General features: G+C 57.2%; 48 protein-coding genes, 1 tRNA gene and 2 pseudogenes (1 of these 51 running past the window's edge). 18 read left to right on the top strand and 33 right to left on the bottom strand.

Going from position 1 to position 57671, the window contains the following annotated elements; genetic code table 11:
* Nucleotides 1-143 precede the first annotated feature (143 nt).
* Nucleotides 144-1007: an SDR family NAD(P)-dependent oxidoreductase gene (locus CDO73_RS17940; protein ID WP_088489915.1), complete on the top strand. Its 864-nt coding sequence runs from the start codon at nt 144-146 to the stop codon at nt 1005-1007.
* A gap of 123 nt (nt 1008-1130) precedes the next feature.
* Here the strand turns inward: CDO73_RS17940 and CDO73_RS17945 are convergent, their stop codons facing one another.
* From CDO73_RS17945 to CDO73_RS17955, 3 genes are read right to left on the bottom strand one after another with little or no spacing between them, the layout of a single operon-like run.
* A complete protein-coding gene (locus CDO73_RS17945; protein WP_143536152.1) occupies nt 1131-2276 on the bottom strand; it encodes a hypothetical protein in 1146 nt (381 codons plus the stop codon).
* A complete protein-coding gene (locus CDO73_RS17950) occupies nt 2276-2959 on the bottom strand; it encodes a hypothetical protein (RefSeq protein ID WP_088489917.1) in 684 nt (227 codons plus the stop codon). The genes CDO73_RS17945 and CDO73_RS17950 overlap by 1 nt, the downstream gene beginning before the upstream one ends.
* Nucleotides 2952-3824, bottom strand: a complete 873-nt coding sequence (locus CDO73_RS17955) for an ATP-binding cassette domain-containing protein (RefSeq protein ID WP_179218740.1) — start codon at nt 3822-3824, stop codon at nt 2952-2954. The genes CDO73_RS17950 and CDO73_RS17955 overlap by 8 nt, the downstream gene beginning before the upstream one ends.
* 210 nt (nt 3825-4034) lie before the next feature.
* Here CDO73_RS17955 and CDO73_RS17960 point away from each other — a divergent pair, with 210 nt between their 5' ends.
* On the top strand, nt 4035-4586 hold the full coding sequence (locus tag CDO73_RS17960) for an EVE domain-containing protein (protein ID WP_373446986.1): 552 nt from the start codon (nt 4035-4037) through the stop codon (nt 4584-4586).
* Nucleotides 4587-5010: 424 nt separating this feature from the next.
* Here CDO73_RS17960 and CDO73_RS17965 read toward each other — a convergent pair whose 3' ends face one another.
* Nucleotides 5011-6117 (bottom strand): threonine aldolase family protein, encoded by a 1107-nt coding sequence (locus CDO73_RS17965; RefSeq protein WP_088489919.1) that lies wholly within the window; start codon nt 6115-6117, stop codon nt 5011-5013.
* 157 nt (nt 6118-6274) lie between these two features.
* On the opposite strand from CDO73_RS17965, the gene nudC reads away from it, so the two are divergent.
* From nudC to CDO73_RS17980, 4 genes and pseudogenes are all read left to right on the top strand, one after another.
* Complete coding sequence (gene nudC / locus CDO73_RS17970) at nt 6275-7141, top strand: NAD(+) diphosphatase (RefSeq protein WP_088489920.1); 867 nt, start codon at nt 6275-6277, stop codon at nt 7139-7141.
* Nucleotides 7142-7413: 272 nt separating this feature from the next.
* A complete protein-coding gene (locus CDO73_RS17975; RefSeq protein WP_088490038.1) occupies nt 7414-8346 on the top strand; it encodes a cation diffusion facilitator family transporter in 933 nt (310 codons plus the stop codon).
* A gap of 225 nt (nt 8347-8571) precedes the next feature.
* Nucleotides 8572-8907 (top strand): annotated as a pseudogene (locus CDO73_RS27470) (S-layer homology domain-containing protein); the annotation flags it as partial.
* A gap of 54 nt (nt 8908-8961) precedes the next feature.
* Nucleotides 8962-11037, top strand: coding sequence for an S-layer homology domain-containing protein (locus CDO73_RS17980; RefSeq protein WP_256972751.1), 2076 nt, complete (start codon nt 8962-8964; stop codon nt 11035-11037).
* Nucleotides 11038-11156: 119 nt separating this feature from the next.
* Here CDO73_RS17980 and ribD read toward each other — a convergent pair whose 3' ends face one another.
* The 3 genes from ribD to CDO73_RS17995 form a co-directional block, all read right to left on the bottom strand.
* On the bottom strand, nt 11157-12257 hold the full coding sequence (ribD, locus tag CDO73_RS17985) for a bifunctional diaminohydroxyphosphoribosylaminopyrimidine deaminase/5-amino-6-(5-phosphoribosylamino)uracil reductase RibD (RefSeq protein WP_179218742.1): 1101 nt from the start codon (nt 12255-12257) through the stop codon (nt 11157-11159).
* Nucleotides 12258-12263: 6 nt separating this feature from the next.
* Nucleotides 12264-13052 (bottom strand): GTP cyclohydrolase II, encoded by a 789-nt coding sequence (locus tag CDO73_RS17990; protein ID WP_088489922.1) that lies wholly within the window; start codon nt 13050-13052, stop codon nt 12264-12266.
* Nucleotides 13053-13313: 261 nt separating this feature from the next.
* Entirely contained in the window at nt 13314-14405 is a 1092-nt protein-coding gene (locus CDO73_RS17995; RefSeq protein WP_088489923.1) for an FAD-dependent monooxygenase, read from the bottom strand.
* Between the two features lie 449 nt (nt 14406-14854).
* Between CDO73_RS17995 and CDO73_RS18000 the strand changes: the two genes are divergently transcribed.
* On the top strand, nt 14855-15190 hold the full coding sequence (locus tag CDO73_RS18000) for a winged helix-turn-helix transcriptional regulator (RefSeq protein ID WP_088489924.1): 336 nt from the start codon (nt 14855-14857) through the stop codon (nt 15188-15190).
* A gap of 225 nt (nt 15191-15415) precedes the next feature.
* A complete protein-coding gene (locus tag CDO73_RS18005; protein ID WP_088489925.1) occupies nt 15416-15811 on the top strand; it encodes a winged helix-turn-helix transcriptional regulator in 396 nt (131 codons plus the stop codon).
* Here the strand turns inward: CDO73_RS18005 and CDO73_RS18010 are convergent.
* Entirely contained in the window at nt 15798-16892 is a 1095-nt protein-coding gene (locus tag CDO73_RS18010; protein WP_256972752.1) for an SDR family oxidoreductase, read from the bottom strand. The two genes, CDO73_RS18005 and CDO73_RS18010, sit on opposite strands and share 14 nt — an antisense overlap.
* A 137-nt stretch (nt 16893-17029) precedes the next feature.
* On the bottom strand, nt 17030-17725 hold the full coding sequence (locus CDO73_RS18015) for a thermonuclease family protein (protein ID WP_088489926.1): 696 nt from the start codon (nt 17723-17725) through the stop codon (nt 17030-17032).
* Nucleotides 17726-17868: 143 nt separating this feature from the next.
* Between CDO73_RS18015 and CDO73_RS18020 the strand changes: the two genes are divergently transcribed.
* Nucleotides 17869-18441 carry a 5' nucleotidase, NT5C type gene (locus tag CDO73_RS18020; protein WP_088489927.1) on the top strand — a complete coding sequence of 191 codons (573 nt, stop codon included), beginning with the start codon at nt 17869-17871 and terminating at the stop codon, nt 18439-18441.
* Between the two features lie 242 nt (nt 18442-18683).
* Here the strand turns inward: CDO73_RS18020 and CDO73_RS18025 are convergent, their stop codons facing one another.
* The 3 genes from CDO73_RS18025 to CDO73_RS18035 form a co-directional block, all read right to left on the bottom strand.
* Nucleotides 18684-19505, bottom strand: a complete 822-nt coding sequence (locus CDO73_RS18025) for a methyl-accepting chemotaxis protein (protein ID WP_088489928.1) — start codon at nt 19503-19505, stop codon at nt 18684-18686.
* A 49-nt stretch (nt 19506-19554) separates the two neighbouring features.
* Complete coding sequence (locus CDO73_RS18030) at nt 19555-21495, bottom strand: MHYT domain-containing protein (RefSeq protein WP_088489929.1); 1941 nt, start codon at nt 21493-21495, stop codon at nt 19555-19557.
* A 324-nt stretch (nt 21496-21819) separates the two neighbouring features.
* Nucleotides 21820-23442 (bottom strand): right-handed parallel beta-helix repeat-containing protein, encoded by a 1623-nt coding sequence (locus tag CDO73_RS18035; RefSeq protein WP_088489930.1) that lies wholly within the window; start codon nt 23440-23442, stop codon nt 21820-21822.
* A gap of 437 nt (nt 23443-23879) precedes the next feature.
* On the opposite strand from CDO73_RS18035, the gene CDO73_RS18040 reads away from it, so the two are divergent.
* Nucleotides 23880-24464 (top strand): TetR/AcrR family transcriptional regulator, encoded by a 585-nt coding sequence (locus CDO73_RS18040; RefSeq protein ID WP_088489931.1) that lies wholly within the window; start codon nt 23880-23882, stop codon nt 24462-24464.
* Between the two features lie 421 nt (nt 24465-24885).
* Here the strand turns inward: CDO73_RS18040 and CDO73_RS27475 are convergent, their stop codons facing one another.
* The 4 genes and pseudogenes from CDO73_RS27475 to CDO73_RS18055 all read right to left on the bottom strand — a co-directional run bounded on the left by CDO73_RS27475 (nt 24886) and on the right by CDO73_RS18055 (nt 28543).
* Entirely contained in the window at nt 24886-26229 is a 1344-nt protein-coding gene (locus CDO73_RS27475; RefSeq protein ID WP_373446988.1) for a 5-oxoprolinase subunit C family protein, read from the bottom strand.
* A gap of 159 nt (nt 26230-26388) precedes the next feature.
* Nucleotides 26389-27162: pseudogene (gene pxpB, locus CDO73_RS27480) on the bottom strand (5-oxoprolinase subunit PxpB); the annotation flags it as partial.
* Between the two features lie 131 nt (nt 27163-27293).
* The gene (locus CDO73_RS18050) at nt 27294-28172 is read right to left on the bottom strand and encodes a LamB/YcsF family protein (RefSeq protein ID WP_088489933.1); all 879 of its coding nucleotides are present in this window, start codon (nt 28170-28172) and stop codon (nt 27294-27296) included.
* On the bottom strand, nt 28169-28543 hold the full coding sequence (locus tag CDO73_RS18055) for a winged helix-turn-helix transcriptional regulator (RefSeq protein WP_088489934.1): 375 nt from the start codon (nt 28541-28543) through the stop codon (nt 28169-28171). The genes CDO73_RS18050 and CDO73_RS18055 overlap by 4 nt, the downstream gene beginning before the upstream one ends.
* Before the next feature lie 240 nt (nt 28544-28783).
* On the opposite strand from CDO73_RS18055, the gene CDO73_RS18060 reads away from it, so the two are divergent.
* The 6 genes from CDO73_RS18060 (at nt 28784) to CDO73_RS18085 (ending at nt 36961) form a co-directional block, all read left to right on the top strand.
* Entirely contained in the window at nt 28784-29452 is a 669-nt protein-coding gene (locus tag CDO73_RS18060) for an NAD(P)H-dependent oxidoreductase (RefSeq protein WP_088490041.1), read from the top strand.
* Nucleotides 29453-30222: 770 nt separating this feature from the next.
* Nucleotides 30223-32124: a PrkA family serine protein kinase gene (locus tag CDO73_RS18065; RefSeq protein ID WP_088489935.1), complete on the top strand. Its 1902-nt coding sequence runs from the start codon at nt 30223-30225 to the stop codon at nt 32122-32124.
* A gap of 14 nt (nt 32125-32138) precedes the next feature.
* Nucleotides 32139-33389, top strand: a complete 1251-nt coding sequence (gene yhbH / locus CDO73_RS18070) for a sporulation protein YhbH (RefSeq protein ID WP_088489936.1) — start codon at nt 32139-32141, stop codon at nt 33387-33389.
* Between the two features lie 49 nt (nt 33390-33438).
* The gene (locus CDO73_RS18075; protein WP_088489937.1) at nt 33439-34689 is read left to right on the top strand and encodes a SpoVR family protein; all 1251 of its coding nucleotides are present in this window, start codon (nt 33439-33441) and stop codon (nt 34687-34689) included.
* Between the two features lie 210 nt (nt 34690-34899).
* Nucleotides 34900-36288, top strand: coding sequence for an MFS transporter (locus tag CDO73_RS18080; protein WP_088489938.1), 1389 nt, complete (start codon nt 34900-34902; stop codon nt 36286-36288).
* Between the two features lie 85 nt (nt 36289-36373).
* On the top strand, nt 36374-36961 hold the full coding sequence (locus CDO73_RS18085; RefSeq protein ID WP_088489939.1) for a TetR/AcrR family transcriptional regulator: 588 nt from the start codon (nt 36374-36376) through the stop codon (nt 36959-36961).
* Between the two features lie 97 nt (nt 36962-37058).
* Here CDO73_RS18085 and CDO73_RS18090 read toward each other — a convergent pair whose 3' ends face one another.
* From CDO73_RS18090 to CDO73_RS18105, 4 genes are all read right to left on the bottom strand, one after another.
* Complete coding sequence (locus CDO73_RS18090) at nt 37059-38708, bottom strand: type 2 periplasmic-binding domain-containing protein (RefSeq protein WP_088489940.1); 1650 nt, start codon at nt 38706-38708, stop codon at nt 37059-37061.
* Between the two features lie 73 nt (nt 38709-38781).
* The gene (locus CDO73_RS18095; RefSeq protein ID WP_088489941.1) at nt 38782-39678 is read right to left on the bottom strand and encodes a carbohydrate ABC transporter permease; all 897 of its coding nucleotides are present in this window, start codon (nt 39676-39678) and stop codon (nt 38782-38784) included.
* 15 nt (nt 39679-39693) lie between these two features.
* Nucleotides 39694-40659, bottom strand: coding sequence for an ABC transporter permease (locus CDO73_RS18100; protein ID WP_088489942.1), 966 nt, complete (start codon nt 40657-40659; stop codon nt 39694-39696).
* 279 nt (nt 40660-40938) lie between these two features.
* Nucleotides 40939-43203, bottom strand: a complete 2265-nt coding sequence (locus CDO73_RS18105; protein ID WP_088489943.1) for an AraC family transcriptional regulator — start codon at nt 43201-43203, stop codon at nt 40939-40941.
* A 335-nt stretch (nt 43204-43538) separates the two neighbouring features.
* On the opposite strand from CDO73_RS18105, the gene CDO73_RS26520 reads away from it, so the two are divergent.
* Nucleotides 43539-44447 (top strand): hypothetical protein, encoded by a 909-nt coding sequence (locus tag CDO73_RS26520; protein ID WP_143536153.1) that lies wholly within the window; start codon nt 43539-43541, stop codon nt 44445-44447.
* Between the two features lie 44 nt (nt 44448-44491).
* Here CDO73_RS26520 and CDO73_RS27485 read toward each other — a convergent pair whose 3' ends face one another.
* The 3 genes from CDO73_RS27485 to CDO73_RS18115 form a co-directional block, all read right to left on the bottom strand.
* Nucleotides 44492-44686, bottom strand: a complete 195-nt coding sequence (locus CDO73_RS27485; RefSeq protein WP_373446987.1) for a DUF6199 family natural product biosynthesis protein — start codon at nt 44684-44686, stop codon at nt 44492-44494.
* 44 nt (nt 44687-44730) lie between these two features.
* Nucleotides 44731-45051, bottom strand: coding sequence for an iron-sulfur cluster biosynthesis family protein (locus tag CDO73_RS18110; protein ID WP_088489944.1), 321 nt, complete (start codon nt 45049-45051; stop codon nt 44731-44733).
* Nucleotides 45052-45138: 87 nt separating this feature from the next.
* Entirely contained in the window at nt 45139-45975 is an 837-nt protein-coding gene (locus CDO73_RS18115) for an AraC family transcriptional regulator (protein ID WP_088489945.1), read from the bottom strand.
* A gap of 189 nt (nt 45976-46164) precedes the next feature.
* On the opposite strand from CDO73_RS18115, the gene CDO73_RS18120 reads away from it, so the two are divergent.
* Entirely contained in the window at nt 46165-47352 is a 1188-nt protein-coding gene (locus tag CDO73_RS18120; RefSeq protein ID WP_088489946.1) for a glycoside hydrolase family 88/105 protein, read from the top strand.
* Nucleotides 47353-47428: 76 nt separating this feature from the next.
* Here CDO73_RS18120 and CDO73_RS18125 read toward each other — a convergent pair whose 3' ends face one another.
* The 10 genes from CDO73_RS18125 to CDO73_RS18175 form a co-directional block, all read right to left on the bottom strand.
* Nucleotides 47429-48337, bottom strand: a complete 909-nt coding sequence (locus tag CDO73_RS18125) for a cation diffusion facilitator family transporter (RefSeq protein WP_088489947.1) — start codon at nt 48335-48337, stop codon at nt 47429-47431.
* Between the two features lie 498 nt (nt 48338-48835).
* A complete protein-coding gene (locus CDO73_RS18130) occupies nt 48836-49552 on the bottom strand; it encodes an HAD family hydrolase (protein WP_088489948.1) in 717 nt (238 codons plus the stop codon).
* 51 nt (nt 49553-49603) lie between these two features.
* Entirely contained in the window at nt 49604-50239 is a 636-nt protein-coding gene (locus CDO73_RS18135; protein ID WP_088489949.1) for a pentapeptide repeat-containing protein, read from the bottom strand.
* Nucleotides 50240-50686: 447 nt separating this feature from the next.
* Nucleotides 50687-52078, bottom strand: a complete 1392-nt coding sequence (locus CDO73_RS18140) for an MATE family efflux transporter (RefSeq protein ID WP_088489950.1) — start codon at nt 52076-52078, stop codon at nt 50687-50689.
* 271 nt (nt 52079-52349) lie between these two features.
* Nucleotides 52350-52790 carry a hypothetical protein gene (locus CDO73_RS18145; protein ID WP_088489951.1) on the bottom strand — a complete coding sequence of 147 codons (441 nt, stop codon included), beginning with the start codon at nt 52788-52790 and terminating at the stop codon, nt 52350-52352.
* Between the two features lie 65 nt (nt 52791-52855).
* Entirely contained in the window at nt 52856-54274 is a 1419-nt protein-coding gene (locus tag CDO73_RS18150; protein ID WP_088489952.1) for an MATE family efflux transporter, read from the bottom strand.
* 167 nt (nt 54275-54441) lie between these two features.
* Nucleotides 54442-54921 (bottom strand): MarR family winged helix-turn-helix transcriptional regulator, encoded by a 480-nt coding sequence (locus tag CDO73_RS18155; protein WP_256972753.1) that lies wholly within the window; start codon nt 54919-54921, stop codon nt 54442-54444.
* Between the two features lie 439 nt (nt 54922-55360).
* Complete coding sequence (locus CDO73_RS18165) at nt 55361-56347, bottom strand: sigma-70 family RNA polymerase sigma factor (RefSeq protein ID WP_088489954.1); 987 nt, start codon at nt 56345-56347, stop codon at nt 55361-55363.
* A 488-nt stretch (nt 56348-56835) separates the two neighbouring features.
* Nucleotides 56836-56919 (bottom strand) — tRNA-Leu (locus CDO73_RS18170).
* Nucleotides 56920-57240: 321 nt separating this feature from the next.
* Nucleotides 57241-57671, bottom strand: the end of a protein-coding gene (locus CDO73_RS18175) for a LamG-like jellyroll fold domain-containing protein (RefSeq protein ID WP_088489955.1). Its footprint extends 2089 nt past the window's final position; only the last 431 of its 2520 coding nucleotides appear in the window; the start codon falls outside the window, past its right edge; its stop codon occupies nt 57241-57243.

Consider the following 57671-nt stretch of genomic DNA (forward strand, 5'->3'; position numbering starts at 1 on the left):
CCTGTACTGGTCTTCTGTCACCAGATCGCTTACGTTGTGTTCCTTTTTTTTTTTTTTTACGAATTGACTTGGAGTCGGCTCCAAGTTATACGCTATCCCCAATCGGCGAAGCTCTCGCCATTCATCCGATTGGAGGAATTCCTATGAACGCTCTACCTGTTCAAGACCCGAATACACGCACCGCTCTGATCACCGGCGCCAACAACGGCATCGGTCTCGAATTGACCCGCCGCCTTCTGAACGAAGGCTGGCAGGTCGCCGTTTTGATCCGCTCTTCTTTTCCCGCGGACGATGACGCCATCGCCTCCGCGATCCGAGGCGGCAGGCTGCGGATCTACAGAGCCGAACTGACCGACTTCCGGCAGTTGGCCGAAGCGCTGAAGCAGATTCAAGCAGCGGAGACCGCGATCGACGTGCTGTTCAACAACGCGGGCGGCAGCCTGCCGGAGCTTCGCTTCTCGCCGCAGGGCCGCGAGATGCATTACGAGCTGCAAACGGTCGTCCCTTATCTCATCTATCGCGAGACCAAAGAGCTGCTGCTGCGCGGGTCGCTCAAGACGGTCGTCGGCACCTCGTCGAACGCGTTCAATTTCACGAAGACGTTCGATCCCGGCAAGCTGGCCCGTCCCGAACGCTTCAAAGCGCTGACCGGAGCCTATGCCGACACCAAGCTGGCCTTGTCGCTCTGGACGCAGGCGCTCGCGCCGGCCGAAGCGGCCGACGGCATCCGGCTGCGCAGCGCCGATCCCGGTCCGAACAATACGCTCCGCAAAGGCAAAAAGTCCGGGCTGCCTTTCCCCGTCAATTATCTGATGCGGTTCGTGTTCCCGCCGCCGAGCAGCGGAGCCGGCCGACTATATGACGCCGCGGTCGGACCGTATCAAGACAAGACCGGCGTGCTGATCAACAGCAAAGGCGTGGTCGAATTGAAATTCGCCGATCGGGCGCAGCAGGTATTGGATCAGGTCGACCGGATTTATCGCGAGGAGTTTCGTCAGTTGATGTAAATAAACCGCCGCTGACGTTACGCCGTCAGCGGCGGTTTATTATGGATTCGGTACTTTGACCGAATTCAATGCAAGGTTGGTCAAGGTACTCGTTTCGTTGTTCAAAAAGCAGCCGCGTTAACCTTACCGCTCCGCCCGCAGCCGCGCCGCGCGGAAGAAGCCGTGCCGATCCTCGCGCAGAACGACGGAGACGGTTCGATGCCGCAGTTCGGGATCTTGAACCAACAGCTCTGTCAGATCCCGCACGATGTTATACCCGTAATTGAACTCGTAGAACTTGTTGGAATACGGATCGACATGCAGCACGCCGCTCTCCAACGTCAGGATATGCTCGACCCGATCTCCGTGCGGAACGCTTTTTTGCCGGGTTACGATCACCTGCCGCACCGCCGCGACCGCTTGGCCTTTGTGCGATCCGCCCGACTCTCCCGCTTCGCGCCGCGCCGCCGCTGCCACGTCCGCTGCGGCTTGAGCGTAACGCTCGGCCTGCCGCTGCGATACGCCGCGATAGCCTACCTCGACGCCCTCGATCGTAACCGAGCGGTACGCCGCGTTCTCCGTCTGCTGATCCCGAACATTTTGCCCGACAGGCATCAAGACGTACAGAACTGCGATGCACGCCGTAAATCCGATCATCTGCCGCCGCGCGCGCTTAGGCCGATCAAACCTTTTCCAGAGATACAGCATGAACAGCCCCGCGCCGAGCAGCAGAATCGTCAACATATTTTCATAATCCGGATAATCGGGATACAGGAAGTTCAAGGTCGGAACGAGATACTGAACGTATTCCAGCCGATAGCCGTTAAACGCCACGAGCAGGAAATACAGCAGCAGGCTGATCAGCGTCGCGTATTTGAACGGGAGCAGCGACAGTCCGAACGCCAGACACACCGCAAACGTCGTAAAATGAAGCATCAATAAGATCAACGGCACCCTTGGCGTCCCGGGAAATATCTCCGTCAACCATGCCAACAAGAGAAGTCCCGCTGGCAGCGCGCAGATCCACGAGAAGACCAGTTCCTGCATGCCTCTTCGCAGCGGCTGCCACTCGGTCAAACGGACGATTTTCTCTGTTCGATGCCGCCGATCCTGATAGCGAATGATCAGCACGAGATTCGTCATGAACAGCCCGTACAGCGGAATCAAGTTCAGCAGATCGTTTGTCCCGAACACCCATCGCCCGGCAAAAAGCACGACTGCCCCGATATAATACGCCCAGACGTAATCTTCGCGCCACAACGTTTTCCACCGTACCCGCATGACGCCCATCAGCGAACCGTCCTGCGGCGGAACCATGCGGCGTTGACGATCATCAGCAGCAGAATCCAGATCATCAGCACGCTTCGGGCCGCGATCTGTTCCGGCTGCGTCGTCACCTGCTCGGTCAGATTCGGGCTGAACCATAACGCGAACATGGGATGCTCGATCAACGACAAGCTCGCCAGCAGATAGATGAGCAGAGGCAGCAGACTATAGATCGTTCGCCGCAGCATCAAAGAGAAGAAGCCGCTCAACGCCGTGACGTAGCCTACGGTGAGCAGAATTTGCAGCACGGCTCCCGCCCAGATTGCCGAGTCCGCTTCACGCGCGTAGAGCAGCCAGAATCCCGTGTCGAACACGATCACGCTTCCGGCCAACACGAGCCAGACCGTCAGCATCCGCGCGAGAAAATAACTCTCCGTCCGGCGAAGGTAATACAAGATCGTCTTGGATTCGAAGACTTGAACGCGGCCGCTCCAGACGGCGTTGAACAGGATCGGCGTCAGCAGAATCAACAGAATCATCTGCACATGCAGCAGTCCGAACCAAGTATCCGCAAAGTTATCCAGACGATTGGCCGAAACCAGCAGCGCGATCTGCAAAGTGCTCAGCAGCAAAGCGGCGGCCAGCATCCCGCGCTGCTTCAGCAGATGGCGGAAAGAAAAAGAAAGCTGCGTCGTCCATTCACTCATAGTCGGTCCGCTTCCGATTCGCGTACATATAAGCGTGTTCTAAAGTCGGTTCGACGGGTACGCTGCGCTCGATCGGCGTTTCCGCGATATACCGCACTTCTACCCCTTCGGCTGTGGCCTGCGAGGACAAGATCAGCGAAGGCCTCCGGCGCAGCGATTCGGGCACGGAAGGACCGCGATACATCCAGACTTTGCCTTCCACCGAGCGGATAAACGTCGACAGATCGCCGTAATAGTTGACGCGGCCTTCATGCAGAACCAATAGGCGTTCGCTGGTCATTGCGATGTCTTCGACGATATGCGTAGACAGCAGCACGACCCGATCGGCGGCCAGCTCGCTTAACAATTGCCGGAAAGCCGCCCGTTCATGAGGATCGAGCCCCACGGTCGGTTCGTCGACCAACAGCAGGGCCGGATCGCCGATCATCGCCTGCGCGATGCCGACCCGCTGCTTCATTCCTCCCGACAGAGCGCCGAACTGCTTTTTCCGATGTTCGATCAAGCCGACCTGAACCAGCTTTTCTTCGATCTCGCGTTTGCGTTCCTCCGGCGAAGAAATATGCTTCAGACGGCAGAAATAGTCGAGCGCTTCTTCCACTGATATTTTCGCGAAAAAATCGAACTTCTGCGGCAAATATCCGATACGGCGGCGGATCGCGTACAGGTCTTCATCCCGCTCTTTTCCGTCGTATTCGACCTTGCCGGTATCTGGCCTTGCCAGCGTCGCGATGATCTCCATCAACGTCGTTTTCCCGGCTCCGTTCTCCCCAAGCAAACCTACGATTCCTTGATCGACCTCGAACGAAATCCCGTCGAGAACTTTCGAATCATAACGCTTGGACACTTCGCACACCTTCAATTTCACGTCGAATAACCCCTTCTGTATCCGGATTATGAGGAGAACAGCACTTTTTCCCATATCAAAAGAATGTTACCTTGCTCGCTTCCGTTTCTCTATAACAAAATTCGCCTACGAATCTTGTGATCGGCCGCAAAACCGCTCCTGACACAAGGCTGTCAGCAGCGGCTCCTTATAATGAAAACAAGAACATTCATCTTATAAGGAGGCCTTGCCATGATCCGACCGCTTTCCCCCGCTTCGTCTTCCGAATCTTCGACGCTTGCCGATTCCCTGATGCTGCCCGGAACCCGCTATTGGATGGGCGTCGTATCCGCCGACCATGCCGACCGCGCGATCTCGCAGGGCATCGCGCAGACCTGCCACGGCAAAGCGTATCCGCTCAGCCGGATGAAAGCCGGCGATTGGTTGATCTACTATTCGCCGCGCGCCGAGAGAAACGGCGGTTCGCCGGTTCAAGCTTTTACCGCGATCGGACAAGCGCTGGACGACCGGGTCTATCGCCATGCGATGAGCGAAACGTTCGTGCCGCATCGCCGCGACATGCGTTATCTGCCCGCGAAGCCGGTACGCATCGCCGGTCTGCTGGAACAGTTGTCGTTCACCCGCGGCCGCCGAAGTTGGGGACAAGCGTTCCGCTTCGGACAGTTCGAGATCGAACCGGACGATTTCCGGCTGATCGCAGGCCTGATGCTGGAAGACGTCGGGGAAGACGGCTTTGAGCAGGATGCCGCGCTCTGCGAACGGCAGTTGGAATTCGAGTGGTGAGCTGCGAATAGCGGACCGCAGCAGCTTTTCTGTTGAGCGGGACGTTCGGATCAGAAACAGGAAAATCGTTCAGATCGATTAGAGGACGGATTTCAAGATCAAATAAGTCCATAAATCCTCTTATCTTAGGGTCAAATGAGCAAGAAAGCAAAATAAGTCCATTTATCCCCTTAATGCGACCGAAATTCGGCTTCTGATCATGGAATCGAGATTTTAAAGGGATTATTGGACTTATCTTGCCGAAAAACCGAAATTACGCGGAAATAAGAGGAAAATTGGACTTATCGAGAGAGAATGGTTGGAAACTTCCCGATCTCCATGACGAACACGCCAAAAAGCCGCCGCTTCAGGTGCTCCACCTGATCGCGACGGCTTTTTCCGCTCTTATTGTTCGGCTGCTTGCTTACGTATTCCTCGCTTCCCGTTATCCCCGCGCTTCCGCCAACCGCTGCCCCAGAAGCCCGATCGCTTCGCGCAGTTTGTCCTTCGGCACGCCCTCGTACAGATCGCCGATCGCGATCTCGGTCGAACAGGAGCGTTCCCCGTTCTCTTTGAGGTAAGCGACCAGCGCGATGCCGGTCTCCGCCTGCACGCTCGCGATAATAGGTCCCGCCGTCGCCGCCGATACCCCGTCCAGATGCAGATGGAACATGTTCGACACCGGCACTTCTGGCCGCGTGCGAATCCCCGGTTGAGCTTTGCACAGCGCCGCCAGTTCTTTCGCTTCTTCATAATACTGAGCCATCTTCGGCAGACGCAGATCCAGATAATAATCCGAACTCAGAATGTACGGATACAAGCTGATCAGATCGCCGCCGTGACGCCGTTTCCATACTTTCGACTGCTCCGCCAGATCGGCGTCGCCCAGCAGCATCGCGCCCGCGATTCCGCCTACGCCTTTGTAGAACGACACGTAGACGCTGTCGAACAGCGCGCAGACTTCCTCCGCCGTTTTTCCGTAATAAGGCAGAATCTCGAACAGGCGCGCTCCGTCGAGGTGCAAAGCGATCCCCTGCTCCCGGCAGTACGCCGAGATGTCTTCGAGTTCCACGTAGTCGGGCAGTTCGCCGCCGATCTCGCGCTGAGGCAGCTCAAGCAGCAGGCAGGCGACGTTTTCCGGCATCTTTTTCACGTCGTCCAGCGTAATCAATCGGTCTGCGTCCGCGAGCAGCACCGGCTCCAGATGATGCAGCTCTTTCAAGCCGTCCTGCTCGTGAATCTCCAGATGGCAGAGCGGGTGGTACGCGACGGTTTTGCTGTCTTTGCGGTCGCTCCAGATGCGCAGCGCGATCTGCTGAGCCATCGTGCCGCTGGGGAAAAAGACGGCCGCTTCTTTGCCCAGCATCTCCGCCAGTTTGCGCTCGAACTTTCCGATCGTCTCGCCGCGCCCGTACATATCGCTCGGCGTATCGCCGCCGACGCCGCGCAAAGACTCGAGCAGCACGTTTACGTTTCGCGGACCGTTGCCGGTCGTGCGATGCGGAGCCTTGCCGTAACTCTCGGCCAAGGTCGGAATTCCGGATTCATTCATGCCAATCGCCTCTTTTCCCGGTGTAAAATAAGATGATGCTTGCATGTCTGCGGCCTGACTGGTACACATGCGCTTATTTTACTCCCCTTGCCAGATCGTAGCCAGTCCCTGCATAATACCCAAGTAAGATTCTACATTCGAGAAAGGTTCTGGTTCCATGCTTAACGAAAGACCGAGCATCTATACGCGTTACGTTCCCTCGTTGATCGTCGAAGCTTCCGAACGGCCGTCTTATTGGTTCGTTTACCGGGCCGGAACGGACAAACTGCTGCTGGGCGAAAATCCCGGTCTGGACGCGATTCCCGCAGCCGCGCGGGCCGAAGAACTCGGGTTCGCGCCGAGCCGTTCGCTGTATCTGGGCACGCTCGACGGCGCGCCTTGTTACGCGGCCGAAGCGCCCGAAGACGCCCTCGTTCCGGCAGGCACGGAGTTTCTGTCGCTGCGTTCGCTGTACGAGATCATGGACGAAGACTTGTTCCATCTGGCCGGACGCGCGCTTCAGCTTCTGAGTTGGGATTCGACCCATCGTTTCTGCGGACGCTGCGGAACGACGCTGGAGCGGGCCGCGAACGACCATTCGAAGGTCTGCCCGAACTGCGGACTGAGCCATTATCCGCGCATCGCGCCCGCCGTGATCACGGCGATTCTCAAAGACGGCCAGATCCTTCTGGCCCGCGCTCCCCATTTTCCGAACAATATGCACGGCCTGATCGCCGGCTTCGCCGAACCGGGCGAAACGTTGGAAGACTGCGTGCGGCGCGAGACGATGGAAGAAGTCGGCCTAACGCTCGGCGAGATCCGCTATTTCGGCAGCCAGCAGTGGCCGTTCCCGCATTCCCTCATGATCGGATTCGTGGCGGAATACGCGGGCGGAGAAATTGCGGTCGACGGCGAAGAGATCGAACATGCCGCATGGTTCGGTCCGGATAATCTTCCGAATATCCCGCCGAAACTCAGCATCGCGCGCAAGATCATCGACTGGTACGCGGAAGAATACGGCGGACGGTCGGGCGCGTCTTCTTAAAAGACGATCCTCGTCTGCCCGCAAGCGGCGAAAAGCGTGTTCCGCTTCGCCGTTTGCGGGTACATGTACATAAGCAGCGCGGCTCTGCGCCGTGCCGAAGGAAAGTCATCGGGTACAGAGTACTTGGTCAGTCCCATTTGCAGACACCCCTACCCCACACCCCTAAATCGAAGGAGGAGTCGTTCGTGGCCGAAGCAAATTCGCCTGAGATTCAAGAGAAAGAAACGCTGGGTTCGCTCATCAAAAAAGGAAACACGTCTTCTGCCGTCGCGATGGGCGGCAACGCGATACTGGCCGCCGCCAAAGGCGCGGCGGCGTTCTTCACCGGCAGCGGCGCCATGTTCGCTTCGGCGATGCACTCGCTCGCGGATGCGGTGAACCAAGGCTTCGTGTTCGTAGGCAGCGTGCTGTCCGAACGCAAGCCGAGCCGCCGTTTCCCGGTCGGCTTCGGACGCGTGATCAATATCTTCTGCATGGTCGCGGTCATCGTGGTCACGATCATGGCGTACGAGACCATCCACGAAGGCATCCATCTGCTTCGACATCCGGCCGAAGCTTCGGGCGGCGTATGGCTTAACGTCGGCGTTCTGCTGCTGAATATCCTGATCGACGGCGCGATCTTGATCAAAGCGTCGAAAGAGATTCTTAAAGAAGCCAGAGCGCCCAAAGCTTCCGGTCCGGCTCTGCTGCCCGCGGCGTTCAAGAACGTCGGACGAGCCGCGCCTCCGACCCGGCTCGTCTTCTACGAAGATATCGTAGCCGTACTCGGCGCGTTCTTCGCTCTCGTGGCCGTCGCGGTCGTGGCGCTGACCGACTTTACGCTGATCGACGGCATCGCGACGACTCTGATCGGCTTCCTGATGATCGCCGTCGCTTTCCGCGTCGGCTACGACAACATGATCGGCCTGATCGGCGTATCCGCGCCGCAGGACGTGGAAGACAAAGTGTCCGCCGCCATTCTGGCCGACGCCGACGTCCGCGATATCGAGAGCATGCGCATCATTCAGGAAGGCCGTTATTATCATGTGGATGCCGTCGTCGAACTGCGCACGGGCCTGACGCTCGGCGTCGCCGACGATATCAAGCTTCGCATCCAGCAGCATCTGACGACCAACCCGGATATCGCCGACGCCGCGATCTCGATCGTCGAAGACGACGGGAAGACCAGTTGGCATCGGCGGGAAGCGGAGATCGAGAAGAATTAGAAATTTCGCACCCGAACGATAAGCGATCCAGAGACCAAAACGAAAGCCTTCTCCGCCCAACTTTTTCGAAAAGTAGGCAGAGAGGGCTTTTTTCATGCAACAAATTATTTAAATTTAAATAATTAATCTATCAAATTCTGAATAGGGTCTACCGATAAATTGCTTGCTAGGTAAAAGAAACAGCCGCTTTTTAGAAGGCCATACATCATGAGAAGGAGCTAGAAGATGATCAAAAAGACACTGCTCACCGCCCTGCTTGCAGCGCCGCTGCTCGGCAGCTCGCTTCACTCGGCTTACGCCGCGACGGAATTCAGCGATATCTCCAATTCGTACGCCAAAGACGCGATCAACAAGCTCGTCGACGCCGGGATTCTGAACGGAAACGGCAATGGGCTGTTTAATCCGACCGGCAAGATCTCGCGTCAGGACTTCGCCATCATTCTCGTCAAAGGCTTGGGACTGGACGTCGAATCGCCTGCCGCAACGCCGACTTTCTCCGACGTACCGACTTCGCACTATGCGTACAAATACGTCGAAGCGGCCGTCAAAGCCGGCCTGCTCAAAGGCACGGGCGGCGGACAATTCGGACTCGGACAAAACCTGTCGCGTCAAGACATGGCCGTGATCTTCGCTCGCGCGCTCGGCGCCAACACGCAAGGCTACGGAGAGAAACTGACCTTCTCGGATGCCGGCAAGATTGCCGATTACGCGAAGGATGCGGTCGGCTTCGCGGTCGCGAACGGCCTGCTGACCGGTACCGGCGGCGGAAAATTCGATCCGACAAGCATCGCGGACCGTCAGAGCGTCGCGCTGGTCGCGTCCCGGTTTATCCAGACCGTCAAACCTCAGACTCCGGCTCCGGCTCCGACGGTTCCGCAGCCGAATACGACGCAGCCGACAACGCCAGCTCCGGCCGTACCTGTGCCTGCGCCTGTCGTTAACGTGCCGAGCACGCCGCAGGTTCCGTCCGGCAATACCGGCGGCTCGATAGAGACCCCGGTACGCGACGTTCAAGCTCCCGTGCTGACGTTGGTCTCTATCGCTCCGTTCAAGATCGGCACCGATCTGACCGTTCGCAGCAGCGAAGCCGGCACCGTGTATCTGGTTCCTTCCGCTTCGAACGTCTCGAACAAGTCCGTGTTGGACGGACTCGTGACGGAAGGCAAAGGCGTAAAAGCGACTGCGGCGACCGCGGGCGGCGACGTGCTTCTGACGACTTCGACGCTGACCGAGGGCATCTATAATGCCTATGCGGTCGATGCGAGCGGAAACGTGTCGATTCCGGTGACGGAGATCGTGTTGAAGCCGGTGTTCGAGGGGCCGGAGTTCAAAATGATTACTAACAGTACATTCAGTTTGACGTTCCCGGAAGAGTTGAATAATGTTTCGCGGCCGCAAAGAGAAGATTTCATCATCAAGCGTATCGACGGCGGAATGAACGATGAAATTGAAGTTTTCCAAGCTAGTATAAGCGAAAAAGGCATTGATCTATACTTCATTCATCCTTTAGTCAAAGGCGCAACCTATCAAGTCGCTTATGCGCCGAAAGCCAACAATCAGCCGATCAAAGGTATTTCCGGAACTGTATACGGTTCGTTTACAAGCAGTTTTACTTATACGAACATCCCGCCGAAAGCCGCCCAGTATCTTCAGGATCTGACTTTAGCAGCGAATCGCACCTCCTCTACAGTCGACGTGCTTTCCGCGTTTCGTGATTGGGACTCGGATGATCAGGAACTGCTCTATACCGTAATTTCGGACAATACCGATGTCGTCGAAGCCTCTTTAGAAGGAAGCAAGCTTTATTTGAATACCAAAAGCGCGCTGAGTACGGCGACCATCACGATCACGGCCAAAGACAGCAGCGGCGATAAAGTCAGCCAGACCTTCAAGGTTACCGTAGTCGATGCCGCTACGGCGATCAATGCCGCCGAAGCGGCGATAGCAAGCGACAAAGACTTGACTGGTCAGTCTTCCGATCTTACCGACGCAAAGAAAGCAGTAAGCGATGCTAAAGACGTTCTTGCCGCTCTGTCGGACGATGCGACCAAGACCGCTTTCGCGAATCGTCTGAAAGTTGTGGAAGACACGCTGAACGCAGTGAGCGCTGCGGAAACGCTGGTTAAAGCGCTGGAAGATGCGACGGGGGATAACATGAATCTGCTGATGGGCGAAGAAGACCGTGATGCAGCCGATCTGGCGGATAGTAATATTGTTTATGGAGAGCTTGTAAAAGGAAAAAGTCTTTCCTCGTTAGAAAACCGCGTTGAGAAGGCACGTTTGTTTATCACGAATGCCGATGAACTCGAAGGCAGTCTCCAAACGGCCCAAAATAACGCAGGCTATTTCGATGACATATCCAAAGGTTCGCCGAAACGTGCTACGATCGACAGTATTCTTGCGGGTCTCTCTTTTGAGGGAGTCACGGGAGCGACAAAACTAGCCCTTGAATCTAAACTTGAGTGGATTCAAAGCCTTCTGGCAGATGCCGATAAAGCCGACGCGCAAGTTACGGCTTTCGAGCAGGCGGTTACGGCTGCCGAAGGTAAACCGGCGGATGCACCGGAATGGCAGGCGGCTTATGCAGCGAAAGCTGCCATCAATTATGATGAATTGAATTCGGGTACCGCTAAGGCGCTGAGAGAGCGCGAAACAGCGGCTACCAATAAGTTCCCTACGCCTACACCGTAATAAATCCAAACCAGCCGATGCTAAAAAGCCGATTCCCATGCACTAATGGGAGTCGGCTTATTTGATTTTTTTAATGCTACCTCATCTACTTCTTCGGATTCTGCTGTTTCTATTCCTTATCAGCCTTTCCGGAAATAAGCCTCCAGCTTCAAATCCGGGCCCAACTGCTCCACGCGCAGTCCGTCCAATTCGACGGCTTCGCTCATCTCGGCGACGCCGAGACCTTCGAGGAACGTCGGCGCGCCTTGGCCGCCGACCAATTTGGGCGCGACGTACAAGACGAGCTTATCCGCCAGCCCTTGTTCGACGAACGAAGCGTTCACTTGCCCGCCGCCTTCGACGAGCAGCGACGAGATCTCGCTCGCGCCGAGCGTGTCGAGCACCTGCTCCAAGTTCACGCGCTCGCCGCCCGTCGTCTCGAACACGCGCACGCCGGCCGCTTCGAGCCGGGCGCGTTTGTCCGGGTCCGGATTCGGACCGGTAAAGATCCAAGTCGGCGCTTCGCCGTCGGTCACGACGCGGGCGTTTTCCGGCAAACGAAGATGACTATCCAGAATCACGCGCAGCGGATTGCGGCCGTCCGGAAGCCGGGTGTTGAGCTGCGAATCGTCATGCAGAATGGTCTGCACGCCGACCAGAATCGCGCCGCTCTCGTGGCGAAGCCGATGAACGTCTTCGCGGGCTTCGGCCGACGTGATCCAGCGGCTGCTGCTTGTTCGCGTCGCGATCTTGCCGTCGAGCGTCGTCGCCGATTTGACGATGACAAAAGGCCGTTTGCTGACGATATAGCGGTTGAACACTTCGTTCAATCGCTCGGATTCTTCGCGCAGCACGCCTTCGATCACTTCGATGCCGGCATCGCGCAGAATCTTGATCCCGCGGCCGGCAACCAAAGGGTTCGGGTCCGGAGCGGCCACGACCACGCGGGCCAGACCCGCTTGCACGACCGCTTCGGCGCAAGGGCCGGTGCGCCCGTGATGCGAGCACGGTTCCAGCGTGACATAGATCGTGCCGCCGCGGGCGTGTTCGCCGGCCATGCGCAGCGCATGAATCTCGGCATGAGGTTCGCCCGGTTTCAGATGTGCCCCGATGCCGACGATCCGGCCTTCGTTGACGATGACCGAACCGACGAGCGGATTCGGCGCCGTTTGGCCTTTCGCGGCGCGCGCGTTCTCGAGCGCGAGCCTCATGTATTTTTCATGGATGGACAGATCGCTCATGCTTCGTCAGTCTCCTCCTTCGACGGCCGGAAGCACGTTCAGGCCCTCGATCGGATTCTGCGTGGCGAAATGGCCGGACCGATTGACTTTGGTACGCAAATACTTCTCGTTGAATTCCGACACGTCGCCCCAGAGCGGAGTCCGGCCGGACACGTTCATGCCGTTCGCTTTCAGCGCTTCGAGCTTGCGCGGATTGTTGGTGATCAGGGTCACCGGCAGTTGGCGCAGGAATTTCAGCACGCCGATCGCGCCGTCGTAGCTGCGCGTGTCGTCTTCGAAGCCCAGAGCCAGGTTCGCTTCGACCGTATCCATGCCTTGTTCTTGCAGGATGTACGCCATCGCTTTGCTGAACAGGCCGATGCCGCGTCCTTCGTGGTTCGCCAGATAGAACAGCGCGCCGCTGCCGTGATCGACGATCATTTTCATGGATTGGTGCAGTTGGTAACCGCAGTCGCAGCGTTTGCTGCCGAAAATATCGCCGGTATGGCAGATGCTGTGCATCCGGATCAGAGCATCGCCCGAGTTCTCGAAATCGCCGTACACGAGTACGCTGGATTGTTGGCCTTCGGCCAAGTTCATCGTCGGGAGGCTGCGGATCAGCGCTTCGGCCGACATTTCTTTGCCGCCTTCCTGCTGCTTCATCCAGCTGTACCAGCGGAACGTAATCGTCTCGCCGTCCAGATTGACGGGAAGTTGGATCGGGCCGACCAGCACGTAACCTTCTCTCGGGTTCAAGGGAGACGGCACATTATGAATTCGATCTTTGAGAATAAAAGCCGCACTGTTGTTCAACATGATGGCACATCCTTTTTTTGTCGTATTGGTTAAGTCGCATAAGCGGGCGGCGGATCGTAAGATACCAAGATTCCGCGACCGAACGTCTGTCGTTTTTCGATACAGGTCGGCAGGGAAAAAGAGCATCACCTTCCGATACGGAAGGTGATTCGCACGCCGAACGCGTTTGGATCATCTTTTATTTGAATTTTTCCGTTAAACCTTTATCGGCCCATTCTGTCCATTGTAACGTCTGTGTGTATATTATCGTCGCTCGAAGTGTTAAACGTTAAAGTTTCGGGCGTACGTCGTTTCCATATCGAGCTGCTCGCGCTGTCTGCGCTCCACGTCGCTTCGCCGACGCTGTTCGAGCCGTTCGAGCGGCGCTGTCGCATCCTGTCGGCTCGCCATGCAGGCCAACAGTTCCTCGTGCAGCACGTCCGCGTCGCGCAGCGCTTCGTTCAGTCCGAAAGCTCCGGTCGGCGTCATGGTGTGCGCGGCGTCGCCGATCAGCACAAGACCCGGGCAAGCCCAACGTTCCGAGCGGCTGCTGAAGATATCCAGCAGCACGAAGTCCTGCCACGACGTAATATGCTTCCGCACGCTCGGCGCAAGCTTCGGAAAAGCCGCGATCAGCGTCTCCGTCAATTCCTCGAAAGGCTTTTTGCGCAGTTCTTTGTAGGAATCTTCTTTGATGTTCCAGCCGACCTGCACGTAACCGCGCGCCTGCGTGAACAAATGAAGCTGCTGCCCGTCTTGAATGGTCGAGCACATCACCGGCTCCCAACCTTCCGGCGCGGGGATTCGGGCCCACAGCAGATCGTAGCCGTGACCTTCCGTGCTGGACGCGATTCCGGCGTATCGGCGTACCGACGAATAACGGCCGTCCGCGCCGACCACGACTCTGCTGCGAATCGTAAGGTCTTGGCCGTCCGAAGTCCGTACTTCGACGCCCGCGTAACGGCCCTCTTCGCTTTTCAGCAATCCTCGTACGGTGGTGCCGGGCATATACGTAAAGTTCGGGTATTGTCCGGCTTCCTCCAACAGCGCGTGCAGCAGGTCGGCCTGCGGAATATGGATGCCGACGTTGCCGCCCTGCGTATCCGGCAGAATCGTTTTGACGACCCGCTTGTTTTCCCAATATTCGAGCCGGATCAGAGGCAGAACCGCTTCCGGCGCGATCCGCTCCAACAGGCCGTGTTTCTTGAGCACCCGTTCGCCGTCGCCGTTCAAGATCTCGCCGCGGAACGACGGTCCGGGGATCGGCTGCTTCTCGATCAGAACGACGTCCGCGCCGCGCCTTGCCAGCAAACATGCCAATAACGTGCCGGCCGGTCCTCCGCCCGCGATACAAATCTCCGTTTGTCGTTCCATTTCGTTCTCCTCCGATTTCTGCTTAGCTGGGGCTTGATTACTTTTTATGTAGTCAAGTTCGGGTTTGGGCGCTTGGCTCGTCGCTTCGCTTTGACTTCGCCAAGCTGCGAGTTTGAACATGCGCTTCGCTCATGTAACCAAACTCGCTTTTGGGACGCTTGGCTTGTCGCTTCGCTTTGTCTTCGCCAAGCTGCGAGTTTGAACATGCGCTTCGCTCATGTAACCAAACTCGCTCTGTAACTGCATTACTTTATGTAACCAAGTATATTTATTCTATGCTTCGTAGTCAAGTATTAATTATTACGAAATGTAAGCTTGTTTATTTTAGTCACTCTATGTATAATAAAAATGAAGTCATCGCCTGAACCAACCTTTGTCGTACCCGAACATTCGGGTGTCCCTCATATAACTATATAGTTAGACAAGTACATGAACGGAGAGTGATTTTTTTGGCCGCAGAGCTGACCCAACTGTGCCCCCGATTCGAGAAAGCGATCGAAGTACTCAGCAAGCGTTGGACGACCCTGATCATCTATCGACTGTTGGAAGGACCGCGCCGTTTCGTGGACATCGAGAGTTCGTTGTCCAATCTGAGCGGCAAGGTTTTGTCGGAAAGACTCAAGGAACTTGAAGAAGAAGGCATCGTCCTGCGTACGGTCTACCCGGAGAAGCCGGTACGGATCGAATATTCGCTGACCGATATGGGCCGCGATCTGGCTCCCCTGATGGACGATATTCAGGGCTGGGCGACGCGATGGATCAAGATCGAGCAGGAGCAAGCGTAAGGCGGATTTCCTTCTTATGAATAGATTGAATCTTTATGCCCTATATAAAAAGAGACGTTCGGCGATCTGCCGGGACGTCTCTTTTTTGTTGTTCTATTCGACTTGCCGACTTCTTCCTCGCTTACCTTGTTACTGCCGCTCACCGCTATCCGAACTGTTCACCCCGATCCCGCAGCGTTACAATGACGATACGCGACAGCGAATTCGGCCGAGGAGGAGTACCCGTTGGAACCTACAAAAGTCTATAATACCGCCGTCGAAGCCACGCTGGAAGTGATCGGGGGCAAGTGGAAGCCGGTCATTCTGTTCGTGCTCACTTTCGGCAAAAAGCGCAACGGCGAGCTGATGAAGCTGCTTCCCGCCGCGATTACGCAGAAAGTACTGACCCAACAGCTCAAAGAATTGGAAAGGGACGGTATCGTTCGCCGCATCTCCCATCCGACCGTGCCTCCGAAAGTCGAATACGAACTGACCGAATACGGTTGGAGCCTCAAAGACATTCTGCATGCGCTCTGCCGCTGGGGCGAGACCCATGTCGAACAGACCTACGGCGATCGGGCCGCTATCGCTTCTCCCGGTTCTCTTCTGGCCGCGCCCGAAACGCCGATCACGCCGGAATGACGCCCCGTCTGCGGAAATCGTCGAAAATATCGAAGAACATCCGCTCGGTGTCGACGAATTCATGGAAGCCGAGACGGCGAGCTTTGGTCCCGTCGGCAAAAAAGTCGTAGTCCCAGCCGAATACGAAATCGCCGAAAGCCCAAGAAGATACGTCGCGGTAAGCATGCGGTTCGAGTCCGTGCTTCGCGACCATCCGGTTCCATAAAGGTTCTTTGTCGCGCATGACCTCGCTCAGCGGCAGCCGTAAGGGCGGCGCGGTATCGAGTCCGAAATAATCGGCGATCTTCGGCCATAATTCGTTCCAGCGGAACAGATCGCCGTTGGCGATATTGAATGCCTGATTCGCGCAGCGCTCGCTCGTCGCCGCCCATACCGTCGCCCGCGCCAACAGGCCGGCGTCGGTCATCTCGAGCAGGCTGTCGTACGCTCCCGATTTGCCGGGAAAGCGCAGCGGAAGCCCGAGCTCTTTGGAGATCGACGCATAGACCGCGATCACCATCGCCAGATTCATCGGATTGCCCAACGCGAAGCCGCAGACGACGGAAGGCCGCAGCGCGGACCACGTCCAGCCGCCCGTCTTCGCGCGCCGTTCCAGAAACAGCTGTTGGTCGACGTTGAATTCCGGCGGCATATGATAAGCGTCGCTTTCTTTCGCCGGCGTCTTGAACGGGCCCAGATGCGCTCCGTATACTTTGTAGCCCTGCATAAGGCTGACATGCCGCAGACGGGGCGCGATCGGCTCGATCGCGTCCACGGTATTGACCAGCATAGCCAGATTTGGCTCTACCAACTCGGCCCAGCTCGGACGATCCTGATACGCGGCGTAAAAAATATGGGTGACCTCGTTCAGGCCGCCCAGCGCATCGCCCGCAGCGGCCGGATCCAGCAGATCCGCCGAAACGTAACGCACCTTCTCCGAAGACTCCCCTCCCCGCCGCGATACTCCGATCACGTTCCAGTCCGGCAGCGTCGCCAGATGATCGACCAGATTGCGTCCGATCACGCCGTTCGCGCCGACGACCAGCGCCGTTCGGCTTGCGCCGCCTTTTTCGGGCGTGCCTCCGTTCATGATTCCGTTCATGCGCATGCTTCCTTTCCCCATTGAAGAGTCAGCCGTTCCCGGCTCGTCTTCATTGTGCGGATTCCGAAGCGGCATGAACAGTACGCACTTCAAGGTCATATAAGCACTTTAAAGTCATAAATGGACGACGACCGCCTTCACTTCGCGGCTTCCGGATGAAATCCCCGATTATCCGCGTATCCTTCGATACTCCACACGCCGATCTTTTCGCTTTTCGCTTCGGCTTGGAGTTCTCGGAACTCTTTGACGTATTTGTCGTTCGGCTTATACACCACGACGCGCGCCAAGCCCTGCTCCAGCAGTTTCTCGTTTACCGACTCGCCGTCGAGATAGACGTAAGCCAGCATCCGGTCGTATTGATCGCGCTGCTCTTCGTCGAATTCCAGCTCCACGTCGCGTCCGGTCAGCAGCTTTTTCGTATAATCGCTCGCCTCGGTTCCGAAAGGCTGCACCGGAGTGCCTTCTTTCTTCGTCTCCGGGGTGTCGATCAGCAGCATGCGCACCCGCTCGCGGCTGCCGTCCGCCAACTGCGCGATAAACGTATCTCCGTCGACGGTCCGCTCTACCTTAGCGCCGACTCGTCCGTTCTGCGCAGGTTCAGGCGAGGAAGAAGTCGAATCGGTTCTGCCGGCGTCTTCCGTCCCTTGTTCGGTCTGCCGCGTACTCTCCGTCTGCGACGTCTCGCCCTGCTGAAGCCAATTCCCCAGCAGATCGCGTCCTTTGTCGGTGAATAGCAGCAGCGCCAATACGACGATCGTGACGACGATCGAGATCAAGCTTCTTTTCGGCCGCTTGGGTCCGCCGTTTTGTGGGGTGTCGCCTGTCGATTTCATATGCATGCCTCCGGTTCGTATGACTGACTTTAGATCCTCGCTTTATTGTTCCGGCTTTGCCATTGCGCGTCAAGTCGGCTACAATTCAGATATCCGTTTTTCAGGAAAATACAGAAAGTATGGCAAGCAAGGAGAGAGTGCTCATGGGCAAAAAAATCGTAGCCATCGACATGGACGACACAATCTGTCATCTGGTACCGAAAGCCATTCATTATCATAATGCGACCTTCCCCGACCTTCAACTGTCGATCGACCAGATCCACAGCTTCGATCTCAGCCGCATCTGGCATCCGGAGTGCAACGAGGAGATTTTCTTCGGGCGTCCGAAATTGTACGAGGAGCTTGAGATCTTCGATGAACACACCGTCGAGGAAGTCCGCCGCATCAGCGAGGAACACGACGTCATTATCGTAACGGCGGCGCGGCCTTCGGCGGTTCCGGAGAAATGGAACTGGCTTCAGCAGCATATGCCGTTTATTCCGTTCGAAAATTTCTTCGTCGCCAAAAGAAAAAGTCTGCTGGAATTCGATGTGCTGATCGACGACGGACCGCATAATCTGCTCGCTGCGCGCGAAGCGGGCAAGCGAACGATCGGCATTCCGCGGCCGTGGAATCGTCCTCTGCAAGAAGAATTCCTGATGAAAGAATCGTGGGACGGCATGGGCGAACTGGTGAACCGCGTACTGTCGGGACCCGGATTTCCGGCAAAAGGGTAAACGGAATCCGCAAGGTTCGCGTTTAGCCGTTAGGAAGCTCTCGCTACCGCGACGGATGCGGACGGCAAACTTACGCGATCTCGACCGAACCGAACAGATCGATTACGCGGCGGCACAACGTCCGCAAACCAAAAATGCCCGAGCGAAGTCTTACTTCTTCGTTCGGGCGTTTTGCGTATCTATTCAAGAGTTGCGGGCAAAGCGTTATTCGTTCGTTTCGAGGGCAGGCAGAAGCTTCGGCTTCACAACTGTTTGGCGAATTCGTTCAGCTTGAGCGCCATCTCGCGGATCTCTTCGATCATAGCGGACAGTTCGCCGGTAGACGAAGCCTGATCGCGACCGGTATCGGCGATCCGTTCGATCGAAGCGCCGATCTCAGCCGTCAATTGCTTGAATGTGCCGAGCGTATCGCTGATGCTGTTGGTTGACGTCACCGTCTGACCGGACAGCTTGCGGATCTCGGCGGCAACGATGCCGAATCCTGCTCCTTTCTCGCCCGCATGAGCGGCTTCGATCGCCGCATTGATGCCGAGCATATGCGTCTGGTCCGCGACTTCCTTGATCATACGGACGACGCCGTCCGCGCCATGCGCGTTCTGTTCGGCACGGCGCGACAGCTCCAGCAGTTCGCCGGACAGATGAGTAAGACCGCCCGATCCTGCGGAGATCTGCATAATGCGCTCGCTCGCGCCGGACAACGATTCCGCCATCCGGTCGGCAATCTCGACCAATTCGCTATGGCGGCGCGCTTGCATCGCCAAGCCGCCGATGATGCGTCCGTGTTTATCTTTGATCGGAGTCGCCGTTCCCGTAAACGCGACTCCGTAATATTCGGCGGGGACTTCGGCGCGCAGCGCCTGATCTTTCCGAATCGAGATCATCAGGGGTTCGTCTTCTTGCAGACGCTGCCCCGGCTTGATGCCGAGATTGATCTGCTTGCTCGGCCAATAAGCGATAAATTGTTCAAGGTCGCAGATCGCGACGGAGACTTCCACCGGGAGTCCGGTCCGAAGCAGGGGAATCATCGACATCAGTTGATCCAGAGAATCGATTCCGTTCGTCATGATATTCGCTCCTTCCAAAAAAAGAATGGTCGTCCGGTCCGTATCGCGTTCAACCCGCCGTTTCCGTCAATTTTACATTCCGTTCTTCCCGGTAAATCGGCATCGGCACGGTGAAGAAAAATTCCGAACCTTCGCCCTGCCGAGACGATAAACCGATCTCGCCGCCCATCAATCGGACGAGGTTTTTGCAGATCGCGAGGCCGAGGCCCGTGCCGTTCTGCATCCGGGACGCGGCCGACGACGCTTGGTAGAAAGGCTGGAACAGCTTCTCCCGCTCTTCGTCGGAAATGCCGATCCCGCTGTCTTTGACCGCGAAGCGGATCAAAGCCACGCCTCCGGGACGCGGCATGCCTTGACCATACAGGCTGCCGCCGCGCAGCTCCCGCACTTCGGCGCTCAGTTCGATGCCGCCTTCGGACGTAAACTTGAGCGCGTTGCTCAGCAGGTTCATCAGCACTTGGCGGATGCGCTGCTCGTCGCCGATCAGCACGTCCGGAATGCCCGGTCCCGCCGAACTGGCGAACGACAAGCCTTTTTGCTCCGCTTGTACCGCATAAAGCGCCGCGACGTCGCTCAAGAGCGACGACAGCGACAGCGGCTCGCTGACCGCGTTCAGTTTACCCGCTTCCAACTTCGAGAAATCGAGCACATCGTTGATCACGTACAGCAGCGCCGAGCCGCTTCGGTGAATGAGCCGGACGTACTCCCGCTGTTCTTCGTCGAGCGGCGTGTCGAGCAGAATATCGCTGATGCCGAGCACGCCGTTCAGCGGCGTACGCAGCTCGTGACTCATGACCGCGAGGAAATCGCTTTTGACGCGCAGCGCTTCTTCGGCCTCGGCCTTGGCTTGGCGCAGTTCGCGTTCGGCGCGCTTGCGGTCCGTCACGTCTCGGGAGATGGTATACACGTCGCGTATGCCGTTTCCGTCGTCCAGCGGTACCATCGTCAGACTGAGCCAGATTTCGCTGCGGCGCTTGCCGCGGACCCGCAGCTCGGTCGTTTCGGATTCGCCGGACAGCGCTGCGTCATAGCAGGCTTTCAGCCGCTCGCGGTCTTCTTCGAACAGCAGCTCGTCGAACGCGGTGCCCCGAAGCTCTTCGAACGCGTAGCCGGTAATCCGTTCTAGCGCCGGGTTGGCTCTAGCCAGTTTTCCGTTTTCGTACAGGCAGACGGCGTCGGGGTTATGCTCGAAAATGGAGTCGTAGCGGCGTTTGTTCGAATCCGCCAAGCGCAGCGCGACGGCGCGGTCGACGGCTTGGCTGATCAGCACCACGACCAAGATCAACAGCGCCGCGGCGCCGACCAGCACGGCCAGCATCGACTCGTCGGCGTAGCTGGCGGCAGCCGGCTGTGCAGGATGCGTCATCTGACTCTCCATGCCGTGAAAACGGACCGCCGCCATCCCCGTATAATGCATGCCGGCCACCGCTCCTCCGAGCAGCAGCGCGACGGCTAAGCGAAGCGGCAGCCGGAGCCGCGCGCAGCTATGCTTGCGGTGCACGGCCGACAGCTTGAGCGCGGCGAACGAAGCGCCGAACGCGATCAGCACGGACAAAGCGACGTAGTTGCGGTCATGCTCCATGCGCAGCGGCATGCTCATCGCGGCCATTCCGCTGTAATGCATCGCCAATATGGCGGCCGCCATCAGCGCGGAGCCCGCGATCAGGCTGCCCGTCTTCGAGACGTCGCCGGCGATCATGCGAAAAGCCGCCCATACCGCGAGTACGGGCAGCACCACGGAAAGCAGCAGCCAACCGGACGTATAGCTCACCTGAACGGGAAGCCGATAAGCCAGCATTCCGATAAAATGCATCGACCAGATCCCGAGTCCCATCGTGACGGAGCCGAGCAGCATCCAGAAACGCCGCGCCGTGCCGCTCAGCGCCAGCACGCGCTCGTATACGTACAGCGCGCTGCAAGAAGCGAAGACGGAAATGAAAAGCGAAAGAAGAACGAATTGAAGTTGATACGTGCCGTGAAGTTCAGTCATGCCATCCGTTCCTTTCTTTCCGATCTATGAAAAAGCGTCGATCGACGATTCCTTTCGTACAACGACCGGCGCGGCAGCCTTTTCGGCCGCATCGCATCCGGTCTTTTTATTTTATCATGTGACATTTTTGTGAAAATAGCCGTTTTCTCCTCTTTTGCGTCGACGCGTGCAGGATTTTTTCGTGCCACCTCCTAGAGCGTGTACGCAAAAAAGACGCCCCGTTTCCGGGGCGTCCCGATCATGTCCTTATTATGCCGAAAGCCGCGTCTTGAACGCCTGCAAGATCCGAAGCTTCTAGGTCTTATCCCGGCACGTCCGCTTTCTTCATTCGTAGGCTCCCCGGCTCGGAAGGCCGGAAGACGTTCGGCCGCGGGCCTTGCCGGCCAGATCCGGCGAAGCACTCAAGATGTCGTCTTTGATGCCGGAAGCGGCGGCCGGCGAACCGGGCTTCAGCCGATAATCGTCTTTTTTCGCGTTCGCGAAAGCAGGATCGGCGAACAGCGAGTGTTTGTCGTTGCCGGTGTTTTTGACATAGGAAGCCAAGCCGGTATAGGTTTTATTTTTCCACGTCCATACCGCTTGGTCGGCATCCGGCGCGAAATACAGATTATGATCGACGATGTTGCGCGCATTTTCGCGGTATTCGTTGTAGATCAGCGCGTTCGAAGCGGAAGCGACGAAAATATTGTTGCGGACGATGTTGTCGCGCGTATCGAACTGGATATAGAGCTGTCCCGTTCCCCATTCCAGCGTATCGTTGCCGGCCACCGTGTTGCCGGTAATCACGCTGCCGATCGTCGCTCCGCGCTGTTTGTCGTAGCCGCCCATCCCGATGCCGGTCAGAGCATTGCGAGCGATCAGATTGCTGCGAACGATCATGTTCGACGTCGAACGTCCGGCATGCTCGGACGAGATCTCGATCCCGATATCGTTGCGCAGCACGCGGTTGCGTTCGATCGCGATATCCCGGCCGCCGTCGACATAGATGCCTGCCGCGGCATAGTTGCCGTTCGGAATCTTGCGTCCGTAAGACGGGTTCCGAACGGACGTGCTTCCGGTCACGGTATTGCCTCGGATCACGCCGCTGCGGGCCTGATCGTATGCCGGATTCGGCGACGTGCCTTCGAAGCCGATCGCGTCGATGCCGATGTTGTCGTTATCGTGCACGTAGTTGTTCTCGACAACGAATTTCTCGACGTTGCCGTTCAGCACGACCGCTTCGCTGGAACCCAGCGTCAGGCCGTAGATCTCGTTGCCCGAGATCGTCAGATCGCGGATCGAAGCCGGCGCTTCCGTTCCGTATACCGCGATCCCGTGCGCGTCGCGCCCCGAGAGTTCTTCGCCGCGCGGCGCCGCCGTATTGGCGATGCCGTGGATCTTGTTGTTCTCCAGACGGACGCCTTGACCCGCGCCGCGGACATAGAGACCGACCGGCAGATTGCCGGCCCGGTCCGTCTTGAGGCTGCGCAGTTCGAGGCCGCGGACGGTGACGCGGCTGACGTTGTTCAGGTCGATCAAGGCCGCGAAGCCGTCGATCGGCAGTCCCGTGCCGTCGAGCACCGCCGTCTCCGACGGATAGCTCGCGACGGTCAGGCGCGCCGCTTCGCCGGGCGCGCCCGGGCTTCCGGCCAGCCGGAGCTGCTGGCGGTAGACGCCGCCGCGCAGATACACGGTGCCGCCGGTCTTCATGGCGGCATCGGCCCGCGCCTCGGCGGGCGAAGCGATGCCCGCCGAAGCCGCCGGATTCGCGGCGGCAAGCGCGGACGCGCCGAACGCGCCGGACGCGAAGTTCGCCGCGCGAAGCGGGGCGAACGTGTGGGCCAGCGGCGCGGCCCAAGCCGGCTCCGCCGCCGAGTCGGCGGCAGGCGGCAAAGTCAAGGAAGCGGCCGGATGAGTCGATAACGACAAGCAGGCCGCGAGAAGAAACGTTTTTCCGATCTCGAACAAAGTGGCTGTCCCCTCTCTCGTTTCGTCTTGCAAAATGCGTTCAAATGCCTTCGACCGATCCGCGAAGCTGTCGATCGAGCCTTTTTCGGATCTCTGTATGCAGATTGTCGAACCGAACCTGCTGCGTCTATTCCAACATCGGATAAAGCGTTTCGTCAAGGCATACGCTTGCGAGCGGCTGGCTGTATGTATAGGCGAAGCCTATTCTTCAAAGACGCCCCGTTCTTGCGAAATAGTACGCTGATCGAAAATAAAGCGAGGTTAACCTCTTCGAAAACCTTGGATCGAACTCGGTTAACTCGTCATATAGAAGGATTTTGCCGTCCGCTTAGAAGATGCGTCGCCTTCGCAGCCTTCGGAATTGACACTTTTGCGAAAAACGCCTACCATGAAGCCTGTTAGTAAGCAGTAACATCGAAGAGGCTGGTGACCCATTTATGAAAACCAAGCAAGAAACGCGTCCGAGCACATCCGAGCGCATTCTATCGGCCACGCTGCGACTGATGTCCGAGAAAGGCTACAAATCCGTGACCGTGAAGCAAATCGCAGCGGAAGCCGGTTTTAGCGAAATGACGATCTTCCGGACGTTCGGTTCGAAAAAAGCGATTCTGGATCGCCTGATCGAAAACTATCTGTACACGCCGCCCAACGAAAAAATGATCCGCGACCGTCTGACTTACGACTTGGAAACGGATCTGCTGATGCTGAGCGAATTCTATCACGATACCGTGGGCGCGACCGAACAGATCTATCTGCTCTCCGTGATGGAACGTTCCGTCATGCCCGACCTGCACGTGAATATTCATCATAACGCGACCAAGTTCACCGACATCGTCGCCGATTACCTGAAAACGATGCAGGAACGGGGCCTAGTGGTCGCGGGCGATCCTTTGGTTCAAGCCGCTACGCTGATGTATTTCAATTACGGCAAATTCGCGACGTACACCTTGATTCCGCGAGCCGATCGGCTGAACAACCTGCGGGACGCCGTCGCGGTGATCGCTCGGGGATTGGCCGCGTAACGTTCGGAAGCCCTCGTGCAGGATCAAAGATCGATGAAAAATCACGCAAAAATACGCCTAGGCTGCGACTCCGCAGACGAGGCGTATTTTTGCATTCGGTCCGTAACCGTAACGGAACACAGATCCGTTAGAACGCCGTTTCGGACGTTCTCCGACCGCTAACGGAACCTCGATTCGTTAGCGGCGCGAAAACGGCCGAAAAACGCATGAAATCGTTGTTTTTTCCGGCTAAGCGTCATCTCGTTCCGTTAGAAATCCGGCGCGGCCCGAAATCGCTGCTAAGCGCCGCCTCGTTCCGTTAGAACGAGAATACGCTGCGAATCCGCACCCGCAAGCCGGTTTTGCGCGTTCGTCCGCCGGCGATTCGCAGGCTCATGCGGCTTGGCTTGCTGCCTGTCGGACTATGGCGCGTTCTCGATGCTCAACCTTTGCGCCACAAGCGCCAAGCCACCCGCAGACGCGCCAATTCGCGCTCCCGCTCGATATGCAGACGTTCCGCTTCCGCTAACGTGATCTCGACGAAACGAATCGTCTGCCCCGGGCGAAGCTGGCCCAAGATCCGCAGATCGACAGCCGCGATCTGCGCGATTCTCGGGTAACCGCCGGTCGTCTGCCGATCGGCAGCCAACGCGATGGGATCGCCTCCAGGCGGTACCTGAACCGTACCGAAAGCAGCGGCTTCCGAGATCATCTCCAGCGGCCGGCTCAGCCGAAGAGCAGGGCCCGTAAGTCGGCAGCCCATACGGTCGGACTGCGGATCTACGCGGAAAACGGCGTTCGACAGCGCGGCTCGGCTGGTCTCGTCGAATAAATGAAAATGCGTGCCGCGAGTGAAACGGATCGTCGTCGGAGCCGGAGACGGCGGAGCGACCGGCGACGTCAACGAAACCGGCGGCGCGAACGAAGACGGCGGCAGGCCCGGCTTCGCGGTTGGCACGGCGGATCGCCGACGCCGGAAACCGTCTGTCGAAGAAGCGAAGCCGGAAACGGCCGGATCCGTATCTTGCTGCGGGAAGCGGCCCGATTCGGCCGCCGAGTCCCGACCGCCGCCGGAATAAGCGGCAGCGCCGGGCGAAGCGAAGCCGCCCGCCGGAACGTCGGCCCAGTCCGGGCGGCCGACAAGGTAGCCGTGCGCGGCGTGCACGGCCGCCGCGGCGAAGTCCGCGCCGGGCGCGATCGCGCGCAGCGGTCCGAACGCGCCCGAAGCGACTGCCGATGTCCGCGCGTGCAGGACATCGCCCGCGCGCAGCGCGCGGCCTTCGAGCCCGCCCAGGCCGGCTCGAAGATCGGTGCTTCGGCTGCCCATCGCCTCGGGCGCGCCGAAGCCTCCCGCTGCCGCGAGATACGCGCGGCAGCCGGTTACGGCCGTGCGGAATTCCAGCACGGCTCCGGCCCGTATCCGCACGGGCCGCCACATCGGCAGCGCTTCGCCGCCGATCGACGGCGCGAGATCCGCGCCGGTCAGCGCGATCAGCGTCTCGCGCTCGAAGCGCAGCGTCGGCCCGGCCAGCGTGATCTCCAGCGCGGCCTCGCTTTCGCCGTTGCCGACCATCAAGTTGGCGGCTCTTAGCGCATAAGCGTCCATCGCGCCGCCCGGCGTGACGCCGTACTGCTGGAAGCCGGGACGGCCGAGATCTTGAAGCGTGGTCAGCAGTCCCGGCTTAAGCACCGTAATGACCGGCGCGGCCTCGTCTGCGTCGCGCGGCTCGGCGATTTGCGTATCGAACCGAGTTTCGGTCGTTCCCGGCTGCGTTGAAGCCGTCATGCCGCCGAGAACAGCGGCCTTTTCGCCTTGCTGCTCGGCTTTCTCCTCTGCCGAAACGTCCGTATCCCCCCCGCCCCGTTCGGCATTCTCGCCGCTTCGCTCCGCCCGCGGCGTAGATTCTTCCGCTGCCGCCTTTTTCCCCTCCGCCGAGCTTTCGCGTTCGGCCTTCTCCGCGAGCGACAGCCGCTCGTATTCGGCGGCGGTCACCGGGCGGAACCGGACCGTATCGCCCGCGTTCAGCAGACTGGGCGGCGTCCGGTCCGGCCGGAACAAAGCGACCGGCGTGCGCCCGATCAAGCGCCAGCCGCCGGGCGTCGACACCGGATAGACGCCCGTTTGTCCGCCCGCGATGCCGACGGCTCCGGCGGGGACGGAGAGGCGCGGCGCATCCAGCCGCGGAACGGCGATCCGCTCGTCGATTCCGCCCAGATACGGGAACCCCGGCGCGAAGCCGATCATATACACCGGATATTCGCGTTCCGCATGAATGCGTACGACCTCTTCCGGCGTCAATCCCGCCTGATCGGCGACGAATGCCAGATCCGGCCCGTAGTCCCCGCCGTAAAGGACGGGAATCTCGATCAGCCGCGGTTCGGATTCCGGGCCTTCGCTGTCCTCCCCGAGAAGACGTTCGATCCATTCCACGGCCGATGCCTGAATCGGACCGACGCCTGCATGATGTTCCCGCATCGACCGATTCGAAGCTTCCGGCCCGCCATCTGCACGACTCCAAGCCTCCGCTGTTCGCAGCGGATCGTAGAAGACCGCGACCGAAGCGAAAGCCGGCACCGCTTCGATCATGCCGGGCAGCGGATCGCGCTCCAGCCGCGCCATAACTTTCCGGACTTTCCGTTGAACGGACGGCGAGATGCTCGCCCCGAAGACGATGCGCAGCGCCGTATCGCCGAACGGCTCGACGGTCGGCCTTCCTATCGCTTGGTCTGCCTCCGACGAAGCCCCCGCTTGCACGCTGCGCGATTTCATTTCGGACGACTTCGACCGAGCCTGAACTTCTTCTTCCATGCGCTTCCCCTCCTGTCGTCCGATTCGTCCTGCCGCGTTTCCTACACCGCGCGAACTTCGATTCCCGCCGCTTCGCACGCCGCCCGAATCTTGCTTGCGAACAGCAGAGCGTGTTCCCCGTCGCCGTGCAGGCAGAAGGTATCGGCGCGCAGCGGCACGTCCTGTCCGTCCGGGGTCCGCACGCGCTCTTCGAGCGCCATGCGCACGACCCGCGACGCGGCGACCTCCGCGTCCGCGATCAGCGCGCCGGGAAGCCCGCGCGGCATCAGCGTGCCGTCCGCGAGATAACCGCGGTCCGCGAACGCCTCGTGCGCGGCGCGCAGCCCGAGCCGTCCGGCGGCGCGGGTGAGTTCGCTGTTCGCCAGACCGAACAGCGTCAAGGCCGGGTTCGCCCGGTATACGGCTTCCGCGATCGCTTCCGCCAGATCGCGCCGGACGGCGGCCATATTGTAGAGCGCGCCGTGCGGCTTGACATGCCGCACGCTCCCGCCTTCGGCGCGCGCGATCGCTTCCAGCGCGCCGATCTGGTACAACGTCATGGCGAAGACGTCTTCCGCCGAGACGTCCATGTTCCGCCGACCGAAGCCGACGAGGTCCGGCAGACCCGGATGGGCGCCGATCGCGACCCCCGCTTCCAGCGCCAGCCGCACCGTCCGTCGCATGACGGACGGATCGCCCGCGTGAAACCCGCAGGCGATATTCGCCGAGGTCACGTACGGCAGAATCTCGGCGTCCCGGCCGAGCGAATACGCGCCGAAGCTTTCGCCGAGATCGCAGTTCAGATCGAGCGCCGCCCGGCTTTGGTCGCCCGCCCGTTCGGCATGTTCGGACTCTTCAGTCCGTTTATCCTTCGCCTCTATCGCTTCCGCCGCCCGCTCAGGTTCGGCAGAGCGTATACGACCGTTCGTTGGTTCGTTCATTCCGGCAGCTCCTTGTCTACGACTTTTCTTCGATCCACGATATCGCGTTCATGTTCGATCCCCCAATTTCTCATCAAGTCGAGGATCGGAATCAGCGTACGCCCGAAGCCGGTCAACGAATATTCGACTTTGGGCGGCATCTGATGATAGATCTCCCGGTGAACCAAGCCGTCGCGTTCCAATTCCCTAAGCTGCAAAGTGAGCATACGTTGCGTCGTACCCGGCATAAGTTTTCGCAGCTCGTTGAACCTGACGGCGCCTTCGATCAGATGATACAACACGATGCCTTTCCATTTGCCTCCGATCACGTCCACGGTAACCGCCACGGGACAAGTATAAGGGCTTTCGTCGTCTTTTTCAGGGTTCTCCAAGCGATCGACTCCTTTCTGATTAGGAACAAAATAGATACTACCGTACAAAATTGTGCGTACTTCTCGGCATCGTCTTTACGTAGTACGATGACGGCGTCGACAAAAGTCTATAGAAAGCGCAGGCGATCTTCATGAATACAACAACCAAAAAACAGGACATTCTAGTATCCTTTCAACTCTTAATCACAGGTTTACGTTTCACTGAAACGCACACGCTTCTAGTGCGATTCAGTGGAGCGTATCCCTACCTTTAGTGTTGACAAGGGACTTGCCGCGTTCCATACCCGGCATGCGGTCAAAACGTTCGATCCTTCCCGGAAAATTTCCGAGGACGATTTTAATTTTATCATGGAAACCGCCCGGCTTTCTCCAAGCTCGCTCGGTTACGAGCCGTGGAAGTTCCTGATCGTACAAAACGCCGAACTGCGGGAACAAATTCGGACCGTCAGTTTCGGCGCTCAAGGACAACTGCCGACCGCCAGCCATTTCGTGATCCTGCTCGCGAGAAACGACGCCGGTACTTACAGCGATTACGTGCAGCAGCATATGACCGGTATCAAAAAGGTTCCGGCCGAGACGTGGACGCAGATGAGTCAAGCGTATCACGGTTTTCAGCACGACGGCCTGAAACTGTTCGAAAACGATCGCGCGCTGTTCGATTGGGCCGGGAAACAGACGTATATCGCGCTCGGCAACATGCTGACGGCAGCCGCGCAGATCGGCATCGATTCCTGTCCGATCGAAGGCTTCGATTACGAACGGGTGAACGAGATTCTGGATCGGGAAGGCCTGCTGGAGAACGGGGCTTACGGCGTGTCGGTCATGGCCGCTTTCGGCTATCGGGCGCAGGAACCGAGCCGGGCCAAAAGCCGACGGGATTACGATTCGGTCATCCAGTGGGTCGAATAAATACAAGACGGCCGTGCGCCAGTTCGCCAACTTGCAGGAAATGTTGACGGTTCGTCAACAAATAACGCCTGTATGGACGATTTGAAAAGAAATGTTGACTTTTAGTCAGCAATTTAGCGAATATTCGGCGGAATGAAGAGAAAAACGTTAAAAATGCTGACTTTTCGTCAACTCTTCCTCCTTCGAAGTCCGAAAAACGCCCTAGGGCGTTCAACGTATAGAGAAAGTCCAAACGTAGCTAGAAGCGAGACGGCGGAGAGAGAAATTCAGTGGAGGAGCTAAAGCATTTCGAAGAAATGCACTTCGGAAGCGTATGCTGTGGGTCGCCTTTGAAATCGGGAAGATTCTGCTAAAATCGAATCATTCTTCCTGATTTCAACACGCGACCTCAAGGCTTTCGGAGAAAGCCACTTCGGAAGCATACGCTAACGAATTTCTCTCGGAGTCGGCTTGCTTCACGCGCTTACGTAACTTTCTCGACAGCCTGAACGCCCTAGGGCGTTTTTTTCTGTATAACCCAATATTTATGTCATATTACATGACTTATTCAAATATAAAACTCTCTAAATTTATTTATTTTCATCATTCACTTAACATAATACCAAAAAAATAATCCTCATTCGCCATATTCCTATCGCACTATGTTATGAAATATGCTAAAATCGTTCAACACAACTTCATCCCACTTTTTCTTTTGCAAGAATTCAACCCGGTCCTGAACCCTGTCGGAACCCTCTAGGCGCAACGTACACGACAAAGGAGGCGGTCGCATGACATTCTTGGAAAAGCTTTTTACGTACCGGGATAAAGAGAACGACCTGTTCTGGGAGGGCTCTTTGCTCGATTATCTCCAGTTGGTCAGAGAAGATCCGAAGATCGCCGGGACCGCGCACGAACGCGTATACCGGATGATCGAACATGCGGGCATCCGCGAACTCGGGGACGGCCGAAGGGAATATGCTTTTTTCTCGGATACGCTATTCGGTCTGGAAGACTCGATCCAACTGCTCGTCGAAGAATATTTCCGTCCCGCGGCTCAGCGCCTCGACGTCCGCAAACGGCTGCTCCTGCTTATGGGACCGGTCAGCGGCGGCAAATCCACGCTGGTCACGCTGATGAAGAACGGTCTCGAAGCGTTCACCCGCACGCCGGAAGGCGCGGTCTACGCGATCAAAGGCTGCCCGATGCAGGAAGAACCGCTGCACCTGATTCCGCGCGAACTTCGGGACGAATTCCGCCGCGAATACGGCGTGCAGATCGAAGGCGATCTCTGCCCCGTCTGCCGCATGAAGCTGATGAACGAATACGGCGGCCGCATCGAAGAGATGCCGGTCGAGCGCATCCTGTTCGCGGAGAGCGGACGCCGGGGCATCGGCACGTTCGCTCCGTCCGATCCGAAGTCGCAGGATATCGCCGATCTGACGGGCAGCATCGACTTTTCCACGATCACCACTTACGGTTCGGAATCCGATCCGCGCGCGTACCGTTTCGACGGCGAACTGAACAAAGCCAACCGCGGCCTCATGGAATTCCAAGAAATTCTGAAATGCGACGAGAAGTTCCTATGGAACCTGCTCTCGCTGACGCAGGAAGGCAATTTCAAAGCGGGGCGCTTCGCGCTGATCTCCGCCGACGAACTCATCATCGCGCATACGAACGAGACGGAATATCGCGCCTTTATCTCCAATAAGAAGAACGAAGCCCTCCACTCCCGCATGATCGTCATGCGTATCCCTTACAATCTCAAAGTCGGCCAAGAAGAGCGCATCTACCGCAAACTGGTGGACGCGTCCGGCCTGAACGATCAGGTGCATCTCGCTCCCGGCGCGCTCGGCACGGCTTCGGTGTTCACGGTGCTCTCCCGGCTCAAAGAACCGAAGAAACCGGGCATCGATCTGGTCAAGAAAATGTACCTCTACGACGGACAGGAACTCGACGGCGTCAAAAGCGCCGACGTCGACGAACTGCGGCGCGAATACTCCGACGAAGGCATGTCCGGCGTCGATCCGCGCTACGTCATCAACCGGGTATCGAGCGCGCTGATCAAAGGCGGCAAAAGCTGCATCAACGCGCTCGACGTACTGCGTTCGCTCAAAGAAGGACTCGATCAGCATCCGTCGATCTCGAAAGAAGAACGCGATCGCCTGCTGAATCTGATCACGTTGGCGCGCAAAGAGTACGACCACAAAGCCAAAACGGAAGTGCAGCGCGCTTTCGTGTATTCGTTCGAAGAATCCGCGCATACCATGCTGAACAATTACCTCGACAACGTCGAAGCGTATTGCAGCGGGCACAAGATGCACGATCCGATCACGTCCGAAGAACGCGATCCCGACGAGAAACTGATGCGTTCGATCGAAGAACAGATCGGCGTCACGGAGAATCAGAAGCGCGCGTTCCGCGAAGAAATTCTGATCAAGATCTCGTCGCTCGCCCGCCGCGGCCGACCGTTCGAATACACGTCGCACGAACCGCTGAAAGACGCGATCGAGAAGAAGCTGTTCGCCGATCTCAAAGACGTCATCCAGATCACGACCTCGTCGCTGAATCCGGACGAAACGCAGGTCAAGCGCATGAACGAAGTGTCGCGCCGCTTGATCGAACATCACGGCTACTGCGCGATCTGCGCCAACGAACTGATGAAATACGTCGGCAGCCTGTTGAACCGTTAAGGGAGGTGGACGGCATGGATAACCGTTTGTTCGTCGTCGCCCGCGACGACTGGTCGCTTCACCGCAAAGGCGAGATCGATCAGGAACGCCATAAACGCAAAGTCAAAGAAGCGATCCGGCAGAACCTCGCCGATCTGGTGAGCGAAGAATCGATCATCATGTCGGAAGGCGACCGCGTCGTCAAAGTGCCGGTGCGCAGTCTCGACGAACCGCGGCTGCGTTACGATACGGGCGATCAGCCGCAGGTCGGACAAGGCCAAGGCGGCACGCAGGTCGGCGACGTGATCGGGCAAGGCGATCCGGGTCAAGGACAGCAGGCCGCCGGTCCCGGCAAAGGACAAGGACCGGCCGGGGAAGATGCGGGCGTGGATTATTACGAAGCCGAACTGACGATCGACGAGTTGGCCGAGCTGGTCTTCGAAGACCTCAACCTGCCGCGACTGAAACCCAAATCCGCGGCGGATCTGACGGTCGAAGACACCCGGTTCGACGACGTGCGCAAGCAGGGCATGATGTCGAACGTGGACAAGCGCCGCACGCTGCTCGAAGCGGTGAAGCGTCAAGCGCTGGGCGGCGGATCGGCCGCTTTTTCCGCTTACGGCAGCGGAGCGGACGCGTCCGACTCGGCCTTCTCCGCGCTCTCGCAGAGCGCTCCGCCTGCCGCGATCGGCCCGATTCTCGGCGAAGATCTGCGCTACAAGACGTGGGACGAGATCCGCAAGCCGCAGTCTTCGGCCGTCGTGCTCGCCATGATGGACACGTCCGGCTCGATGGGCACGTTCGAGAAGTACGCGGCGCGCAGTTTCTTTTTCTGGATGGTGCGTTTTCTGCGGACGCGTTACGACAACGTGCGGATTCGTTTTCTCGCGCACAGCACCGAAGCGAAGGAAGTCGGCGAGAACGACTTTTTCTCCAAAGGCGAGAGCGGCGGCACCAAATGTTCTTCCGTGTACCGATTGGCGCTGCATCTGCTCGAAGCCGAACATCCGGCGTCGGCCTGCAACGCGTACGCGTTCCATTTCTCCGACGGCGACAACTTGTCGAGCGACAATGGCGAGACGGTGAAACTGGCGGAAGAACTGCTGAGCCGCGTCAACCTGCTCGGTTACGGCGAGATTCGCAAACATCTGTACAGCGATCAGCAGCTTTGGAACTCGTTCGCCCGATTGGACCCGTCGCCCGCTTTCGTTCGCAGCATTCTCAAAGAAAAAGAAGACGTGTTCAAGACGCTCAAAGCTTTTTTCGGAGAAGACTTGGCCAGTTGAATTCGACGCGCCCTTACCGGCAGCCGGCGAAAGAAAGGAGCTTGCGTTCATGCTGCAACAAGAATCCGAGACGCTCGAAGAGTCCGTGGAACGCCTGACCGATCTGGCGCTTTCGCACGGACTCGATTTTTTCCCGATGCGCTATCAGTTCTGTCCGCCGGAGGTGCTGTATTCGATCGGAGCTTACGGGATGCCGACGCGGTTCGCGCATTGGAGCTTCGGCAAAGCTTATCATCGCATGAAGTCGGAGTACGATTACGGACTCAGCCGGATCTACGAGCTGGTCATCAACTCCGATCCGTGCTACGCGTTTCTGCTCGACAGCAACACGCTGCTTCAGAACAAGCTGATCGTGGCGCATGTGCTGGGCCACAGCGACTTTTTCAAAAACAACGCCATGTTCGCCGGAACGGACCGCCAAATGCTCGACCGCATGGCCGTGTTCGCGGAGCGGATCGAGACGTTCGGGCAGCGCTACGGGATGGACGAGGTCGAAAAGTTCTTGGATGCCGGCATCGCGATTCAAGAACATGTCGATCCGTTCACGCGTTTCGGACGTCCGGGCGGATTCGCGGAAAGCGACGGCACGGTCAAAGACGTGATCGGGTATATCGCCGGCCACAGCCGCTATCTGGAAGAGTGGCAGCGCGAGATTCTGTACATGCTGCGCGCGGAGATGCTGTATTTCTGGCCGCAGATGGAAACGAAGATCCTGAACGAAGGCTGGGCCAGCTATTGGCATCTGAAGCTGGTGCGCGAACTCGATCTGACCGGTTCGGAGACGGTCGAATTCGCCAAGATGAACGCGGGCGTCATCCAACCGTCGCCGGGCCGCATCAATCCGTATTATCTGGGTCTGATGATGCTGCGGCATATCGAGAAAAAGGAAGGGATCGAAGCGCTGTTCGAGATTCGGGAAACGGAGTCCGACGTGTCGTTCATCCGCAATTATCTGACGCAGGACATGGCGCGGGAGATGGACCTGTTCGTGTATCAAAAAGACAAGAAGTCGGGGAATTACGCGGTAACGGCGACCGAACTCGGCGAGATCAAAAACAATCTGATCCGCTCGCGCACCAACGGCGGGTTTCCTTACGTGACCGTGATGGACGACGACCTGCACGGCCGCGGCGAGCTGCTGCTCGACAACCGCTTCGACGGACTGGAACTGGACCGCAAATACGTCGAACGCACGCTGCCGCTCGTGCATCTGCTGTGGGGGCGAAACGTGCATCTGCGGACGACGGTGGGCGGGGAGACGAAGACGTATACGTATGACGGAACGAAATTGACAGGTTGAAACGAATGCCGATCCTGAAAAACCGCTTCAAACCCGGGCCTTCGCTCGGGTTTTATTCGGGTTTTTCGTCGGTTCGAACGACGTCGCTTCGGCTTGCCTGCGAGTTCCGGGCATTGACAAATCGTTATCGCGCCTCTAAAATCGCATTTAATGACAGTAAGTACTGACAGTCATTTTATCGCGACTACTCATCAGAAAAGAGGAATCTTGATGTCCGCAAATTCCGATATTCCCGCGCGTTCCGGCAAAGCGCTGCTTCGCATTCTTGTCTTTACGTTGATCTTGTCGGTCATGAACGGCAGCATGTTTAACGTCGCGCTGCCGACGATCAGCGAAGACTTCCGTTTGTCTCCCGCGCAGGTCAGTTGGATCGTGACCGGCTATCTGATCGTGTATGCGGTAGGAGCGGTCATGTTCGGCAAACTGACCGAAAAATACGCGCCGAAAAATCTGCTGACGTTCGGCCTGCTCGTGCTGTCCGCGGGTTCCGTGCTGGGTCTCGTCTCTTCGACGTACGGAATGATCATCGTCGCGCGGATCTGTCAGGCGGTCGGCGCTTCGGTCATTCCCGCGCTGGCGATGATCATCCCGATTCGCTACTTCGCGCCGGAACAAAGAGGCCGCGCTCTGGGCACGACCTCTGTGGGCATTGCGCTCGGGACCGCGCTCGGTCCGATCATCGCGGGCTTCGTGACCGCGTTCTTGAACTGGAAGATGTTGTTCGTGATCCCTCTTCTGTCGCTGATCACGATTCCTTTCTACCGCAAACATCTGCTCGGCGAGCCTGCCGAGCCGGATCGGCAGATCGATTTTCCGGGCGGTGTGCTGCTGGCGGGAACCGTCGCGTCTTTGCTGTTGGCGCTCACCGACAAACAGCTCGGCTACGCGGGAATCAGCGTCGCCTTGCTGATTTTGTTCGTCTGGCGAATTCGCAGGGCCGCCGAACCGTTCATTTCCCCGTCTCTGTTCCGCAATCGCCTTTATTCCGCCAATCTGACGGCCGCCTTCTTGATCATGGCGATCAGCTTGGGACTTCCTTTTCTGCTGCCGCAGCTGTTGTCGCAGGTTTACGGTTTCTCGCCGGCCGCAATCGGCCTCGTCATGCTGCCTTCGGCGCTCGTCACCGCTTTGCTCGGCCGTACCGGCGGACGTTTGGCCGACGACAAAGGTCATGCGTTTTTGCTGTACGCGGCTTCCGCCCTGCTGATCGCAGGTTTCGTCGGGCTGTCTTCCGCAGCCGGCCATTCTTCGCTTCTGGTCGCTTTTTTCTTGATCTTCGGCGTGCTGGGCCAGTCTTACATGCAGATCGCTTTATCCGCTGCCGTATCGCGAACGCTGGAACCCGGGCAGGTCGGCGTCGGAATGGGGCTGCTATCGATGTCCAACTTTATCGCCGCCGCTTCGGCCACCGCCGTGCTCGGCAGCATGCTCGGCTCCGATCGGCCTGCCGTGAAGCTGAACCCGTTTTCGCTCGGCGGCGAAAGCGCGATGTACAGCAATATCTTGATCGTGCTCGCGATCGCGGCTTTGGCGTTCGCGCTGCTGTACCGAGCGTCGTCCATACGCCGCATGCGCGCTTCGAACCGCCCAACCGATTGATTTGACAGCCGAGACGAGAATCGTATACGATCACCGCAAACGGCCGATCGCAGAAGCCGCGTTATTCCGACATAGAGGTGAACCCATGGAAGAAGGCTCCAAAAAAACGACCGACGAAAAACTGCTGCTGGCCGCGATCGATTTGATCTCGGCCCGAGGATATAAAAGCGTGACGACGCTGGAACTGGCCGCGGCGGCCGGAGTCAGCGAAAAAACGCTGTTCCGCCGTTTCGGCAGCAAACAAAAACTGCTCGAAGCCGCGTTCGACCGTTTCCATTACGCGGCGGAGATGAGCGCGATCTTCGACGATCGGCTGACCGGCGATCTGCACGCCGACCTGCTGCTGATCAGCCGAAGCTACCACGCCATCATGAACCGCAACCGCAAAATGCTGATGATCGGACTGAAAGAAGCCGAGAACCTGCCCGGATTTCTCGAACGGACGATGCAGCATCCCCGGCAGTTTATCGACCGCTTGGCCCGCTATTTCGAACATTTGCGCGATTCGGGCAAACTGATCGATACCGATCCCGAGATGCAGGCTTTCGTGTTCATCTCCATGAATTACGGGCTGTTCCTGAACGATCTCGAAAACGGCCGATTCCCGTCGTTCTCGCTCGACCGAACGATCGAAGAAAGCGTCAAAACGTTCGTGCGCGCGTTGACTCCTTAAGGAAACGGCGCCGATACGAGGAAACGGGAGGAGCGCAAAGTCTCGCGCATCCTCCCGTTTGGTGTTTCGACGAACCGTTCCGCTCGCAGACTTGCTCTTACTTATATTTCCCTTCGTCGATCGCTTCCTGTTTCTCGTCCAGAATCTCCTGATAGCCCGCATCCAAATACTGCTGCTTGGCTTCTTCGTAGATCTTGTCGAACTGATCTTCCGGAGCCAGCGCGACTTTGAGATAGAGTTCTTGGAACAAGACGTTCAGATCGGCTTTGTAATCGTTCACGCTGTCCAGCACGACGGTATACAGCGCGTCCGGCGTCCGGAATTCCGACGTTTCGTCGTAGTATTTGACCAGATCGTCCACCAGCTTCTCTTGGCCCGGAGGCGACCAGTTGCGTTTGTTGGCTTCGAGCGTCTTGGCGGCATCCGGATATTGCACCGTTTCGGTGACGAGCGCCCAGTAGTCTTTGTTGTTGTTTTGCGCCAGCACGGACTCGCCTTTGTAATCCGGGTTGCGGACCGCGATGCCTTGATCGTCCAACTTGTAGTTCTCGCCTTCCACGCCGTTTTGCAGGAAGAACAGGTTCTCCGGTTGGCTCATCCATTCGAGGTACATCCACACGGCGGCGCGTTCCATATCCGTCGATTCGTAGTTGATGCCCATGATGAATCCGAACGGCCAGTACGCGCGGCCTTGCGGCTCACGGCCTTCCGGCACGCCCGCGCCCGGAGGAAGAATCGCGAATTCGGCATTCGGGTTATTTTTCAGCGTCGCGCCGAACACGTCCGTGTTGTTGGTCAGATACGTGCTGTACGTACCGGTCTTGCCTGCCACGAATTCCGCTTTAGTCTTGGAATCGTCGTCGCGCAGATAGAATTCTTTGTCGATCAGGCCGTTGTTATATTGGTAGTTCAGGTTGCGCAGGAACCGTTCCGTGTCCGGCGTCGTGAAATCGGCGACCGACAGGTCCGAGTACAGCGCGCGGTACTTCTCGTCGATCGGCCAATCGCGGAACGCGTAGTTGTAGTTGAACGAGTTCTGGATCAGGCTGCCGCCCGTCACGCCGATCCCGGCGTCTTTCCATTTCTTCAGCATGTCGTTGTATTTTTCGAGCGAAGTGAGGTCTTCCATCTTCATGCCGACTTTCTCGACCCAGTCTTTGCGGATGATCGTCGTGAAGTTGTCGGCGTTCGGACGCGTCGCGAACACGAAGGTCGGCTTATCGTCGATCGTGCCGTACTGCTCGATCGTTTCGCCCGTGTTTTTCCAATACGTCGGCGCGTAGTTCTTCACTTCGTCATAATTCAGTTCTTGGAGCACGTCTTCGCCGTAATAAGCCAGCGCCTGCGGCATGTCGTAGTGGAAAATGATATCCGGCGCTTTGTGCGAAGCGAGAAGTTGTTCGAAGTCGGTCACCTCGCTGCTGCGGGTAATCGGCACGAAGTTAACGCTTACATTATATTTGTCGCCGAATTCTTTCTGGATCCACCGCGTGTAATAGTTGTCGGTGACGTTCCAACCTTCGAAAGCCCGCTCGTAGACCGGAATATCGAGGTTTACTTTTTCGGGAAACCCTTTGGAATAATCCGGGAAGCTGCCCGCTTCGGCCGCTGCCGCCGGTTTATCGCCGGAAGCCGCAGGCGCGCCTTCCGCTTCTTTGCTCGAACCTCCGCCGCCGCTGCATCCCGCCAGCAAAGCGACCGCCGCGATTCCCGCCAACCATTTGACGCTTCTTTTCTGTCTGCTCATCTACAAATCCCCCTTCGTTTTTTCGTAACCGATAACGAATAGCGAGCAACAATATTCCATGTACCCCGACCCTCTATTCCTTCACCGCGCCCAACATCGTGCCTTGAACGAAATACTTCTGCACGAACGGATAGATGCAGATGATCGGAATGGTCGCGAAGACGACGACGGATGCCTTCAACACTTCGGGATTGCTGAGCGTCACTTCGGTCGCTTCCAGTTGGAAGCTCTCGCTGGCCTGTACGACCAGATAATACAGCTTCAGTTGGAGCGGACGAAGATCCACGTTATGTTTGATATAGAACAAGGCGTCTTGGTAAGCGTTCCAGCGTCCGACCGCGTAGAACAGAGACAGTGTCGCAAGAATCGGCTTGGACAGCGGCAGCACGATGCTGGTCAGGATCCGGAAGTGTCCGGCTCCGTCGATGCGCGCCGATTCTTCGAGACTGACGGGAACGCTGTGCGTGAACGTCGTCTTGAGGATCAGCAGATTGTAGGCGCTGAACGCGAGCGGGAGAATCATCGCCCACAGCGTATCGAGCATCCCGAGACTGTTGATCAGCATGTATTCGGGAATGATCCCGCCGCTGAAATACATGGTGAACAAGAAGATGAACGTGAGCGTCGAGCGGCCTTTGAGCTGTCTTCTCGACAGCGGGTACGCGGCGCAGATCGTGACGACCATGCCGAGAATCGTGAACAGCACCGTCACGAGCACGGAGACGTACAGCGACTTCAAGATGCTGGCGTCCGCGAAGATCTTGGCGTAAGCCTCGACGCTGAAGCCTCTCGGCCACAAGAAGACTTTGTTGGCGATGACGTAGGCGTCTTCGCTGAACGATTTGGCGACGACGTGCAGGTAAGGAATAAAACAGATGAGCGACACGATGACCAATACGGCGTGAATCAGAAATCCCCAGACGTCGAAGCGCCGACGGCTTCCGACCGGAGCGTCTTGCGTGGCTTTCATGGCCGGCCTCCTCTCTTATAACAATCCGTCTTCGCCGAGTTTCTTGGCGACCCGGTCGGCCGTCAAGACGAGCACCAGTCCGATCAGCGCTTGGAACAATCCGAGCGCGGTCGCCCGGCTGATGTCGCCGCCTTCGATGCCCCAGCGGTAGACCAGCACCGGAATGGTGGTCGTATATTCCGTCGTGGCGCGGTTCAGCAGCGCGTAGATCCGTTCGAACGAACCGCCCATGACGCCGCCGAGGCTCATGATGAGCAGAGTCACGATCGTCGGACGGATGGAAGGCAGCGTGACGTTCCACATCTTGCGCCAGCGTCCCGCCCCGTCGACGGTCGCGGCTTCGTACAAGTCGGGGTTGATGCTGCTCATCGAAGCCAGATAGATGATCGTGCCCCAGCCCATGCTGGCCCAGATCCCGATCAACAGATAACTGATCAGCCAGTTCATGTCTTCCTGCAAGAACGGAATCCGCGTACCGCCGAGCTGCGCGATCAGATTGTTGATCATGCCGCTGCCTTCGCCGAGCAGTTGATACGCGATCGCGCCGATGATGACCCACGACAAGAAGTGCGGCAGATACAGCAGCGTCTGATTGACGCGCTTGAACAGCACGTTTTTGACTTCGTGCAGCAGCAGCGCCAAGAAGATCGGCACCGTGAAGCTGAGCAGCAGATCCATCACGTTAAGAAGAAGCGTATTGCGGACGGCCCGGCCGAAGTCTTTTTTGGCGAACAACTCTTGGAACACTTCCATGCCGACCCATTCGCTGCCCCAGAACCCTCTCGCGATCTTATAGTCTTTGAACGCGAGCACCAGACCCCCGAGCGGCGAATACTTGAAGACCAGCACGAGGGCCAGCGGAAGGAGCAGCAGCGTGTAGAGCTGCCAGTCGCGGCGCAGATAATAGAAGAGTCCGTATCTGCGATTCGCTCCGATTGAAGCGGTTTCATTTTTCCCTTTGACGACGCTTGCTCCCTTCATGCTTTCACCTCCCCTTTCGTTTTTCCTATCCGTCGCCGGAAGTTGAGCCTATCATAGCTTCGGTTTTCGGTTTCGGTAAACGACGAGTGTTGATGCTGACGGCCATTTTTGATCGAACACCGCGCCGCTGCGGGCTTTTTGCGAGAAGAGAAGATCATTTGTGACGGTCCGAATCAGAAATGGCCGCTTTGTTACGCAGCGTCCGGATACGGAAAAAGCAGTCTTGCTCAGGAATGACCGAACAGTCACAGGCTCGCAAAAAAAGGCGGCGCAGGCCGGTTACGACGTGCGCTGCTTCGCTTTGTAACTGCTCGGCGCCATGCCTTCGTATTTATGGAAAAATCGATTGAAACTGCGCGCGTTCTCGTAGCCGACTTCGGCCGCGATCTCCGTGATCGTCCGGTCGCCCGAGAGCAGCAGACGCTTCGCTTCTTCGATGCGCAGCTTGTTCAGGTAATCGATCAGGCTGAGGCCGATCGTCTCGTACGCGATCTTGCGCATGTAGGAGTAGCTGATGCCGAGCTCGCTCGCCATCTCTTCGAACACGACTTCCTCGCGGTAATGCTCGCGCAAGTAAGCGACGATCCGTTCGCCGTGCGAAGACGTCTCGCCCGCCGCCGGATTGGCTGCCGCCGAGACCACTTCCGCATAGAATTCGTGGAGGTAAGCTTGCAGATCGCCCAGCGTATCGAGCGAAGAGATCGTCGCATAGACGCTGCCGCGTCCGGCGAGAATACGCGCGGCATGGTTGTCGTTCTCGCGCAGATGTTTGATCGTCACGCCGACCAGTTGGTTGTAGATGAACAGAATATTGTCGTGCGAGATCGACTCGGCCGCCCGGATCTCGCAGGCGATCTTGTCCAACTCCCGGTCGATGTTCGCCAAGTCCTGCGCGTCGAGAAAATTCAGAATCCGCTGCTCGCTGTGGGCGGGATAGATGTATTTGCCGCTGCCGTCTTCTTCTCGCGGGCCGAAGTAGATCCCGCCGCTGCCTTCGATCATGCGCCGTTTGACGGCTTCGGCCGCTTCGGCGGCGAGATCGCGGATCTCGGGCGCGTCGCCCGCTTCCCGGCTGAGGCCGATCGTGACCGTATGCCCGAACACTTCTTCCGCGCGCGTGGCCAGCTGACGCAGCCGAACCGGAACGTCGCCGCGATCGCCGCTTTCCCGTCCGTCGTTGATCACCATCGTGAAGTAACCGTCGCCCTGATACAGAAAATGACTGCTCACCCCTTCGCCGAACAGACCGTCGCAGTATCCGCTCAGCAGATAGCGATGATAACTGCGCGTCTCGGAGTTATGCTTGCTGACGTACTGCCTATACCCGTCGATGGAGATCGCGGCCACGCGGAAATGCGCGTGCGGGAAAATCTCTTCGACGGGACGTGTCGTTTCGCCGCGCAGCAGATGCTGGACCGCCAAGCTCCGCGCGTCCCGATCCCGCTGCTGAAGCAGCGTATGCAGCCTCGATTCTTCGTCTCTCATGCTGAGGAACGCGTCTTCCAGATACGCGAATTCGTTGCGCCGCGGCAGGCGGATACCCGACTCTTCGTTCAACCGGCGTACCAAGAGACGGGCCGGCCGGGACAGCCAAGTCGCCAGCAGCAAAGTCACGAACGCGCCCACGAAGATGATGATCGCCGTCAGCAGCACGAGTCCGCTCTGCCGGGCATGGGTCTGGGTGAGCAGCTCCTGCACGGAAAAGACGCCGACATGCGTCCATCCGAGCAGCTGCGAGTCCGACCACGCATAGAGCATGCGCTGACCGTCCACTTCGCGGAACGCGTATCCTTTGGCGGGAGCGTTCTTCAACAGCTCGCCGTATACCGGGATGTCCGCGATGTTTTTCAGCAGCAGGCTCTTCTCCGGCGTCGAGATCATCGTCCCGTCCGCGTCGATCAAGGCATACCCGGCGCTCGCTTCGTTCGACGAATACATGTATTGGCCGAGCTGGCTCTCGCGGATATTGATCACGATCGTGCCCTTCGTCGTGGTCGACAGGCGGTTCAGCGGCAGCACGTAGGAGACGACGTTCACGCCGGAATCCAGTTTGCGCGGCACCCAGATGCCCGCGATGCCGGATTGGCGTTCCAACGCTTCGTTAATCCAATCGAGATTCTCGTACCGCTCCAACCTCGCGATGCTGCGATCCGTGGAGACCACATAGTCCGAGTCTTGCAGATAGAAAAAGGAAGAATACACGCCGTCCGCCCGATGGTTCAAGTTGGTGAGTTCCCGCATGACGACCATCGCTTGGCTGATCCGTCCGTAATCGCCGCTCAAGTTATCGTAAGTCGGAAAAGGCCGCAGCCGATCGAACGTGCCGATCGCGGACAACCGGACGACGTCCTGCGCCAGATTGTTCAGCGCGTTCTCGTTCAGCCGGCGTCCCGCGACCAGCTCGGCGAGCGACGATTCCGCGATCTGGCGTTCGGAATCGCGCAGGCTCTGCTCGCCGCTGTACCAGGTCAGAATACTGGCCGGGATAACCATGACGATAAACAAGATGAGCGCCAATTGCAGCGTCATCGGTAAACGTTTCATGGGAGATTCCTCCGATCGCGCGATTTGATAAACTTTTATGTTAACGCTTACAAAAGGATTTGCACAAATAACTCCCTTTTATATTAAGGACTTCAAGTAGGTCTGTCCATGAATAATTTCTTTGATGTTGTGGGGTTCGGGCGGTTTGTTGTTAGTTCAAATATGAATTAAATTAAAAGATAAAAATTATAGCAATATTTTTTCATATAAAATTTAATTTATACTTTTTTTGTTATTTTTGTGAATTATATTTACTTGCTTTATTTTTAGTGCTTAGATATATGTAGAAGTTTTCTTATTCTGTATCTTCAAATTAAAAAGGAGGAATACTTTTTATGAAAACCAAAAGTTTAATGTTTATCGGCTTGCTTGTAACTTTCATGTCTTTAGTTGTCAGTCCGACAAGTTATGCACAAACGCAAGAACCACCTAATTATTCTGGAATAGCTTACAACAAAGTCGACTTGACAGAATTAGGTATTTTAGAGAACATAAAAGTCAAGCAATCAGAAAATGGTGTAGCCATTGACTTTATGGTTAATGGAGATACTTATCACCTGCAAGCAACTCAATTCGGAGAAGATGCAGCAGGAATTAAATATGCCACTCAAGCAGACCGTACAGGCAATTCTTTCAATGTGCTTAAATCTGGAACATCATTTACTGGAACTGTAGTGAACAACAAAATTTCTCCCATTAATCAAACAGATAAACAAAATTTAGGATTTGTGATTTCCCAAAATGTTCAAGAAGACAACTTGCAAGAAGCTATACAAGAAGTACAAGCGGATAATGCTACGACACTCCAAGCTTCTAAAGAAAGCATCCTTACTTCCCCTTCTCCTCAATTCAAATCTTCAAGTTCTGGGATAAACCTATTTTCATCTGACATTCATGTTTTAGCTAGCGGCACTACGATTCCTTTTCTTCTTTCTAGCGGTACATCTGAAGGTTGGGTTTTCTCTAGTCACACTACTCAACAGTATTTTCGCGTAAGCAATCTTAGATATAGCATCACGTATAATTGGCCTTCTGACGGTGTATCGTTATGGTATGATTACATGAACAGCACTCAAGCCTATCACTCTCCTGCTTGGCCTTCTGCTGGGTATACGAACGTAGGTGGGTCTTGGGATATAGATGCAACAAAAGGTATGTTTGTCGCAGAAACTTCAGTTACGGCATTGGTCAAAAATATACCTATTGGATATACCGTATATGACACAAAAAGCCTAGGTAATTAAAAATTCAAAGAGTCGTCGTCAACAATATGACGACGACTCTTTTTTTATACAATCCGGTAAATCAAAAAGATTCCGACCAGTAAAAAAACGATACCACCTATTCGATATAGCACTAGAGATATTGAAGATGGTTGTGCATCACCCTCAACTTTCCACCAGTTAGATAATACCCAAGAAGCCCTAGGACTTATCGTCCCCACCAATCCTAACACGACAAAAATTGCGACAAAAAGCCACATCGCCGCACCTCCGTATCGGGTATAGTTGCTCTCTTATCATACGCCTATTCCCGCAGATCCGTCACCCGCAAATTTCGCGAAAAGACCGCGCCGTCGCTGGATAATTTGAACGACGGATAATCGCGGTCGGCTTCCAGCTTCATCACCGGATCGAACTGCTGCTCCTGCTGGCGATCGGTCCATACTTCGAACGTATCCGATTCGACCGGCACGTCCGTTTCCCACGGTTTGTCCGCGATCTGAAGCGTCACCACGCCGTTGCAGCCGCAGTTGATCGTATCGTAGACCAGCCGCAGACTGCCCGGTCGGTCGCCTATTTTTTCTTTGATCTTGCTTTCCGTATAGTCGTCCATCTGAATCCGCATGATGAATCCCTCCTCTGTCTTTATTTTACCCCGTCTGCGCGTTACGGCCGAGTGTCGGCGCGCACTTTCGGCTTTTTCTTCGCGGCGTCAGTTTTCTTTCCGATAAAAAAGCGGAGCATGTCCCGTCGCTTCGCGGAACACCCGTCCGAAATGCGTGACGCTGCCGAAGCCGACTCTTCGCGCGATGACGTTCGCTTTGAGCGACGTGCCGAGCAGCAGCGCGATCGCTTCTTTGACCCGCACGCTGTTCACGTATTCCACGAACGTGAATCCGGTCGCTTCTTTAAAAGAACGGCTGATCGCGTACGGACTGACGTACAGTTTCTCGCCCAACTTTTGCAGCGTCAGTTCTTCCGCGTAATGTTCGTTGATATAGCGCACCACCTCGAAGATCCGTTCGTGCATCGGATTGTGCGCGGGCGGCAGTTCTTCCTCTTCGACCGGCAGCACGCGGCAGCAGGCGATCAGCAGCTGCGTCGTCAGCGACTGCATATACGCTTCGAAGCCGGGCGGTCGCGATCGGATCTCGCGGATCATCTCGCCGGCCAGCGCGTCCACGGCCGAAGAATCATAGGTGCCGGAACGCAGCAGCAGATAATCCCGCTCGTAGAGCGGCCGCAGCACTTCCGCTCGCGTAGCGCCTCCGCCCGGCAGATAGCTCTCGTGCACGTTTACGACGAGGCGTTCGTAATCCGGCGTCTCGGCGTTGGTCGTCCGGTGCAGCACGTTTGGCGGCACCACGACGATGTCTCCTTTTTCGATAATCAGCGTCCGATCCTTAATAAAAAACTTGCGCTGCCCGTCCATCATATAGAAAAATTCGTACGTCATATGAAAATGGCTGGTCGTCATCTGATAGCTCGGCCCGCTGCGATAATGCACCAGAAACATTTCTTTGCCGTCGTCGTGATACAGCTCGTCCATGCGCCCCTCCTTCCTGTCTCCCGCAAACTGCCTCCATTATAGCCGATCACCTCAAGAGCGCAAGATCTAAGAAGAATCGAATCATTTCGGCAAAATATGCACAACTTGTTGTGCTACGCTAAAAGCAAATAATAACGCTTACAACAAATGAATCAGCTATCCAAAATTCGAAAAATGGAGCGATATTCGATGAAATTGTATAAGCAACCCGCAGAACTGAAAACCTTGATCGAACGCGTGGCGGATTACACCCTCGATATGGATCTGACTTGGGACTGGCCGTGCGGCGTCGCTTATTACGGCGTCAGCCGGGCGTACGAAGCGACAGGCGACCGCAAACTTCTGGAGCGCATGATCGCGTGGGTCGACGAATATATCGAAGCGGGCCTGCCGCCGGTCTGGACGGTCAACGCCTGCGCGATGGGCCATATGCTGCTGACGCTGTACGCCGAGACGAAGGAGCCGAAGTATCTGGATCTGATTTTGAGCAAAATCGACTATCTGGAGCGCGACGCGCTGCGTTTCGGCGATCGGGTGCTTCAGCATACCGTATCCGCCAACAACGATTTTCCCGAGCAGGCTTGGGCGGACACGCTGTTCATGGCGGCGTATTTCCTGCTGAGAGCCGGCGTCCTGCTGGACCGCAAAGAGCTGATCCACGACGCGCTGCATCAATATTTCTGGCATATCAATTATCTACAGGACGAAGACAACGGATTATGGTACCACGGCTACAACAACCTCAAGCAGGATCATATGTCCGGCATCCATTGGGCGCGCGCCAACGCGTGGGGAGCGTACACGATGGCCCGCGCCGCGCGCGGACTGCCCGAAGCGTATCTGTATCCGCCGATGATGCATATCTGGAGTTCGCTGCGCGACCAGTTGGCGGCGATCAAGAAGCTGCAAAAAGAAGACGGACTCTGGGGCACGGTGCTCGACGATTCGGACGCATACGGCGAAGTATCGGCCACCGCCGGCATCGCCGCCGCGATGATCGTGCAGAGCAATCCTCTGCACGGCAAATACGTACGCAAAGCGCTGGACGGCGTGATCGCCAATATCACCGACGCTGGCCGCGTGCTGAACGTTTCCGGCGGCACGGCGGTGATGAACGATATCGAAGGTTACTTGGGCATCGACCGCAAATGGGCGCAGGGTTGGGGACAAGGCTTGGCGCTTGCGCTGCTGACCGCGGCGCTGGAAGAAGTGCAGGCGGAAGAGCAGCGTACGGAGCGGGAAGATATGGCGGGTGCGGATCGCGGGGACAAAGACGGCAGCGCTCGCGCGGAGCAGACTTCGGCGGCGGGAGAATCGGCGGAAAATGCGGCTTCGGCGCTTTCGACAGAAGGAGACAACGTCGCAGCCAAACCGTGATCGCACATTTTTAAGCGAAAACGAACAGCCGAAAAACCTCGATTTCCGTTAAATACGGGATCGAGGTTTTTGAGCGTTACGGCTTGGCCTGTCCCGGCACGGCGGCGATTTCCGAATCCGGCTCTACATGCACGTGCACGGTATAGACTTCATGCTCGTCCTGCAGGCGATTTTCCACGATCGTGGAGATATCGTGGGCGGCGTGCAGATTAAGAGTAGGCTGCACGGTAATGATCACGTCCACGACGACGTTGTTTCCGTAATTTCGCGCGCGCAGGTCTTTGACGCCCTGCACGCCGTCCACGCTCCGAATTTCTTCGCGATAGACCTCGATCAGTTCTTCGTCGAAGCCGTCGGTCAGATGATGGGTCGCTTCCCGGAAAATATCCCAAGCGGTTTTGCAGATCAGCACGCCGACCGCCAGCGCCGTCAGCGGGTCCAGCCACGGCATCCCGAACTGCGAAGCCGCGATCCCGATCACCGCGCCGATGCTCACCCAAGCGTCCGAAATATTGTCTTTGGCCGCCGCCATCACCGCTTGGCTGTTGATCTTCGTCGCCAACCGTTTGTTATACCGATAGACCGCGAACATCACGCCCGCGCAGAACAGTCCGGTCCACGCCGCGATCGGGTCCGGCGATTCGCCGCCCGGTTCGAACATCGACCTCGCCGCTTCGAACAAGACCTGCAAGCCGACCGCCATCATAATGAAAGAGGCAACCAGCGAAGCCACCGTTTCCGCTTTCCAATGGCCGTAGCCGTGATCTTTGTCCGGCGGACGCTGCGCCAGACGCAGGCCGATCAGGACGGCGATCGAAGCCACGATGTCCGTCGCGTTGTTCAAACCGTCGGCTTTGAGCGCTTCCGAGCCGGACGTATAGCCGACGATCATCTTGATCGCCGTGAGCAGCAGATAAGCGGCGATACTGACGATCGCGCCCCGTTCGCCCATTTTCAGATTGTTATATTTCAGTTCCTCGACCATTCGATTGGAGCCTCCTGTTTCGCGCATATCCAGATAGACTTGTAGAGGATAGCATCCGAAGATCGAGTGGGTCTAGAGAAACGTTGTAGGCGGCGGGCAAGGTTGTAGCCGACAAGCAAGCTTCTGGAGCGGGTCAAAGATTATTTGGGGCGCCAAACAGTGTGACGAATGGTCAACAGTGTTGGGGCGAGGCAACTGCGAAGCCGCTCGGCGGACCGCCCGGCTGCTCGCGTCGTTTCGCAGGCGTGATTTTAACCGAGAAAGGCTTCGAAGCCATCTCGATCATCTTGCAGCCGCAAATGCTGCGAATATCCATCATTTTTACGGGAAATCGATGGAATCGAGAAAAATGATGCAAATGTCCATCGTTTTCGCCTCTAAAGCCCCAAAACTCAGAAAAACCTTCAAAAATGCTGGATGCTCGCAACATTTTCGCGCGTTATGTGCTCCCTCATCCGAAAATGATGGAATCTCGCAACATTTCCTTCTCTAAAAAAGCTATAAAGACGGCTCGCACAACCGCCGAATCGCCGCCGCGACCGAATCGTGCTCGCCGAGCCTCAGATCCGGCTGGACGCCGCCTTCGGGAATCTTCGTTCCCCGGCGGTCGATCCAGATCGATTTCCACCCGGCCGCCGCGGCCCCGACGATATCGTTGGCGTACGAATCGCCGATGTAATACGTCTTCGCTGGGTCGAGTCCCAGCCCGTCTTCCGCCCGGCGGAAGATGCGGACGTCCGGTTTGGCGAAGCCGACCTCGCCGGAGACGAACACGGCTTCGCGAGGCATCCACGCGTAGAGGCCCAGCCGCTCGACTTTGCCGCGCTGGTGCTCGCCCGCGCCGTTGGTGATCACGCCGATCGTCAAGCCTTGATCGCGGCAGTAATCCAGCGCTTCGCGCATGTCTTCGGTCAGTACGATCTCATGCTGCGCGGCGGCATAATCGCGTTGAAAAGCCTCCGCTTCTTCGCGCGGAATTTCGATGCCCAGCACGCGGAACGCTTCCGTGATGCGATACACATGCATATCTTCCAGCGAGATCTCGCCGCGCTGCTGGCGCTCGAAGATCTCGTCGCTGAACCGGCGGTTATGCCGATACAGGTCCGGCAGAGATACGCGTTCCGCGTAGCGGACGAAATTCCGCTCGAACGCGCTGCGAAAAGGAACGATCTGGTCGTAGACCGTATCGTCGATATCGAAAATAAAGCTGTACATGATGATGGTTCTCCTCCTTGAATCTCGCTTATGACTCTTGTTTATTCCGCGTTATTCCACGATCAATCCCAGAAGCCCGACGAAGACCGAAGCCTGATGAGGCGCGATTCGGCAGCCGGCCAGATCTTCCGGGTTCACGATCAGGGTATCGAATTCGCAGCGGCTCAGGTCGACGCCTTGCAGCTTCACTTCCGACAGATTGATGCCGTCGATCTTGCAGCGCTCCAGTCCGAACTTCTGCACCTCCGCCGCGTACAAATCCGTACCCTCCAGCGAACAATCTTCGAATACGACGGATTTCATTTTGCCGAGACGCAAATTGGCGTAATCCCCGATACAATCGCTCGCGCGCACATGCTGCATCCGGCTGCTGCCGAAGTCCGTTCCGATCAGCTTGCAGCGCCGGAAGACCACGCGGTTCAGAAAACATTCCGTCAAATTAGCGTTCGACAGATCGCAATCTTCGAAGACCACATCCGTGAACTCCGCCTGCCGGAGCGCCGATTCCGACAGCGTTACCTGCTTGAACCAGACGCGGTCGAACGATACTTTTTCATAGTCCAGCCCCAGCAGCTCTGTCGGGCCAACGATGACGTCCCGAATCTCGATACGTGACTCCAGATACAGCTCCGGTTCCGCCATCAGCAATTCTTCGCGCAGTTTGGGGGCCGTTACTTGAACGGTCATGCGAACACGCTCCTTTCTTTCGTTCGATCTTCTTATCTTCTCATATTTAAAGACTGCCGAGAAATGCTCCCGACAGCCTTTATTTCGAACAACTTTTTGAGATGCGTTCGCGTTCAATGCGTAAGAACCTTCAACGAGTCCTTTCGTCTGCCATCCTGGCTAACTCAAAATCCATAATGAAAAGAGTGATACTTTGCAGCGAAGTAAAATCGCGACCAACTTAATCTTATCTTTTTTAACGGGTTTGCTCGTGTTTTACGGGATTACTCGGACGCTGACCCTAAACGCCGTGTGGGCTTGTCTGGCCGCTGTCGGGATTGTCGCTTTAGGCTATTTATCTGTTTATTTGTTCAAAAGAAAACGAAGTCCGTCCGATTGATCGAAAACGGCCCCGTCGCATCAAAGCGACGGAGCCGTTTTTTTCGTGTCCGATCCGATCAACTCGCATCAAATCAACTTATGCCGGTACCATTTGCGCCCCATGAACCGCCAGACGAATACCGCGCCGCGGATCGCCCATTCGCAGTCCATCGCGAGCCAGACGCCGAGGATGCCGAGATCGAACACGATGCCCAGCACGTAACCGAGCACGACGCGGAACAGCCACATCGACAGCATGGAGACCATCGAAGTGAACTTGGCGTCGCCCGCAGCACGCAGCGCGGACGGGATCATGAAGCTAATGGACCAGAGCGGAATCTGCGCGATCGTATTGATCAGCACGATCAGGAAGATGTCGTCCACGATGTCCGAAGGCGGATTGAACAGCCCGATCAACGGATGGAACAGCGGCATAATGATCAAGCCCATCAGCACGTAAGCGAACGAACCGAGCATGACGAACGATCGGGTCAATTTCTTCGCGTCTTTCACGTCGCGGCGGCCCATGCACTGTCCGACGACCGTGATCAGCGTGAGCGACAACGCGTTGGCGGGAATCTGCATGACCCCGGCCAGCGCGCCGCTGATCGCGTTGGTCGCGATCGCGTGCGTGCCCATGCTGACGATAAACACTTGAGTCAAGATCTTGCCGCCGTTGAAAAACATCTGCTCCGCCGCGAACGGCATGCCGATCTTGAAGATCCGTTTGAGCATCCCGAAGCCGACTTCGAAGAAATCCCGGATATGCAAACGCAGTTCGGCGTCGATCTTGAGCAGATAATACACGGCGCAGGCCGCCGCGAGATAACGCGAGATATTGACCGACAGCGTCATCCCGAATACGCCCAGATCCAGCCCGTTGATGAACAGCAGATTGAGCCCGACGTAAGTCAGGTTCATGACCAGCGACAGCGCGAGCGATGCCCGCGTCCGCCCGATGCCCCGCAGCGCGCCGCAGACCGCTTCGACGAAAGCCAGTCCCATATAAGAGATGCCGCTGCCGATCGTGTACGTCCGGGCCAGCCGCATGACTTCCGGCTCCGCCGTTCCGAACAGCAGATTCAGCAGCGGATTATGGAAGATAATCAAGATCAAGCCGACGAGCAGAGCCAGCAGCGAGACCGTCGAAGCCGCGCCCGCCGTCGATTTGGAGACCATCTCCGGGTTCTTGCTGCCTTTATACTGCGCCACCACCACGGTGCCGCCCGTCGCCACCGCGACGAAGATGCTTAATAAGAAGATATTCAGCGAGTCCACCATATTGACCGCGCTGACCGCGTCCACCCCCGCCGAACTGATCATCGCCGTGTTGACCAAGTTCAGGCCGACGATAAATACCTGATCGACGAGCAGAGGAATAAACAATCCGATAATTTGTTTGTAATCGATCGAGCGCCCCGAGAGGTATTTGTCCAGCAGGCCGCTCCGTCTGTCCATGCGTAAGTCCGTTTCCGCCATATCCGACCCTTCTTCGTTTCTAAATTTTGAAATTCTCGACACAAAAACAAAAACGCTCTTCCAGCACCCGCAGGGCTGAAGAGCGTAGCTGACTATCGTAAAATGGAGCGATTCGTTCGGTGCTTAGGACCCCTCAGGTCCCGCTGCCGGACTGTGTTGCAAGGTTCCGTCAGTTTCGCCACGTCTGCCAATATAACACGGCTGAGCGGAAAGGACAAGGCTCGATCATACCGCCGCGATCCGCCTAATTTGAAGCGAATTTACACAGCAATCACGAAAAAGGAGACTGCTCGATTCCTTCGAGATTCAAGTAGACACTTCCGCGTTCGCTCGACTCATAGTTCCAATAAAGCTTCCCGTTGATCTCCAAAAGGAAGATATTTTCTTTTGAGATCTGCGTTAAAGGCTTCTCGTTCTGACCCAATTGTTCGACGATTTCTTCATACGTTTTGGGCAGAGCGATCAATTCCGGCTTTTCTTGATCGCGGAAGATCATAGCGCTTTGTTTGCCTTCCGAATCCTCGACGATCGCGATAAACGGACTGCGATAATAAGGTTTGGCCGCGATGACTCGAAGCCCTAGAGCCGAAACCTCCGATTGATAGCCGTCCGGCACGTACAAAGTATCTCCGGTCACCGCTTCGTGGGATTGATCGCAGGCTGCCGTCAACAAAAGGATAAGCAGAATCCAAGCCCTCTTTTTACCGCGCATGCAGATCCCCTCCGATCTCTTATACTCCATAAACGAGATCGCGGCTCTTTCGTTGCAAAACTCGTTTAACTCGGCTGCACCATAGGAATCTCCTGCCCGCTCTCTTCGCGCTGCGCCAGTTTGCGGCGGAACGGAATGTAGAGGATCAGTCCGAGCACGCAGGTGATCACTTCCGTCACCGTCATCGACCAGATGACGCCGTGCAGACCGAACATCGCATGCAGCACGATGATCGTCGGGATGTAGAGCACGCCCTGCGTCACGGACAAGACCATCGTCGGCATGCCTTCGCCGGCGGCTTGGAACAGCGTCAGGAACAGTCCGGTGAATCCGTTGAACAGCGCCGAGACGAGCATCGCCCCGAGAATGTAAGTGCCCGCTTCCAGCACGGCCGGATCGTTCGAGAACAGACGCATGACCGGATCGCGCAGCACGTAGACCAGACCGACGAAGACGAAGGACACCGCGCCGATCACGCCGACCGAAGCGTTGAATCCGGCTTTGAAACGCGGGATGTTCGGACGGGCATAGTTGAAAGCGAAGAACGGAATCATGCCGATGAACAAGCCCATCGCGAGGAATTCCGGAATCTGCACGATGCGAAGTCCGATCCCCGCGCCTGCCAGCACGTTCGAGCCGTATTCGATCATGTAATGGTTGAACAGCAGCGTCGTCACGATCATGAAAGCCGACTTGAACAGCTCCGAGACGCCGATTTTATACACTTCCCACTGATCGCGAAGCGACAAACGGATGTAGCGGACGAAGCCGCGAAGATGTTCGCTTTTTTTCTGTAAAAAGTAAACGTAATAAAGCGCAGAGCCCGCATTCGCCAGAATCATCGCCAGCGCGGCGCCCATGACGTGCATATCCAAGCCGAGAATGAGCAGCGGATCGAGAATCAAGCTTAGCCCCGTGCTGATAAAAATCCCGTACATCGACTGTTTCGAAGCGCCTTCCGAACGGACGAGCTGTTCCAGCGCGAAGTTCATCACGACCGTGAATCCGCCGCCGATCAGCGTCATCGCGTAGATCTTCGTATAATCGTGCGTCGAAGCGTCGGCCCCGAGCGAATTGACCAGCGGGACGATAAACAAGAACGAGACGAGCGCGATCAACAGCCCCGCGATCAAGCTGCCGTAGAACGCGTAACCGGCGACTTTCTTCCCGTGTTCCGGCGTTCCCCCGCCGACGAGCCGAGTGATGAACGTGCCCGCGCCGACTCCGAATACGTTGCCCGCCGCCATCAGAACGGTGAAGATCGGCAGGCCGAGCGTGATCGCCGACATCATCGCCGTATTGTGCAGCAGCCCGATAAAATACGCGTTGACGACGTTATAGACCGTGCCGACCGACATGCCGAGCATCATCGGGATCGACAGATGCGCGACGGCGCGGCTCAGGGGTGCTTTTTCCAGATAATATTGGTTCGATTCCGGTTCCTGCGGTTGCTGGTTATCCCGCTTTTCTTCCGAAGTTTTCATGCGAATACCCTCCATTTTATATGATCACTTGCACAACTGTTCATGTATAGGATTGAGCGGGGGAGCGGCCGGCAGCGGACGAATATCTGCTCAGGCCCCGCCGTCGGACGATCTTCGCGATCGAATCGGCGTGCCGCTCCACGCGTATTTTTTTGATGCAGTCCGATTCAGAAATTATCCCGAACCTTCTCCAGCAGTCGGCGCAGCGTCTCCGCCTCTTCGTCCGTCATGCCTGCCGTGATCTGCCGCTCCGTGTCGAAAAAGATCCGGTCGAACTCCGACATCAGCGCTTCGGCTTTGTCCGTGACGTAGACCATCTTCTTGCGTTCGTTGCCTTCCGGGACGATCCGCTTGACGTAGCCTTTCTTCTCCAGACCTTGAAGCATGCTCGTGATGCTCGCGTTCGTGCGGTCGAAGCGCTTGGCGAGATCGTTCTGGATGATGCCCTGCTCTTGGAACATGTGAATGTAGCGGAGCATCTGCCCCTGCTGCGCGCTCAGTCCCAGCTCGGCCAACCGGCCGTCGCCCGCGGGCCGCATGCGGATCGCGATCTCGCGCAGCAAGCTGGAGAACGGAGCATCGATCCGCCGCCGGTCGCCCGCTTCCGCGAACTTCGCTTCTTCGCCGCCGTCCATATGATCGTTCATGATTCGTCTCCCCTTCTCTCGACGTCCGAATCCGGAATTCGACGCCTGCAATAGTTAATGATTGAACTGTTAGAGTTCTAACTATGCATTTAATATAATTGTTAGAGTTCTAACTGTCAACACCCTAATTGTTTTTGGAGAAAATAATGACGGCGGACAAAAGACGGTTCGGAGGCACGAAGAGTCAGGCCTCGCGCTGTACCCGCTTCGCGGCCGCGCTTACGATCGGCGCAGAGCCGGATTCGCCGTTCGGAAAGCGGCGAATCGCGCCGGATTTCGGCGGGCGGTGGCGGCGGGGTAGACGGCGACGGGCGGAGCGGTCGGCGTAATAGGGCGGAGGCGGGATGTCGCGCCGCTGCCATCCAAACACGACAAAAAGCCTCTTCGCCGATCAGCGGCGAGGAAGCTTGAGCCCGCGAAGCGGGCGCGTTTGGGCGCGTTAGGGTTCCGCGACTTCGTCCGCGGCGCCGGGCGGCGCCCCGATGCGGCCCAACTTGTCGTCGGCCAGCATCAAATACAGATCGCGGACGCGCGGCCCGTCCGGGCCTTCTTCCGCCAGCAGGCACAGCACGGCGCGTACCTCGCCGTCCTGCCGGAACACGAGCTGCAGCTCCCCGTTGACCGGCTCGGCCGAAGCCTGCCATTCGCGGAGCTGCGCATACAGGCGGCGCGACGTCAGCAGCGCCAGCACCCCTTTCCGGCCGATCATCGGCCGGACGACCGTCCGCAGTTCGCGGCCGCCGCCGTCGGCGGAGAACACCGGCTGCTCGGCGAGCAGCTCCAACATGGCGCCGACGTCGTAGGCGTCGAACGCGGCGGCGAAACGCCGCAGCAGCCCGGCGCGTGCCTCGCCGCGCCGACCGGCCGCGCGCGGCGTATTCCCGCTCGCGGCCGGTTCCGCTTGCAGCGAGCGCTTGACCCGGCTGTAGATCTGCCGGCAGCCGGCTTCGCTCTTCCCGGTCATCTCCGCGATGGCCGCGTAATCGTAACCGAACGCTTCGCGCAGCACGAAGACGGCGCGTTCGCCCGGCGACAGCCGTTCGAGCAGCACCAGATACGCGTAGCTCAGCATGTCGCGCCGCTCCGCGACGGCTTCCGGATCGTCGTCTTCGCCGCTGATCGGCTCCGGCAGCCATTCGCCGATATACGTCTCGCGGCGGCTGCGCGCCGAGTTGAGCAGGTTCAGGCAGGCGTTGGTGACCATGCGGGCCAGATACGCTTGGATACGGTCGATGCCCTGCGGTCCGCGCCTGCCCAGTTCCGCGAAGCAGTCCTGCACGGCGTCCTCCGCTTCTTCCGCCGAACCGAGCATCCGGTAAGCGATCGCGAACGCGTATCGTTTATACTGCGCGTACCATTCTTCGAGCTGCTCCCTGTCGCGATCTTCCCGCTCCGCCGAAGCGTCCGCGTTCCGGCTCGTCTCCATAGCCGATCTCCCCTTCCTTTTCGTGGATCGAGACGGATTCGTCAAAAAAGACAGTCCGCGCTCGCCTCTTTTTTCTCGCTAACGGAACACAGATTCCTTAGAGCTCGTTTTTGTCTTCTTTTTGAGCGCTAACGGATCGCATGTCTCTTAGGCGTTCAAAAGCGGCCGAAAATCGCAAAAAATCGCTGTTTTTCTCGTCTAAGCGTCATCTCGTTCCGTTAGAAAATTCGATGACATCGAAAATTCGTTCTAAGCGTCTCTCAGTTCCGTTAGAGACCGAAAAGATCGAACGACTATAATCAGCAGCTTAAACGTCCTTCCCTCGATTAGGTTCCGCCTGCACGCATACAAGCAGACATTTCCCCTCTGACCTATAAACAATATAGAACCGTCCAACGTGACAAAAAAAGCATAAAATCCGAAAAAGCGAAAAAAGACCCGAACTTCTGATCTAGTCAGAAATTCGGGCCTTAGTCACAAAATAAGGATGCGGTCGAGAGGACTCGAACCTCCACGGGGGTTAGCCCACACGGACCTGAACCGTGCGCGTCTGCCAATTCCGCCACGACCGCATATCTTGATGTTCGCGATTACCTCGCGAGCACAAGAAATAATATACCATGCTCTCGGCGATATGGCAAGCATTATTTCGATTTTTTTATTATACGCAAAAAAAGAGGCCGCTATTCGTCCCTTTGATCGGAGACGAACAGCGAACCTGCTTATAGCTTGAGCATGAATCGCAACGACGGATTCCCCGCCAGCTTCCGATCCGAGCCTTGCGAACTTAGCGCATGCCGGAAGCGTTCACCAGAAGCGGTACCGCTTCCGCGCGGCTGGCCTGATCGGCGGCGTCGAAGACGCCGCCGGATTTGCCGCTCATCGCCTTCTACTTATTTCTGCGCCAATTCCGCCGCCTGTTGAGCGGTCAATGCGCCTTTATACACCCGAAGTTCGTCGAGCTGCCCTTTGAACGCAGCATCCCACCAGTTGACGCCGAGCGCGAACGTGCCTTTGCTTTCTTCGGAGAACGGATTCGGGAAGCCGGTCCCTTCGAACTTGCGCTCGCCGTTCACGTATACCGTCAGCGTGCCGTCGTCGACGGAGAACGCCAGATGGCTCCATTCGCCGGCCGGAATCTTCGTTCCCGTCACCCCGTCGTACCATTTGGCGCTGCCGCCCCAGACCGTCGTCTGGTCGCCGACCGAACCTTTCGGCAGCACGCTCACCCAATGCGTGTCGTCTTTCGCGCCGAAGAACGTCGTCGTGTAGGTCGTCAGCTCCTCGGGCTTCACCCAGAGCGAGACGGAATACGACGGGCTCT

The organism is Saccharibacillus sp. O23 (genome assembly GCF_002205895.1).
In the GTDB taxonomy this organism is placed as follows: domain Bacteria; phylum Bacillota; class Bacilli; order Paenibacillales; family Paenibacillaceae; genus Saccharibacillus.

Bases quoted from the DNA above. Each gene is read 5' to 3' on its own strand.
- CDO73_RS17940 (WP_088489915.1), top strand. From the start codon at position 144: ATGAACGCTCTACCTGTTCAAGACCCGAATACACGCACCGCTCTGATC.
- CDO73_RS17945 (WP_143536152.1), bottom strand. From the start codon at position 2,276: ATGGGCGTCATGCGGGTACGGTGGAAAACGTTGTGGCGCGAAGATTAC.
- CDO73_RS17950 (WP_088489917.1), bottom strand. From the start codon at position 2,959: ATGAGTGAATGGACGACGCAGCTTTCTTTTTCTTTCCGCCATCTGCTG.
- CDO73_RS17960 (WP_373446986.1), top strand. From the start codon at position 4,035: ATGATCCGACCGCTTTCCCCCGCTTCGTCTTCCGAATCTTCGACGCTT.
- CDO73_RS17965 (WP_088489919.1), bottom strand. From the start codon at position 6,117: ATGAATGAATCCGGAATTCCGACCTTGGCCGAGAGTTACGGCAAGGCT.
- nudC (WP_088489920.1), top strand. From the start codon at position 6,275: ATGCTTAACGAAAGACCGAGCATCTATACGCGTTACGTTCCCTCGTTG.
- CDO73_RS17975 (WP_088490038.1), top strand. From the start codon at position 7,414: ATGGGCGGCAACGCGATACTGGCCGCCGCCAAAGGCGCGGCGGCGTTC.
- CDO73_RS17980 (WP_256972751.1), top strand. From the start codon at position 8,962: ATGGCCGTGATCTTCGCTCGCGCGCTCGGCGCCAACACGCAAGGCTAC.
- ribD (WP_179218742.1), bottom strand. From the start codon at position 12,257: ATGAGCGATCTGTCCATCCATGAAAAATACATGAGGCTCGCGCTCGAG.
- CDO73_RS17990 (WP_088489922.1), bottom strand. From the start codon at position 13,052: ATGTTGAACAACAGTGCGGCTTTTATTCTCAAAGATCGAATTCATAAT.
- CDO73_RS17995 (WP_088489923.1), bottom strand. From the start codon at position 14,405: ATGGAACGACAAACGGAGATTTGTATCGCGGGCGGAGGACCGGCCGGC.
- CDO73_RS18010 (WP_256972752.1), bottom strand. From the start codon at position 16,892: ATGAACGGAATCATGAACGGAGGCACGCCCGAAAAAGGCGGCGCAAGC.
- CDO73_RS18015 (WP_088489926.1), bottom strand. From the start codon at position 17,725: ATGAAATCGACAGGCGACACCCCACAAAACGGCGGACCCAAGCGGCCG.
- CDO73_RS18020 (WP_088489927.1), top strand. From the start codon at position 17,869: ATGGGCAAAAAAATCGTAGCCATCGACATGGACGACACAATCTGTCAT.
- CDO73_RS18025 (WP_088489928.1), bottom strand. From the start codon at position 19,505: ATGACGAACGGAATCGATTCTCTGGATCAACTGATGTCGATGATTCCC.
- CDO73_RS18030 (WP_088489929.1), bottom strand. From the start codon at position 21,495: ATGACTGAACTTCACGGCACGTATCAACTTCAATTCGTTCTTCTTTCG.
- CDO73_RS18040 (WP_088489931.1), top strand. From the start codon at position 23,880: ATGAAAACCAAGCAAGAAACGCGTCCGAGCACATCCGAGCGCATTCTA.
- CDO73_RS27475 (WP_373446988.1), bottom strand. From the start codon at position 26,229: ATGACGGCTTCAACGCAGCCGGGAACGACCGAAACTCGGTTCGATACG.
- CDO73_RS18050 (WP_088489933.1), bottom strand. From the start codon at position 28,172: ATGAACGAACCAACGAACGGTCGTATACGCTCTGCCGAACCTGAGCGG.
- CDO73_RS18065 (WP_088489935.1), top strand. From the start codon at position 30,223: ATGACATTCTTGGAAAAGCTTTTTACGTACCGGGATAAAGAGAACGAC.
- yhbH (WP_088489936.1), top strand. From the start codon at position 32,139: ATGGATAACCGTTTGTTCGTCGTCGCCCGCGACGACTGGTCGCTTCAC.
- CDO73_RS18075 (WP_088489937.1), top strand. From the start codon at position 33,439: ATGCTGCAACAAGAATCCGAGACGCTCGAAGAGTCCGTGGAACGCCTG.
- CDO73_RS18080 (WP_088489938.1), top strand. From the start codon at position 34,900: ATGTCCGCAAATTCCGATATTCCCGCGCGTTCCGGCAAAGCGCTGCTT.
- CDO73_RS18085 (WP_088489939.1), top strand. From the start codon at position 36,374: ATGGAAGAAGGCTCCAAAAAAACGACCGACGAAAAACTGCTGCTGGCC.
- CDO73_RS18090 (WP_088489940.1), bottom strand. From the start codon at position 38,708: ATGAGCAGACAGAAAAGAAGCGTCAAATGGTTGGCGGGAATCGCGGCG.
- CDO73_RS18095 (WP_088489941.1), bottom strand. From the start codon at position 39,678: ATGAAAGCCACGCAAGACGCTCCGGTCGGAAGCCGTCGGCGCTTCGAC.
- CDO73_RS18100 (WP_088489942.1), bottom strand. From the start codon at position 40,659: ATGAAGGGAGCAAGCGTCGTCAAAGGGAAAAATGAAACCGCTTCAATC.
- CDO73_RS18105 (WP_088489943.1), bottom strand. From the start codon at position 43,203: ATGAAACGTTTACCGATGACGCTGCAATTGGCGCTCATCTTGTTTATC.
- CDO73_RS26520 (WP_143536153.1), top strand. From the start codon at position 43,539: ATGAAAACCAAAAGTTTAATGTTTATCGGCTTGCTTGTAACTTTCATG.
- CDO73_RS27485 (WP_373446987.1), bottom strand. From the start codon at position 44,686: ATGTGGCTTTTTGTCGCAATTTTTGTCGTGTTAGGATTGGTGGGGACG.
- CDO73_RS18110 (WP_088489944.1), bottom strand. From the start codon at position 45,051: ATGCGGATTCAGATGGACGACTATACGGAAAGCAAGATCAAAGAAAAA.
- CDO73_RS18115 (WP_088489945.1), bottom strand. From the start codon at position 45,975: ATGGACGAGCTGTATCACGACGACGGCAAAGAAATGTTTCTGGTGCAT.
- CDO73_RS18120 (WP_088489946.1), top strand. From the start codon at position 46,165: ATGAAATTGTATAAGCAACCCGCAGAACTGAAAACCTTGATCGAACGC.
- CDO73_RS18125 (WP_088489947.1), bottom strand. From the start codon at position 48,337: ATGGTCGAGGAACTGAAATATAACAATCTGAAAATGGGCGAACGGGGC.
- CDO73_RS18130 (WP_088489948.1), bottom strand. From the start codon at position 49,552: ATGTACAGCTTTATTTTCGATATCGACGATACGGTCTACGACCAGATC.
- CDO73_RS18135 (WP_088489949.1), bottom strand. From the start codon at position 50,239: ATGACCGTTCAAGTAACGGCCCCCAAACTGCGCGAAGAATTGCTGATG.
- CDO73_RS18140 (WP_088489950.1), bottom strand. From the start codon at position 52,078: ATGGCGGAAACGGACTTACGCATGGACAGACGGAGCGGCCTGCTGGAC.
- CDO73_RS18145 (WP_088489951.1), bottom strand. From the start codon at position 52,790: ATGCGCGGTAAAAAGAGGGCTTGGATTCTGCTTATCCTTTTGTTGACG.
- CDO73_RS18150 (WP_088489952.1), bottom strand. From the start codon at position 54,274: ATGAAAACTTCGGAAGAAAAGCGGGATAACCAGCAACCGCAGGAACCG.
- CDO73_RS18155 (WP_256972753.1), bottom strand. From the start codon at position 54,921: ATGAACGATCATATGGACGGCGGCGAAGAAGCGAAGTTCGCGGAAGCG.
- CDO73_RS18165 (WP_088489954.1), bottom strand. From the start codon at position 56,347: ATGGAGACGAGCCGGAACGCGGACGCTTCGGCGGAGCGGGAAGATCGC.